Genomic DNA, 55,324 nt, shown 5'->3' on the forward strand with positions numbered 1-55,324 from the left:
CGAGCAGATCCTGCTCACCGTGGCCGCCGAGCGGCTCCTCGGCCTGCCGCGCTAGCGCCGCCCGGGCCCAACGGCGCTCTGCCCGCCGGCGTTCGGTCCGAAGTGGTATTGCAGGCCGCGCCCGAGTCGCCTGATCGGGCTGATGTGGAACAGGATCTGCATCACGTGCCAGTACATCGGTGAGAAGTGCCGCTTGATGTCTTCCGCATCGGCGACCCACCATTCGCCGTCGAACACCAGCCCCGGCACCGCCCTTTCGAGTTCGCGCGGGTCGCCGATGCTCCAATCGAGCTGCGCGCCTGAGGCTCTCACCGGCGGATAACGCTGCAGCAGCCACACTCCCGCGCGGCTGTAGCCATCGAAAAGCAATAGACCCGCGGGGAAGTGCCCGACGATGCGCCGCAGCATCGCCAGGCCGTCGGTGCGACGCAGATATGGCGTCAGCCCCTCGGCGACAACCAGGACCGGCCGGTCGGCGGCGATCCCGCCGAGCAGCTCCGGGTCGGTGATCGAGGCGGAGACAACGTGCAGCCCGGGCCGCGGATCAAACAGCTTTCGCCGCAGTGCGATGACGTCGGGCAGGTCGATGTCATACCAGTCGACGGTGGCCGGCGGGTTGACCCGGTAGGCCCGGGTGTCGAGTCCGCAGCCCAGATGCAAGACGACGCAATCGGGGTGACCGTCGAGGAATCGCATGACCCGCCGGTCGTAGGCCTTGGAGCGCATCGCGGAGGATTGTTGATCGCGAGGGCGCATGCGCAAGTCGCCGAAGTCGTAGTCGAGGCGCCGCACGGCGCGATCGGCTTCGCGGTCGCCGAGGATGGAATCGGGCCGGCGGCTGTCCAGCGCCTTGCCGTAGAGGGTGACCAGCGCGGTCTGCTGCGTCCCCGTGAGGCTGACCTTCATGTGATCACCCATCGTCAGTCCGGGCGGATCGCTCGCGCCGCCCGATGTTCGCCATCGGCCCGGTCGCGCGCATCGCCAGAACAGTTTCGGCCATCCGGTACGCCGGGGCTAGAGACCGAAGTCCTCGGCGAGAGCCGCTGACCGCCAGAAGTGTATGCAGGCGACCGGTTTTCCGGCGCATGGCCACGGCTATGCGCGCGCCGCGGCCAGCTCATCGGGCGCCCGCGCCGGTAATCTCGTGGAGCGTGTTCGTGTGGGGGCCTTTCGGCCCTGGCCGGGCCCGTCAAGCGGTCGCTCTACTGGGTGTCAAACGCCGGTGCGAGGAAGGGAGCCGTGTCGTGGGTGCGCGACGTGCCGTGGTCTTGCACAAGCGACGACGGGGGCAGGGCATCACGTGTCGCTGACAGCTGATGCGACCACCCTTGGGCTGACGTCGGAGGAGGCCGCACGCCGGCTGGCGGTCGATGGCCCCAACGAGTTGCCGACAGCCAAGCAGCGCAACATCTTCCGTGAGGCGTGGGACGTGATCCGCGAGCCCATGCTGTTGCTTCTGCTCGGTGCCGGCCTGGTCAATTTCCTGCTGGCCGAGCCGCTCGACGGCGTGATGTTGATGGCGTTCGTCGTCGTGGTGATCGTGATCTCGATCTACCAGGAGCACAAGACCGAGCGGGCGCTGGCCGCGCTGCGGGACCTCTCGTCACCCCGGGCGCTGGTCATGCGCGACGGGGTGCAGCGACGCGTAGCGGGCAGGGACGTCGTCCGTGGTGACTTGCTGATGCTGGCCGAGGGCGACCGGGTGCCGGCCGACGCCGTGCTGGTGGACTGTGCCAACTTCTCGGTTGACGAATCGGCGCTGACGGGTGAGTCCGTGCCGGTGCGAAAGGTCGCGGTGGACTCTTCCGCCATGTCGGCGCCGATGGGGCATGCGGGCGGGGACGCGACGCCGTGGGTCTTCTCGGGCACCCTGGTGGTCAAAGGCCATGGCATGGCGGTCGCCAAGGCCATCGGCGCGGGCACCGAGCTGGGCAAGATCGGCGCGGCCCTGCGGACCATCGAGCCGCAACGCACGCCGCTGCAGCGCGAAATCAACAGGCTGGTAAGGGTTCTGGCGGTCTTCGGGATGGCCGCCGCGGCGGCCGTGGTGGTGGTCTACGGGTTGACCCGGGGCAATTGGCTGGCCGGGCTACTCGCCGGCATCGCGACCGCGATGGCGCTGCTGCCCGAAGAGTTCCCCGTTGTGCTGACCGTCTTCATGGCGCTGGGTGCCTGGCGGATGTCGCGCAAGCATGTGCTGACGCGCCGGCCCCCCGTGGTCGAGACGCTGGGATCGGCGACCGTGCTGTGCGTGGACAAGACCGGCACCCTGACCATGAACCAAATGACGGTGCGGCAGCTGATCGCCGGCGGGCGAACTTTCACCTGCGATGGCCAACCATTGCCGGAGGCGTTCCACACAATCGCGGAGTTCTCGGTGCTCGCCTCACCCATCGATCCGTTCGATCCGATGGACAAGGCCTTCAAGGATCTTGGCGCGAAATACCTTTCCGGCACCGCGCATCTGCACGACGACTGGGAGCTGGTCCGCGAATATCCGCTCTCCGAAGGCCTTTTGGCCCTGTCGCACGTCTGGCGCTCACCTGACGGGGAACGCTATGTGATCGCCGCCAAGGGCGCCCCGGAGGCGATCGCCGATCTGTGTCACCTGGGCGCCGAACGGCTGGCGTCGGTGGCCGCTCAGGTCGAACAGGCCACCGCCGACGGCCAGCGGGTGCTGGCGGTCGCGCGCGCGGGATTCGACGCCGACAGCGCACTGCCCACGCAACAGCATGACTTCGACTTCGAATTCCTCGGTCTCGTCGGCCTGCACGACCCGGTCCGCCCCGGCGTAGCCGCCGCCGTCGAGGAATGCCGCAGCGCGGCGATACGGACGATCATGATCACCGGCGACTACCCCGGGACGGCCCTGGCCATCGCGCGCGAAATCGGCCTCGACCATGCCGCCGGCTGCATCACCGGTTCCGATCTCGGCACGATCCCCGAAGATGAATTGGCGGAACGCATTCGCTCGGTGAGCGTGTTCGCTCGGATGGTTCCCGACCAGAAGCTTGCGCTGGTGCGGGCGCTGCAGGCCAACGACGAGGTCGTCGGGATGACGGGCGACGGCGTCAACGACGCCCCCGCGCTGCGGGCCGCCGACATCGGCATCGCGATGGGAGCGCACGGCACCGACGTCGCGCGCGAATCGGCCGCCCTGGTGATCACCGACGACGACTTCACCTCCATCGTGGGCGGGATACGTCAGGGCCGGGGCATCTTCGACAACCTTCGCAAAGCGATGGCCTACGTCATCGCGGTGCACCTGCCGATCGTCGGCATGTCACTGATCCCCGTATTCGTGGCGCACTGGCCACTGGTCCTGCTCCCCGTGCAGATCGCGTTCCTGGAACTCATCATCGACCCCGCCTGCTCGGTGGTCTTCGAGGCGGAGCAGATCGATCCCGCGATCATGCGACAACCACCACGCGGGCTGCACGAGCCGATGTTCGGCCGGCGCGTACTGACCATCGCCGCGCTGCAAGGATTGTCGGCGCTGGCCGCCACCGCGGCGGTCTACGTGTGGGCCGTGCTGACCGGACAGTCGGACGACGTCGTGCGCTCGATCACGTTCGCCACGCTCGTCGTGAGCAACCTGGCGCTGATCTTGGTGAATCGCTCGTGGCGGCTGCCGGTGTGGCGGGCGTTTCAGCAGCGCCGCAACCCAACGCTCAAATGGGTCCTGGGCGGGGCCACCGCGCTTCTCGTTGTCGTGCTGTCCGTTCCGGGTTTGCGCCACGCGTTCAAGTTCGGTCAGATCACGCCCGGTCAATGGGGTGTGGCCGTCGTCGCCGGAGTCGTTGGTGTCGGCTGGTTCGAGATCTACAAGACCGTCACCGGGCACCGGCAACCGGGTTCGTCCCGGTCTCATCGGGTGAGGCCGTCGTGACCGGTTCGGGGATCGCGGTCGGCCTGCAGCTCGGCACCCAGCCCCCGCTCGGTGCCACTCGCGCCTATCTCGTCGGAGCCCGCGCGATGCGGCTGGACTCCGTCATGCTCATCGATCACTTCCAGAACGTCTTCCCCAGCGTCATCTGGGACCGGCAGCTGACGTGGCTCGCCGCGCAGCACCCGACCCCGCACGAGTTCTTCGACTATCAAGTGCTGTTCGGTTTCCTCGCGTCGCGCGTGGGCCGTATGCGCCTGGGCGTGGGGGTGACCGAGTCGATCAGGCGGCACCCCGTCCTGATCGCGCAAGCCATCATGACCCTTTCCCATCTGACCAAGCGCGCACCCATCCTCGGCATCGGAGCCGGCGAACGGATGAACATCGACCCCTACGGGCTGGACCCCACCGGGCCGGTCGGCCGCCTGGAGGAGGCCCTGCAAATCATCCGGCTCTGCCTGTCGCAGCGAGGGCCGATCACGTTCTCGGGCAGGCATTTTCGGCTCGAGCGCGCGCCGATGGATCTCAAACCCGCACCTGGCAGGGCTCCGGAGATCTGGATCGCCGGACACGGGTCGCGGATGCTTGCACTGACCGGACGCTACGGCGACGGGTGGTACCCCACCGCGGTAGTGTCGCCGCGCGAATACGCGGACAAGCTCGCGACGGTGCGAGCCGCGGCCGGCGAGGCGGGGCGTGACCCGGCCTCGATCACCCCTGCGCTGCACCGGTTCGCGGTGATCGCACCCACCGAGCGCGAGGCGCGAGCCATGCTCAGGACGAAGGTCATCAGGTCGTTGGGACTGATGGCGCCCAGCGACCTGTGGCGCCAAGCCGGGACCGTGCACCCCTTTGGCGAACACTTCAACCCGCTCGTCGACTTCGTGCCCGGCGACTACGACCGGGCGACGATGGACGCGGCGATCGCCGCGGTGCCCGACGACCTGGTCAGCGAGGGCCCGCTCCTGTGGGGCGCCCCCGACCAGGTGGTCGCCAGGCTTCGGGCCTTCGGCGACGCCGGCATGCGGCACGTCGTCCTCGCCCCCGTGTCAGGTCTGGTCTCCAAACGCGCCGCCCTCTACGGGCTCTGGGCCACCGGGCGGATCGCGCGGTCACTTCGTGGCATTGCCCAACACGGCAGTTAACTCAAAGCCCAGTGCCTTGACCGACGGTCCAGCCGGATCCGTGAACCCACGCGGCCCTAGGAGAACGTGGTCTGGGCGCAGGTGCTGGGTGAGGTGGTGTTGACCCCGGGATAGACCACCTGGATGTGGGTGCAGACGATGACGTTGTTGTCGGTTTTGGGCTGGCCCGTCTGCCAATCGGTGGAGTCGATGCGGCCCGTCGTCTGGTACTTGTCCGGCGGGCCCTCGCCGAAGTAGACGGTGGTGATCTCGTCGGATCCCATGGACTTCATCACCCGCTCGTACTGGCCGGTGGCGTGCGCGTCCAGGTAGGCCAGCCGGTTCGACGAACGGATCTCGGTGGTCTGGCGGGCCCACAGCCCGGGCGGGAAGCCGGTCACCCCGTCGGGGGTCAGCATGTCCGCTCCGGCGGTGAAGTCGCAGTGGCCGTCGGACTTGAAGCAATTGAGGACGGTGCGCGTCTCCAGCTGGTTGGGTCCGTCCAGCGGGAACAACGTGGTCGCGGTGTTGCTGGCCGCGCCGGCGGCGGGGGCGGGCAGCAACGCCAACGCCGATCCGACGACCGTCATCCCCGTCATCAGCCGGTTCATGCTGCTCCCCTCTCGGTTCGCCAACCCTAACGGTGAACCTAATCCCGCCACTACTCGTCGTAGGTGACTTCTACCGAATCAGATTCGGGGTGGGATTGACAGGCCAGGATCAGGCCGTCGTCGAGGTCCTGCTGCTCGAGCACGTCGTTGACCTCCATGCTCACCTTGCCGCTGCGCAAGGTGCACGCGCACGCGCCGCAGTGGCCCTCGCGGCAGGAGAACGGCGCGTCGAGGCCCTTCGCCAGCAGCACGTCGAGCAGTTTGGCGTTGCGCGGCCACGACACGGTGTGGGTTTCCCCGTCCAGCTGCACCACGGCGGTGGCGGGCGGCTGGTCGCCCGGGGCGGTGTCGTCGATCTTCACCGCCGCGAACGGGTCGGAGTCCAGCGACTTGAACACCTCGATGTGCACTTGCGCGGCAGGCACTTTCAGCGATTCCAGCGCCTCGCGGGCGGCGTCCATGAAGGGTCCGGGCCCGCAGATGTACACGGGCCGATCGGTGTAGGGGGCGGCGAGATTTGCCAGCGCCGCGACGCTCGGCATCCCCTGCAGCGATTCCAGCCAGTGCACGACCGTGAGCCGGTCGGGATGCTTGGCGGACAATTCGCGCAGCGCGTCGGAGAAGATCACCGACTTCTCGTCGCGGTTGGCGTACAGCAGGGTCACCTGGCCGCCGCCCTCGGCGAGGGCCGACTTGCAGATCGACATGATCGGGGTGATCCCGCTGCCCGCGGCCATCAGCAGGAAGTCGTCGTCGAGCGTTTTCGGCACGAAAGTGCCGGACGGGGCCAGCACGTGGATCCGCATGCCGGCCCGGGCGTGCTCGCACAGCCAGTTCGATGCGTACCCGTCCGCGGTCCGCTTGACCGTGACGGTCAGCGCATCGTCGGTGAACGGCGAACTGCACAGCGAGTAGCAGCGGGCCACCGAGCCGGTGCGCTCGCTGGGGATGCGCAGCGTCAAGAACTGGCCCGGCGCGTAGCGCAGCCGCTCGGGCGGGATGTCGGGGTCACCCGGCTCGTCGGGCACCGCGAACACCAGCGACCGCGCGTCGTCGGTCTCGGCGACGACCTCGGCGATCTGCAGTTCAAGGACGTGGTCACCGAGTGGCTCGTCGAGATTGGCCTCGGCCAAGACCCATCCTCCCTCTCGTCACAACTAGAACATGTTACAGAAAACCGGATCCATATCGCTACCAGCCGCAGGAATACCCTGCTCGACACAAATCGGAACGTGTTCTAGTCTCTGGTGTAAGTCCGCACTCTCAGGAGGCAAACTTAAGTGACGTCCATTCAACAGCGTGACGCGCAGTCGGTTTTGGCTGACATCGATGATCTGCTGCCGCGGATCAGGGAGCGCGCTCAGGCGACGGAGGATTTGCGGCGGCTGCCCGACGAGACCGTTCAGGATCTCCAGGACATCGGCTTCTTCACCCTGCTGCAGCCCGAACAGTGGGGCGGGCTGCAATGCGATCCGACCCTGTTTTACGAGGCGGTGCGGCGGCTGGCCAGCGCGTGCGGTTCCACCGGCTGGGTGAGCTCCATCATCGGCGTGCACAACTGGCACCTGGCGTTGTTCGACCAGCAGGCGCAGGAGGAGGTCTGGGGCGACGACCCCAACGTGCGGGTCTCGTCCTCGTACGCCCCGATGGGCGCCGGCGTGGTCACCGACGGCGGATATCTGGTCAACGGTTCCTGGAACTGGTCGTCGGGCTGCGACCACGCCACGTGGGCCTTCCTGGGCGGCCCGGTGATCAAGGACGGCCGCCCGGTCGACTTCGGCAGCTTCCTGATCCCCCGCAGCGAGTACCGCATCGACGACGTGTGGCATGTCGTCGGTCTGCGCGGCACCGGCAGCAACACCGTGGTCGTCAAGGACGTCTTCGTGCCCAGGCACCGCTTCCTGTCCTACAAGGCGATGAACGACGGCACCGCCGGCGGGTACCAGACCAACACCGCCCCGGTCTACAAGATGCCTTGGGGCACAATGCATCCCACCACCATCTCGGCGCCGATCGTCGGCATGGCCTACGGGGCGTACGACGCGCACGTAGAGCACCAGGGCAAGCGGGTGCGCGCGGCGTTCGCCGGCGAGAAGGCCAAGGACGACCCGTTCGCCAAGGTGCGCATCGCCGAGGCGGCCAGCGACATCGATGCGGCGTGGCGCCAGTTGAGCGGCAACGTCGCCGACGAGTACGCGCTGCTGTCCGCCGGCAAGGAGATCCCCTTCGAGCTGCGCGCCCGCGCGCGCCGCGACCAGGTGCGGGCGACCGGGCGCGCGATCGCGTCGATCGACCGGCTGTTCGAGGCCTCCGGCGCCACCGCCCTCGGCAACGACCAACCGGTGCAACGGTTCTGGCGCGACGCGCACGCCGGCCGGGTGCACGCTGCCAATGACCCCGAGCGGGCCTACCAGATCTTCGGGAACAACGAGTTCGGGTTGCCGCCCGGCGACACCATGGTCTAGCCGTGACGGCAACAACGGGGGAATTGACGTTCGAGTCCACGTCGCGCTTCGCCGAGGTCGATGTCGACGGACCGCTCAAGCTGCACTACCACGAGGCCGGGGTCGGCAACGACCAGACGGTGGTGCTGCTGCACGGCGGGGGTCCGGGCGCGGCGAGCTGGACGAACTTCTCGCGCAACATCCCGGTGCTGGCGCAGCGGTTCCACGTGCTGGCCGTCGACCAACCCGGTTACGGGCTTTCCGACAAGCGCGCCGAGCACGGCCAGTTCAACCACTACGCGGCGCGGGCGCTCAAGGGCCTCTTCGACCAGCTCGAGCTGGGACGCGTTCCGCTGGTGGGCAATTCGCTGGGCGGGGGCACCGCGGTCCGGTTCGCCCTGGACTACCCGGACCGGGCCGGGCGGCTCGTGCTGATGGGGCCGGGCGGGCTGAGCATCAACCTGTTCGCCCCCGATCCGACCGAGGGCGTCAAGCGGCTGGGGAAGTTCTCCGCCGAACCGACCCGGGAGAACCTCGAGGCCTTCCTGCGGGTCATGGTCTACGACCAGAAGCTGATCACGCCGCAGCTGATCGACGAGCGGTTCGCGCTGGCCAGCACGCCGGAATCGTTGACCGCGACCCGGGCGATGGGAATGTCTTTCGCCGGAGCCGATTTCGAGCTCGGCATGATGTGGCGCGAGGTGCACCGGCTGCGCCAGCCCGTGCTGTTGATCTGGGGCCGGGAGGACCGGGTCAACCCGCTCGACGGCGCGCTGGTGGCGCTCAAGACCATTCCGCGTGCGCAACTCCACGTTTTCGGGCAGTGTGGGCATTGGGCGCAGGTGGAGAAGTTCGACGAGTTCAACAAGTTGACCGTTGATTTCCTTGGAGGCGCGTGATGAGCATCCGTTCGCTGGGCTATCTCCGCATCGGGGCCACCGACATGGCGGCCTGGCGTGAATTCGGCCTGAAGGTGCTCGGCATGGTCGAGGGCAAAGGCAACACCGAGGGTGCGCTGTACCTGCGCATGGACGATTTCCCGGCCCGGCTGGTCATCGTGCCGGGCGAGCGTGACCACCTGATGGAGGCCGGCTGGGAGTGCGCCAACGCCGAAGGCCTGCAAGAGATCCGGAACCGGCTCGACGTCGAGGGTGTGCCCTACAAGGAGGCCACCGCGGCCGAGCTGGCGGATCGCCGGGTCGCCGAGATGATCCGATTCTCCGACCCGTCGGGCAACTGCCTGGAGGTGTTCCACGGGGTCGCGCTGGAGCACCGCCGCGTGGTCAGCCCGTACGGGCACAAGTTCGTCACCGGCGAGCAGGGGCTGGGCCACGTGGTGTTGTCCACCCGCGACGACGACGAGGCGTTGCACTTCTACCGCGACGTGCTCGGCTTCAAGCTGCGCGACTCGATGCGGATGCCGCCGCAGGTGGTCGGCCGGCCCGCGGACGGCGCGCCCGCGTGGCTGCGGTTCTTCGGCTGCAACCCGCGTCACCACAGCCTGGCCTTCCTCCCGCTGCCGACGCCCAGCGGCATCGTGCACCTGATGATGGAGGTCGAGAACGCCGACGACGTGGGGCTGTGCCTGGACCGGGCGTTGCGCCGCAAGGTGCCCATGTCGGCCACGCTGGGCCGGCACGTCAACGACTTGATGCTCTCGTTCTATATGAAGACGCCCGGCGGGTTCGACATCGAATTCGGCTGCGAGGGAAGGCAAGTCGAGGACAACGACTGGGTGGCCCGGGAAAGTACCGCCGTGAGTTTGTGGGGCCACGACTTCACCGTCGGCGCCCGCGGATAGTCATGTCTGCACCGATCGATCCGCGGGCCTTCCGCCAGGTGCTGGGCCAGTTCTGCACCGGTATCACGATCATCACCACGGTGCACGACGACGTTCCGGTCGGCTTCGCCTGCCAGTCGTTCGCGGCGCTGTCGCTGGACCCGCCGTTGGTGCTGTTCTGCCCCACCAAGGTGTCGCGGTCCTGGCAGGCGATCGAGGCCACCGGCCGGTTCTGCGTCAACGTGCTGCGAGAGAAGCAGAAGGACGTGTCGGCGCGGTTCGGATCGAAGGAGCCCGACAAGTTCGCCGGGATCGACTGGCACCCTTCGGAACTCGGCTCGCCGATCATCGACGGTTCGCTGGCCCACATCGACTGCACGGTGGCGTCCGTGCACGACGGCGGCGATCACTTCGTGGTGTTCGGCGCGGTGCAGTCGCTGTCGGAGGCACCCAAGATCAAGCCCCGCCCGCTGCTGTTCTATCGCGGCGAATACACCGGGATCGAACCGGACAAGACCACCCCGGCGCAGTGGCGCGACGACCTGGAGGCGTTCCTCACCACCACCAACCAGGACACCTGGCTCTGATTGCCAACTCCGCTGGAGGCGAATCGGGCCTGCCCGCGATTCGGTGATGTGTTTGCGCTGGGCTCAACACATATCAAATGCAAATGTCGCCAAGGCTGACACACGTAACCGCTTCGTCTAGTTTGCTTAGCATGGTTGTTGCACTCACGCGCAACGCTCCTTCCGCTCTCCCCGGTGTCTCCTGGTGAGGCGAGCAAACTCGTAATCCACTTCAGCCGCTTGGTGTTTCGGTTGCACCACGGGAAAGGAAGCACAGAGATGTTCTCACCGCGCCGGCTCGCCGGTCTGACCGTCCCCATGATGGCCGGGGCCGTGGTGTTGATGAACCCGGGCACGGCGAGCGCCGACGCTGCCGACGACGCCTACTTGGCCCGGCTGCACACCCTCGGTCTTACCTGGCCGGCCGATCACGACGTTCCTCTCACCACGATGGGGCGTCTCATCTGCGACGACATCGCCTGGGGCTACTCGTATGATCAGATCGCCCAGGCCATCCACCCGAATTTGGATTCGCGGAAGGTGTCGCTCAAAGAGGTCGCATCCATGGTGAGCGTTGCCCATTCCACCTATTGCCCCGATGTCCGCGCAATGCTGAGCGCATCGCCCGCGCCAGGCGACTGAGCGGAGTGCGCGCGGTCACCACTGCTACATGAAGTCGAGCGCCTCGACCGTGGCGATCGGGCCCTCGTGGGTCGGCCGGTTCGCTCCGCCGATGCAGTAGACGGTGTTTCCGACCGTCGCCACCACTTCCGCGTGGCGCGCCGTGGGCATCGGGGGCAGGGTGCTCCACTTCCCGTCGGCGATGTCGTACATCTCGGCCACGTTCAGGACCATCGTCGGTTCCTCGCCGCCGGCGACCACGATGCGGCCGTCGATGTAGGTCGCGCCGTAGCTCCCGCGCGGGGTGGGCATGCCCACCAGCTTGGTCCAGGCGCCCGACTGCGGGTCGAACCGCTCATTGGCCGCGGAGTTCTTGTCGGCGGAGAGGAACCGCCCGCCGATCGCGTACAGGTAGGTGCCGTCCGAGACGGCGGCCAGATGTTCGCGCGGCGTGGGCATGTCGGCGGCGTCCTTCCACGAACTGCCGTCGAAGACCTCGGTCTGCGGAACGAGTTGCTTGGCGTTCTGGCCACCGACCGCGATGAGCTTGTCGCCCACCACCGCCGCGGCCGGCGCGGCGCGCGCGTGGGTGAGATGCGGCAGTTCGACCCAGTTGCCGCCGCGCAGCGCGAACACCTTGTCCGACGCGTCGGCGAGTTGATCGCTGGCGCCGCCGAGCACGACGACTTCGCCGCGGTAGGTCGCCGCCGTCGCGTGATGCAGCGGGATGGGCAGCGGCGGACCGGTCTGCCAGGCGCCGGTGCGCGGGTCGTAGCTCTCGACGGTCTGCAGCGCCGCGCCGTTGCGCAGGCCGCCCACGATCCAGATCTTGTCGCCCTGGACGGCCCAGGCCATCATCAGTCGGGGCGTCGGTGCGTCGGGCAGCGAGCGCCACTGCGCCGCCGGCTGGATCCTGCGCGCCGGCAGCTTCAGCGCTTCGGCCGACGAGGTGAGCTGCCCGTCGCCTACGGCGGTGGACCCGCCGATCGCATACACGGACTTCTCCACGGCGTCGACGGCCAGGCCGTGCCGGCCGGTGGTCATGTCGGGCAGACCCGACCACGTCTTCGTCATCAGGTCGAACGCCGCGGCGCTCTTGAGGACCTGTCCCGCCGATACGCCGCCCACGGCGACCAGGCGCCCGTCGACGACCGCCACGCCCGAGTCGCTGCGCGGCTGGCTCAGCGCGGGCATCGCCGCCCAGGCCTTGGCGCCCGGGTCGTACGCCTCGACCGTCGCCAGGTCGGCGGTGCCGGTGGTGCCGCCCACGGTGTACATCAGCTTCCCGTCCGACGCCCCCGCGAGCAGCTGGCGCGGAGTCGGGATCGGCGCGCCGAGTGTCCAGGTGTTGCCGTCGAACACCTCGGTGGTGTTCAGCAGCGCGCCGCTCGCGTCGACACCGCCGGTGACCACCAGGCGGTCGCCGACCACGGCCGCCGCCGCGGCCGCCCGGGGTTGCTGCAGGTGCGGAAGCTCGACCCAGCGGCTGTTGACGACCCGCCAGACCTGGTCGCTCGCCACGTTCTTGCCGCCCTCGGACTTCCAGCCGCCGAGCACGACGGGGTTGCCCTGCCAGGTGACGGCCATCGCGTGCGAGACGGGGACCGGCAGGTCGTCGCCGACCTTCCAACTGTCGATGACGGGGTCGTACCCCTCTTGCAGTCCGGTGAGCCCGCCGTCGCTGCGGATCCCGCCGAAGATCCAGATCGTGCCGTCGGCCTGGGTGGTGGCCGCCGCGTCCCGCGAAATGCGTGCGTTGGTGATCGGCTTCCACTGCATCGGGGGCTGCGCGGTCGGCTGGCCCGCGGCGCCCTTCGAACCGGCGTTGTTGTCGTTCGGCAGCGCGACGTAGATCCCGGCGGCCACCAGCAGCAGGATCGCGGCCACAGCGCCGGCCGCCATCGCGATGCGGTTCCGCTGTTGGCCCGGTTCCGCGAACCACGCGGCCACCCGGGCACCGGGGCCACGCGGCGGGCCCTGGACGCCGCCGCTTCGACCCGACGGCGCGGTGGCCTGGGGAGGCGGCACCTTCGGTTGCGTCGCCGAACCGTGTCCGCCGCGCAGCAGGCTGGCCGCCTCGGACAGCTCGGCGGGCCCGGACTGCGGGAAGGGCGCCGTCTCCATGGCGTGGTCGACCGGGGCGCTGATGGCGGAGGTCGGGTCGTCGTGCCCGGCCGGCCCCCGCGGGGGTGGGGCCGGGCCCGACGTGTTCGGGGCGGGCGGCCGCGCCACTTCGCTGTGGACGCCCGGTGGGACCGGCGGGGCGAACGGGACGTCCGCCGCCACGGCCGAGGGGCGTCCGGTGATGGCCATCGCGTCCGGTTTCAGGCCGTTGCGGCGCTGGGCGGCCTGCAGCTCGCGGCCGAACTCCTCGGCCGAGGCGGGCCGCTCGGCGGGGTCGATCGACATCGCCCGCTCGATCGCCGAGCACACGGCGTCGGGGATGCCGTCGGGCCGCATGTCCGGAATCCCGGTGGTGCTGATCCGCAGGTACTGCGCGATCAGGTCCTCGCCCTTCTTGCGTTCGTGCGCGGCGTTGCCCGCGATCAGCGCGTAGAGCGTGGCGCCGAGGGAATACATGTCGGAGGCCACCGTCGCCGGATTGCCCGTCATCACCTCGGGCGCGGTGTAATCGATCGTGCCGGAGAAGAACCCGGTCGCCGTCTCGTACCCGCCTTCGATGTGGGCGATCCCGAAATCGCTGAGTTGCGGCTCGCCGTAATCGTTGACCAGGATGTTGGCCGGCTTTATGTCGCGGTGCAGGGTCCCGGCGCGGTGCGCGGTTTCCAGTGCGCCGCAGAGCTTGACACCGATGTGCAAGGCCTCGGGCCAGGGCACCGGCCCCTCGCGGCGCAGCCGGACCGCCAGCGAATCCGCCGAGTGGTACGGCATCACGATGTAGGGCTTGCCGCTCGCGGTGACGCCGACCCGCAGGATGTTGACGATGTTCGGATGCCCGGAGAGCCCGCCCATCGCGTAGCCCTCGCGAAGGAACCGTTCCCTACTGTCGTCGTCGATGTGCGACGGCAACACCTTCACCGCTACGCTTCGCCCGAGGGCGGTCTCGTAGCAGCAGTAGATCACCCCCGCCCCGCCCCGGGCTACCTGGCGCGCATCTTCGAACCCCGCTGCCGCCAGCTCCGCGGCGATGCCGCTCGGTACCGGTGCGACAGTGTCGGAACGGGGCTCTTCAGGCATTTGCTGGCGCTCGACCCTCCGCGAAACATGTGACGGGCGAGCTCAAGGTTAAGCGCTCAGAACCTCACCGGTGCCTCTTTCGGCAACCTTGGTGACCGGGCCATGACGGAGCCGCGAAGACTTAACCGGGTCGCGGGCTCAGGCGTCGATGGTCGGTGGTCCCTGGTGCGGCCGCTGCAGCGCGGCGAACTCGGGAACGGCGGCCATGGTGAGCACCGCCTCCAGCAGCCGGACGCCGTCGTGCCCGTTCGGCGCCCGGGTCAGTACCGGTCCGGAGAAGGCGCGGCCCCCGACGGCGATGATCGGGCTGCCGGCCTCGTCGCCGAGGGCTTCCTGGCTGGCCTGGTGCGCCCGCCGCACCGCGTCGTCGAAGCCGCTGTCGTCGAGCGCTTCGGCGAGGCGTTCCTCGTGGCCGTTCTCGGCGAGGGCTTCGCGGATCGCGTCCGTGTCGAGTTCGTCCCCGTGCACATGGATGCGCCGGCCCACGGAGTCGTAGAGGCCCTCGAATGCGTCGGGTCCACGCTCGTCGACGGCCGCGGCGAACAGCCGTCCCAGCCGCGTCGACCGCTCCATCATGCGTTGCTGTTTGGCGTCGTCCGCGTCCTGGCCCTCGTTGAGTACCGCCAGGCTCATCTGCCGCAGGACGACCGGCGTCTGCGTGGACTGGGCGGCGTCGCGCAGCCAGCGCGCCGTCACCCAGGAGAACGGACAGACCGGATCGAGGTAGAGGTCGACGTCGGCCATGGGCTCCTCCTTCGCGGTAAGAATTGGGCTGACGAAGGGCATACCCGCTACGGGCCGTCGCACGCCCGCTGATGGCGGTGCCAGCAGAATGGCTCTATGACGCTGAACCTGGGCGAGTACTTCGACCGCATCGGCTATGGCGGCGCCGCGGCGCCCAACCTCGAGGTCCTGCAGGATTTGGTCGGCGCCCACACCAAAGCGATTCCCTTCGAGAATCTCGATCCGGTGCTGGGGGTGCCGGTCGACGACCTGAGCCCGGGCGCCCTGGCCGGCAAGCTGGTTCACCGGGGCCGCGGCGGCTACTGCTACGAGCACAACGGCTTGATGGGCTACGTGCTGACCGAGCTCGGCTTCCGGGTGCGGCGCCTGGCCGGGCGGGTGGTGTGGATGCGGCCGCCCGACTCGCCATCACCGTCGCAGACTCACACCGTGTTGGCGGTGACGTTCCCGGGCTCCCACGGTGCTTACCTTGTCGACGTGGGCTTCGGCGGGATGACACCCCCCTCGCCCCTGCGCATCGAGACCGGCAGCGTGCAGCCCACGACGCACGAGCCCTACCGGCTGGACGACCGCGGCGAGGGCCTGGTCCTGCGGGCTCAGGTCCGCGGCGAGTGGCAACCGCTCTACGAGTTCAGCACCCGGACGGCGCCCGACATCGACCTGCAAGTGGGCAGCCGGTTCGTCTCGACGCACCCCTCGTCGCATTTCGTGACCGGACTGACGGCCGCGCGCGTCACCGACGACGCCCGGCTGAACCTGGCCGGCCGGAATCTGGCCATCCACCGCGCCGACGCCACCGAGAAGATCCGCCTCGACGACGCGGCGGCGGTGGTGGACACCCTCAGGGACCGGTTCGGCATCAACGTGTCCGACGTCGCCGGCCGCGGCGCGCTCGAGGCACGCCTGGACAAGATCCTGGACGCTTAGAGCCAGGCGCCGATTCGCCGCAGCGCCTCTTCGATGTCGTCCGTCGGCCCGGCGAACGAGAGCCGGACGAACGAATTGCCGTGCGTGGTGTCGAAGTCGATGCCCGGTGCGATGGCAACGCCGGTGTCGTGCAACAGCTTCGAGCAGAACGCCATCGAGTCGTCGGTGTGGTCGCAGATGTCGGCGTAGACGTAGAACGCACCGTCGGTGGGCGCCAGCCGGTCGATGCCGATTCGGCGCAGCCCGTCCAACAGCAGCGCGCGGTTGGTCGCGTAGTGGTGCAGGTTGCCGTCGGCTTCGGCGATCGCCCCCGGGGTGAAGGCCGCCACCCCGGCGATCTGTGACAGCGCCGGCGGGCAGATGGTGAAGTTGCCCGTCAGGCGGTCCACCGCGCGCAGCAGCGCCGGCGGCACCAGCATCCAGCCCAGGCGCCAGCCCGTCATCGCCCAGTACTTCGAAAAGCTGTTGACCACCACGGCGTCCCGCGAGGTCTGCCAGGCGCAGCTGGTCGGCGGCGCGCCCTCATAGACCAGGCCGTGGTAGACCTCGTCGCTGATCAGCCGCACACCGGACTTCTCGCACCACGCCGCGATGGCGGCCAGTTCGGACGGCGCTATGACCGTCCCGGTGGGGTTGGCGGGGCTGGCGACGATCACGCCGTGGGGCGGCGGGTCGAGTTCGGCGAGCATCTGCACGGTGGGCTGGAAGCGGGTCTGGGGTCCGCAGGGGATTTCGACCACCTCACATCCCAACGCGGACAGGATGTTTCGGTAGCACGGGTAGCCGGGGCTGGCCAGCGCGACCCGGTCGCCCGCGTCGAAGCACGCCAGAAACGCGAGCAGGAATCCGCCGGAGGAGCCCGTGGTGATCACCACGTCGTCTGGCTCGACTACCAGCCCGTGCTGGCGTCGGTAGTCCGCCGCTATCGCCGCGCGCAGCTCGGGGAGGCCCAGTGTCACGGTGTAGCCGAGCTCGTTGAGGTGCAGGGCGGAGGCGGCGGCCGCGCGGACCGGCTCCGGCGCTCCCACGCTGGGCTGGCCGGCCGACAGGTTCACCAGATCGCCGTGGCTGCGCTGGCGCTCGGCGGCCGCCAGCCACACGTCCATCACATAGAACGGCGGGATGGCGGCGCGCCGGGCGACGTGGTCGTTCACGACGTTTCGAGCACCTCGGCTTCCAGTCGGGCGAGCACTTCCTGCGGCGTGTCGAGCAGGTGCGCGCCGCCGTGGGCGCGTTTGAAGTACAGGTGCATGTCGTGCTCCCAGGTGATCGCGATCCCGCCGTGCAGTTGGATGCCTTCGGCGGCCGTGGTGCACAGCGCCTCGGTGGCGGCCAGGCGCGCGGTGGCCGCATTGGTGGGGGTGGGCTCGGTGCACGCGTCGGCCACGACGGCCTTCGCCGCGGCGATCATGACGTAAAGGTCGGCCATCCGGTGCTTGAGCGCCTGGAAGCTGCCGATCGGCCGCCCGAATTGCACTCTGTTTTTGGCGTATTCGACGGTGAGCTCCAGGCAGCGTTCCGCGGCGCCGATCTGCTCGGCGGCCAGCAGGATGGCCGCGGCGTCGGCGATCCCGGGGTCGGTGCCGATCGTCTCGGCCTGCTCCGGCTGTACCCGCGCGAGCCGGCGGGTCGGGTCCAGGGTGGCCACCGGCTCCGCGCTGAACCGGGTCCACCTGCTCAGCCGGCCGTCTTCGACGGCGATCACGACGTCGGCGACATCGCCGTTGACCACGTAGTCGGCGTCGAGCACCAGCGCGCCGATCGAGGTGCCCTCGGCGAGCCCGCCCAGCGTCTCGGCGTCGGGCTCGGGCGCGGCCAGCAGGGCCAGCTCCGCGAGCGTGGTGCCCAGTAGCGGGGAAGGCACCAGTGCGCGGCCCAGCTCCTGCAAAACCGTTGCGGCGTCGGCCAGTTCGCCGCCCGCGCCGCCGAGTTCCTCGGGGATCACCAGCGCGGCGGCGCCGACCTGCTCGCACAGCAGCTGCCACAGCGACTCGTCGTAGCCGCGTTCGGACTCCATCGCCGCGCGCACCGCCGCCGGGTTTGCGTGCTTGGCCACCAGGGCCGCGACGGTCTCCCGCAGCATCTCCCGTTCTTGAGTCATCAGAGCGCCTCCAGCACTCGCCGCCGATGTGCCTCGGGAGTCCCCCAGGCCGAACGCAATGCCTGCACCCGCAGCAACCACAGGGACAGGTCGTGCTCCTGGGTGAACCCGATCGCGCCATGGGTCTGCAGCGCCGAGCGGGCCGCCAGCAGCCCCGCCTCGGAGGCGGCGGCCTTGGCCGCGCTGACGTCCCGGGTGCTTCGGCCCGGGTGGTCGGCCAGCGCCAGCGCCGCGCCGTAGAGCAGCGGGCGGGCCAGCTCGATCGCGATGTGCACGTCTGCGAGCTTGTGCTTGATCGCCTGATATGAACCGATCACCCTGCCGAACTGCGTCCGCTGCTTGGCGTAGCCGACGGTGTCGCGCAGCAGCGCCTCGGCCGCCCCGACCAGCTGCGCGGCGGTGGCCAGCGCCCCGAATTCGTAGGCGCGCGCGACATCGGCCTGCCAGGCGGCCCCGGTCGCGGACACGTCGTAGAGCGGCCGGCTGGGGTCGACGGACTCATGCCGGTCACCGGGTGACGCCTCGCTCACGCCGTCCTCGGTGGCAAGCAGCACCACCCCGGCGGTCTCGGCGTCCACGGCGCGCGGCGCGTGTGGCGGCAACGCGACGGTGGCGATCAGCTCTCCCGATGCCAGCGCGGCGCAACGGTCATCGTCGGCCAGCAAAACCGGTGCCACCGCGATGGATTCGGCCACCGGCCCGGGCACGCACCAGCGTCCGAGGCGTTCGAGCGCGACGACCAGGTCGACGGGGTGTGCCTCGATGCCGTCGAACTTCTCGGGCACCGCCAGGGCGGTGACGCCGAGGTCGGCCAGCTGCCCCCACACCTTGCGGCCGGGCGCGGTGTCGCCGGCCGACCACGCGCGGATCGCGCCGGGCAGGCCGGCCGCGCCGAGCGCAGCGTCGATGCTGGCCGCGAAGTCGCGCTGCTGAGAGTCTAGTTGGAATTCCACGTCACTTCTTCTCTCGGGGCAGGCCCAGCAGCCGTTCGGAGATGATGTTGCGCTGGATCTCGTTGGTGCCGGCGTAGATTGGGCCGCCGAGCGCGAAGAGCAGGCCGTCGGTCCACTGGCCGGCCAGCTCCCCGTCGGCACCGAGGATGTCCAGCGCCGTCTGATGTATCGCCACGTCGAGGTCCGACCAGAACACCTTGGTCACCGAGGATTCGGCGCCGAGTTCACCGCCGGCCGCCAACCTGCTCACCGTTTCGAACGTCTGCAGGCGGTAGGCCTGGGCCTTGATCCACGCGTCGGCCGCCCGATCGGCGAACGCCGCGGGGGAGCCGCGGTCCTTCCACAGCTCCACCAATCGTTCGGCCGCCGCGAGGAAGCGCGCCGGGCTGCGCAGCGACATGCCGCGCTCGTTGCTCGAGGTGCTCATGGCGGCCCGCCAGCCCTCGTTGGGCGTGCCGATCACGTCGTGGTCTCCGACGAAGACGTCGTCGAGGAAGATCTCGCCGAAGCCGGTGTCACCGCCCAGCTGGACGATTGGTCGCACGGTGACGCCGGTGGCCTTCAGGTCGAACATGAAGTAGGTCAGGCCGTGGTGGCGCTCGGCTTCGGGGTCCGACCGGAACAAGCCGAAGCCCATTTCGGCGAACGGCGCGCGGGAACTCCAGATCTTCTGCCCGTTGAGCAGCCAGCCGCCGTCGGTCTTGGTCGCGGTGGACCGCAGCGACGCCAGGTCGCTGCCGGACTCGGGCTCCGACCATGCTTGCGCCCAGATCTGTTCCCCGCTGGCCATTTTCGGCAGGATGCGGTCCAGTTGCTCTTCGGTGCCGTGCGCGAAGAGCGTCGGCGCGAGCATCGACGTGCCGTTCGCGCTGGCCCGGCCCGGGGCGCCCGCCCGGAAGTATTCCTCCTCGAACACCACCCAGTGCAGCAGCGGCGCGTCACGGCCGCCGTACTTCTTGGGCCACGTGATGACCGACAGCCCGGCGTCGAACAGCACCCGGTCCCAATGCCGGTGCTGGGCGAAGCCTTCGGCGTTGTCGTAGGACTTCGTCGGGATCGCGTCGGCGTTCGCCGACAGGAAGTCCCGGACCTCGGCCTGTAACGCCAGGGTCTCCTCGTCTAGTTGCAGATCCACGTCAGGTCCACTCTCGCAGTTGTGGTTTGACCACCTTGCCGCCCGGATTGCGCGGCAACGCGTCGACGAACCGCACCGACCGCGGGGCCTTGAAGTTCGCCAAATGTTCACGGGTGTAGGCGATGACGGATTGCTCGTCGAGGTGGGCGCCGGGCCGGGCCACCACGAACGCCCGGCCGACCTCCCCGAGCCGCTCGTCGGGGACACCGATCACCGCGGCGTCGGCCACCCCCTCCATCCGGGCCAGCACCTGCTCCACCTCGGCGGGGTAGACGTTGAACCCGCCGCAGATGTACATGTCCTTGAGCCGGTCGGTGATGCGCAGGTTGCCGGCCGCGTCGACGGCGCCGATGTCACCGGTGTGCAGCCAGCCGTCGGCGTCGATGGCGGCCGCCGTCGCTGCCGGGTCATCGAGGTAGCCCAGCATCACGTTCGGTCCCCGCAGCAACACCTCACCCGCCTCGCCGGGAGTGCTTGCGTCGATGCGCAATTCGAAATCGGCGAACGGGCGTCCGCAAGTGGTCGCGACGGTGACCGCGTCGTCTTCCGCGCGGCACATGGTGCCCATGCCGTTGGCCTCGGTCAACCCGTAGGCGGTCAACACGATGTCGATGTCGAGCTCGGATTGCATGCGCTCGACCAGCACGACGGGCACGGTGGCGGCCCCCGTCACCGCGAACCGCAGCGAGCTGAGGTCGTAGTCCTTGCGCTGCGGGTGGTCCAGCAGGGTCTGGTAGATGGTGGGCGGGCCCGGCAACACGGTGATGCGGTGGTGCTCGATCGCCTGCAGCGCGCGCAGCGGGTCGAACGTCAGGTGGGGGATCAGCGTGGCGCCGGTCTGCAGGCAGGCCAGGATGCCGGCCTTGTACCCGAAGTTGTGGAAGAACGGGTTGATGCACAGGTAGCGGTCGTCGCTGGTGATCTTGCCGTTGGCGGCCCACGACGCCGAGGCCGACAGCGACTGCCGATGAGCGCACAGGACGCCTTTGCTGCGCCCGGTGGTGCCCGAGGTGAACAGGATGTCGCTGACGTCGTCGGGGGTGACGGCGGCGGCGCGGGCGGCAACCGCCTCGAGGTCGGAGCCGCGGGCGATGAACTCGTCCCACGTCCCGTCTTCCGCGTCGATCGGGATCCTGACGATGTGCCGCAGCGCGGGCAGGGCCCCGCGATCCAGGTCGGCGACGCGGTCGTTGCCGAGGAATCGCCCCATGCCGAACAGCACGGGCGCGGCGGTGCGCGCCAGGATGTCGGCGGCCTCCTCGGCGGTGTAGCGGGTGTTCAGCGGCACCATCGCCGCCCCGGCGTGGTGGATCGCCAGGCAGGCGACCACCCAATGCCAGGTGTTGGGCGACCAGATGGCCACGCGGTCTCCCGCCGCCACGCCGAGGCTGATCAGCGCGGCCGCCGCCCGGTGCACCTCGTCGCGCAGCGCGGCCGCCGTGAACGACCGCTCGTCGGTGACCAACGCGTCGTGATCGGGGAACTGGGCGGCCAAGCGATCCAGCGCCGCGGGCACGGTGCGGGGATCGTCCCCTGCCCTAGGGGCGTGGGCCCAGGTCATCGAATGCTCCTCTAGGTTCGGTCCGCGGCGCGCAGTTACCGACGGCCTAACAAAGCAAGTGCTTGGTAGGTTAGCCTACAGGGCATGCAGGACGTCGAGGAGTTCCGGGCGCAGGTCCGCCAGTGGCTCGCCGACAATCTGGTCGGCGAATTCGCGGCTTTGAAGGGGCTTGGCGGGCCGGGGCGCGAGCACGAGGCGTTCGAAGAGCGCCGGGCATGGAATCAGCACCTCGCCAAGGCCGGGCTGACCTGTCTGGGCTGGCCGGTCGAACACGGGGGCCGCGGGCTGTCCACCGCGCACCGCGTCGCCTTCTACGAGGAGTACGCCCGCGCCGACGCCCCGGACAAGGTCAACCACTTCGGCGAGGAGCTGCTGGGCCCGACGCTGATCGCCTTCGGGACCCCCGAGCAGCAGCAGCGGTTCCTGCCGAAGATCCTCGACGTCACCGAGCTGTGGTGTCAGGGCTACTCCGAGCCGGGCGCGGGCAGCGATCTGGCCAACGTGTCCACCACCGCGGAGCTGGACGGCGACCAGTGGGTCATCAACGGCCAGAAGGTGTGGACGTCGCTGGCGCATTGGGCGCAGTGGTGCTTCGTGGTGGCCCGCACCGAGAAGGGCTCCAAGCGGCATGCCGGGCTGTCCTATCTGCTGGTGCCGCTCGATCAGCCGGGGGTGGAGGTCCGCCCGATCGTCCAGCTGACCGGCGACTCGGAGTTCAACGAGGTGTTCTTCGACGACGCGCGCACCGAGGCCGGACTGGTGGTGGGCGAGCCCGGCGACGGCTGGCGGGTCGCGATGGGCACGCTGACCTTCGAGCGCGGCGTGTCGACGCTCGGCCAGCAGATCCGCTATGCGCGTGAGCTTTCCAATCTGGCCGACCTCGCACGGCGCAACGGTGCCGCCGACGACCCGCTCATCCGGGAGCGGCTGACGCGGGCGTGGACCGGGCTGCGGGCGATGCGTTCGTATGCACTCGCCACCATGGATGTCGAACAGCCGGGCCAGGACAACGTGTCGAAGTTGTTGTGGGCCAACTGGCATCGCTCGTTGGGGGAGTTGGCCATGGACGTGGTGGGCAAGCCCGGCATGACCCTGTCGGACGGCGAATTCGACGAATGGCAGCGGTTGTTCCTGTTCACCCGTGCCGACACCATCTACGGCGGGTCCAACGAGATCCAGCGCAACATCATCGCCGAGCGGGTGCTCGGCCTGCCCCGGGAGGTAAAGGGATGAGCCTGTCCGAAGCTCCGAAAGAGGTTGCCGGGCATGGCCTTCTGCAGGGCAAGGTGGTCGTCGTGACCGCGGCGGCGGGCACCGGCATCGGCTCGGCGACGGCGCGGCGGGCCCTGGTCGAGGGCGCCGACGTGGTGGTGTCCGACCACCACGAGCGACGGCTGGGGGAGACCGCCGACGAACTGGCCGGGCTGGGATTGGGCCGGGTCGAGAGCGTGCTGTGCGACGTGACCTCCACCGCGCAGGTGGACGCGCTGATTGCCTCGACCACGGCACGGATGGGCCGGCTCGACGTGTTGGTCAACAACGCGGGCCTGGGCGGGCAGACGCCGGTGGTCGACATGACCGACGACGAGTGGGACCGCGTCCTGGACGTGACGCTGTCGTCGGTGTTCCGGGCCACCCGGGCGGCGTTGGCCTACTTCCGCGAGGCCGGTCATGGCGGGGTGATCGTGAACAACGCGAGCGTGCTGGGCTGGCGGGCGCAGCACTCGCAGGCGCACTATGCGGCCGCCAAGGCGGGGGTGATGGCGTTGACCCGTTGCAGCGCAATCGAAGCCGTCGAATACGGAGTGCGGATCAACGCGGTGTCCCCGAGCATCGCCCGGCACAAGTTCCTGGACAAGACCACGTCGGCGGACCTGCTCGACCGGTTGTCGGCCGGTGAGGCGTTCGGGCGGGCCGCCGAGCCGTGGGAGGTGGCGGCCACCATCGCGTTCCTGGCCAGCGACTATTCCAGTTATCTGACCGGCGAGGTCATCTCGGTCTCCAGCCAGCATCCCTGAGTCGATAGCTAGCCAAGCAAGCGCTTGGTTGATATCCTGGCCGGGTGGAACGAGTGGCCGGTCAGGCGAACAGTCGCCGCGACGAGTTGTTGGAACTCGCCGCAACGATGTTCGCCGAGCGCGGCCTGCGCGCCACCACCGTGCGCGACATCGCCGACAGCGCGGGCATCCTGTCGGGCAGTCTCTATCATCACTTCTCCTCCAAGGAGGAGATGGTCGACGAATTGCTGCGCAGTTTCCTGGACTGGTTGTTCGCCCGCTACCGCGAGATCATGGACAGCGAGGCCAACCCGCTGGAGCGGCTCAAAGGCCTGTTCATGGCGTCGTTCGAGGCGATCGAGCATCGGCACGCGCAGGTGGTCATCTACCAGGACGAAGCCCAGCGGTTGTTGTCGCAGCCCCGGTTCTCCTACATCGAGGACATGAACCGGCAGCAGCGCAAGATGTGGGTCGAGGTGATCAACCAGGGCATCGACGAGGGCTACTTCCAGCCCGACCTGAACGTCGACCTCGTCTACCGCTTCATCCGTGACACCACCTGGGTGTCGGTGCGCTGGTACCAACCCGGCGGACCGCTCACCGCCCAACAGGTGGGTCAGCAATACCTCGCCATCGTTCTCGGTGGGATTACCAAAGAAGGAGTCTGAAAATGCCTGAGGCGTACGTCATCGACGCTGTGCGCACCGCGATCGGCAAGCGAAACGGATCGCTGGCCGGGGTGCACCCGGTGGACCTCGGTGCCCTGGGTTGGCGCGGACTGCTCGACCGGGTTGACGTCGACCCCGCCGCCGTCGACGACGTGATCGCCGGTTGCGTCGACGCCATCGGCGCGCAGGCGGGCAACATCGCGCGGCTGTCGTGGCTGGCCGCCGGCTACCCCGAAGAGGTTCCCGGCGTCACCGTGGACCGGCAGTGCGGTTCCAGCCAGCAGGCGATTTCCTTTGGCGCCCAAGCGATCATGTCGGGCACGGCCGACCTCATCGTGGCCGGTGGCGTGCAGAACATGAGCCAGATCCCGATCTCGTCGGCGATGACCGTGGGCGAGCAGTTCGGCTTCACCTCGCCCACCAACGAGTCCAAGCAGTGGCTGCATCGGTACGGCGATCAGGAGATCTCTCAGTTCCGCGGCGCGGAGATGATCGCCGAGAAGTGGAACCTGTCCCGGGAAGAGATGGAGCAGTATTCGCTGACCAGCCACGAGCGCGCGTTCGCCGCGATTCGCGCGGGTCACTTCGACAACGAAATCATCACCGTGGAAACCGAATCCGGGCCGTTCCGGGTCGACGAGGGACCGCGTGAGTCGTCGCTGGAGAAGATGGCCGGCCTCAAGACGCTCGTGGACGGCGGTCGGTTGACGGCGGCGATGGCCAGCCAGATCTCCGACGGCGCCAGCGCGGTGCTGCTGGCCTCCGAGCAGGCGGTCAAGGACCACAAGCTGACCCCGCGGGCGCGCATCCACCACATCAGTGCCCGGGCCGCCGACCCGGTGTTCATGCTGACCGGGCCCATTCCCGCGACTCGTTACGCCTTCGACAAGACCGGTCTGTCGATCGACGACATCGACACCGTCGAGATCAACGAGGCGTTCGCGCCGGTGGTGATGGCGTGGCTCAAGGAGACGAAGGCCGACCCGGAGAAGGTCAACCCCAACGGTGGTGCGATCGCCCTCGGGCATCCGCTGGGTGCGACCGGCGCCAAGCTCTTCACCACGATGCTGAACGAACTCGAACGCATCGGTGGCCGCTACGGCCTGCAGACGATGTGCGAGGGCGGCGGCACCGCGAACGTCACCATCATCGAACGGCTGTAGCGCTCTAGCGGCTTGGGGCCCGTCCGGCCCGTCCTCGTCGCCGAATGTGCAATTCACGACGCCCGGTCGGCGTGTCGCGTCGTGAATTGCACGTTCGAGGCGGTGTCAGTGGTGCTTGGCAGCATCAGCGACATGATCGAAGCATTTTTGGGCAGCGAGGCCTTAGCCGCCAGGGCCATGCCGGAGCGCGCAATGCGCTCGCTGCATGCAGCGGTCTACCCGGGCGTGTACATACCGGCGGGCGTCGAATTGACGGCGCGCGAGCGTGCCTTCGCGGCATGGCTGTGGTCGCGGCGCAAGGGAGTCATTGCCGGCAATTCTGCGGCGTCGCTTCTCGGCGCCAAGTGGGTGAGCCCGGCGCTTGACGCCGAATTGCTACACCACAGCCGGAGGCCGCCGGCAGGCATCACGGTGCACAACGAAAGTTTGCTTCCCGGTGAGGTAGTCGAAGTCGACGGCATGCCGGTAACCGGAGCTGCGCGCACGGCCTTCGACATTGGGCGGTGGACATCCGCGCGGCTGCAAGCCGTCCAGCGGCTGGACGCACTGGCGAACGCCACCGACTTCAAGATCGCCGACGTCGAGGCCGTGATGGCCCAGCATCGCGGGTCCCGGGGGTTGGTACGCCTGCGGGGCGTACTGCCGCTCGTGGACCGCGGTGCCGAATCTCCGCAGGAGACCCGAACGCGGATGGTGTTGATCGACGCCGGATTGCCTGCGCCACAAACGCAGATCACGGTCTGCGACGAATACGGCGACTTCGTTGCGCGCATCGACATGGGCTATCGCGAGCTGCTGGTCGGCATCGAGTACGACGGACCCCAACACTGGACGGACCCTGCGCAGCGCCAACGCGACATCGACCGGCACGCCGCGTTGCTCGACCTGGGCTGGACGATCGTCAGGGTGAGCAGCGACCTGCTCCGCCATCGGCAGGGGACGTTGATTGCCCGGGTGGTTGCCGCGATGCGGACGGCGGCCGGGCGCGCGTCCTCGTCGCCGAGTGTGCAATTCACGACGCCCGCTCGGCGTGTCGCGTCGTGAATTGCACACTGGCCGTTGCAATTACCGGGCGGCCAGCACCAGGCCGATCCCGCCGAGGGCCAGCAGCCAACTGGTGAAGCTGCCGACCAGGAAGTACTCCGTCACCTCGTCGATCCCGACCTGACCGTCGCGGCCCTTCTGGGCGGTCAACTCTGGAAACCGGATGATGCCCTTGGCGGCGACGACGGCACTGGCCGCGGCCACCTGCCCACCGACGCCCAGGCTGAGGATCAGCAGGCGTTCCATGGGGCCCAGCAGCCGGCCGCCCTTGAGCCGGTCCGACGGTTGCGGCTCACCCGCCGGGCGCACCGCTCCGACCGAGCCGAGCACCAGGCGGACCAGCTGGTTCGCGGTCGCGAATTGCACCAGCACGACGCCGACAATCATGAGCAGCCGGTCGGGTGTGACGTGGCTGAGTGGCAAGTGCACCCAACCCATCCACCGCGCGATGGCGCCGTTGACCGGCGACGACCATCCGGACATCAGCGTCGGCAGGGCCAGCGCCGCGGCGAACACCCCCAGCGGCGCGGCTTGGTGGCCGCCGCTGCGTTCGCTGCGCGCGCACAGCCATTCCCATGCCACGACCGAGGCGGCCGCCAGGACCAGCAGCGGGATGTCGCCGGCATGCCACAGGGCGCCCAGCGCCGCGAGCGCCGCCACCACGACCGGTCCGACGGCCAGCGGCACCCATGCCGCACGCACGGCGCGCCGACACAGGTCGGCGATGCCGAGGGCGGTGAGCAGGACGGCGATGACACTCACGGCAGCCCCCGAAGGTATTGGCTGGCAAGGAGAATCAGATCCAATCCATCGCGGCTCGTGCGCTGTGACACCGCCGACGGACTGATGCCCTCGGCGGCGGCGAGCTCCTTTTTGGTCCGGCCGGTCATCAGCCCCCTCACAATCCGCAACGATCTCTCATCGAGCGATCCAAGCAGATGGTCCCGACACATCAGCGCGGCGTTGACGGCGGCGACGTCGGTGCGCGTCTCGCCGGCCGCCCGAAATGTCGTGCGCACCAGCGCGAAACCGGGCTGCCGCTGGGTCTCCGCCGTCTGCTGGATGGCCTCGCGGGCAGTCCACCACCCGGGGCCGTCCTGGATTCCCGCGTCGGCATCGAGGACGGTCACCGCGCCCCACCCGAGCCCGAATCGGACGTCGATGTCGGGCGCAAGGAGCAGGCGCACGGTCAGAGCCGCATCGATGGCACCACCGAGAGTGGGATAGCTGCCCTGAAACTCGTCCCCGACGGTGAAGGAGGGTGGGTCGATCGCTCCGGCGGCGACCTGGTCGAGGGCGGCGGCGACGCGTCGATGCAGGGCGGCCCGGTCGCGGGCCCGCCGGGATCCCACGACATCGCCGATCAGCGTCGCACAGATTGAAGGCATCGCCTTCATCATCGCCATATGAAGACTATAGCTTAATTCGATCCATATTTAGTTCTGAGCTTAATCCCGCGCAATCGACATGTTGTTCAGCCCGCCGGCTGGTCCTTGACCCGCACGTACGCCTCGATACCGACGCGTTCAAAGGTGCGCCGCCGGGAAGCCGACACCATGGGCAGGGCCTCGGCCGCGTCGATGATCTCGGGCTGGACCACCTCGTACTTCTCGCCGTGTGAGTAGATGGTCGCTCGCCCCGCGGCACGAAGGTTCTGCAACCAATCCACGTCGGTGCCGTAGGGCAGCGGGATGAGGAAGCCGTCGGTGGTTCGCTCGGCGACGACCGGTGTGGTGTACGCCTTGCCCGAGCGCCGTCCGGTGTGCTCGATCGCCGCCGCATACCAGTTCTTGCGGCCGGCCAGCCGCAGCATCAGCGGGTTGAGCAGGTATTTGTTGGAAGTGCGAATCGCGTTCAAGAGCGGAGTGGGCCAGGTTGCCGGTTCCAGTGTCATCATCCATCCAGGGTGACGCCGCGCACCGGGCCGGAGCCAGGGTCTTTGGTCGCCGGCTTACCGTTCGTCGACGAGTGCCGACGCCGCCTGAAGATGCTTGATCGCGTCCCGCACGATCGAGTCGATCAGCTCCGAGCACGACGGCAGGTCCTCGAGGATGCCGGCCACCTGGCCCGAGGCGAGCACGCCGGCCTCGGTGTTGCCCTCGACCAGCCCGGCCTTGAGCAGCATCGGCGTGTTGGCCGCCATCACCACCTGTGACCAGGTCAGCTCCTTGCCGTGGCGCATGGCCAGGCCGTCGCGGATCATCGATCGCCAGGTCATCTGCGACATGTGTTTGAACTTCGCCGCATTGCGGACGGCCGCGGTGAGACCCCTTACCGGCGAACCGCTTTCCAGCCGCTCGACCAGTCCGGTGCGCAGGACGCGGTGCGGCATGCCGTCCACCCGGGTGGTGACCACCGTGCCGTCCAGCGCCGCATCCAGGTAGCGCCGCTTGACCGCATCGGGCACGGTCGAGTCGGAGGTCAGCAGAAAGCGCGTGCCCATCGCCACGCCGGCGGCGCCGTAGCTCAGTGCGGCCGCCAGCCCGCGCCCGTCGAAGAAGCCCCCCGCCGCGATCACCGGAATTCCGGTGCCCTGCACGGCGTCCAACACCGACGGCAGCAGCAGCGTGGTGGCGACCGGGCCGGTGTGCCCGCCGCCCTCGCCGCCCTGCACGATCATCGCGTCGGCGCCCCAGGCCGCGACCTTGCGCGCGTGCTTGGCCGCGCCGATCGACGGAATCACCACCGCGCCGGCCTCTTTCAGTCGGGCGATGAGCTCCTGCTTGGGGGCCAGGGCGAACGACGCCACCTTCACGCCCTCGCGGATCATCAGGTCGACGCGGTCGCCGGCGTCAGCGGCGTCGGCGCGGATGTTCACGCCGAACGGCTTGTCGGTGGTCGCCTTGACCTTGCCGATGGCCGTGGCCAATTCGTCGAGCGTCATGGTGGCCGAAGCCAGGATGCCCAGCCCACCCGCGTTGGCGGTGGCGGCCACCAGCCGGGCGCCGGCCACCCATCCCATCCCGGTTTGGACCACTGGGTGCTCGACACCGACCAGCTCGGTCAGCGGCGTGCGCAACTTCATCGCCACCGCCGACGATGCAGTGGGGGCACCGACCGCTTGCGGGGGAGAGGCGGAATGATCATCAGCGGATCTCTCTGTCGCGCAGGGACTTCGGATCGATCACCTCGCGGATCAGGCGGAGCTCTTCGTCCGTCGGCTGCCTGGTCTCGCCCGCCTCGTCCACGTCGTGCACCTCGAAAGAGGTGGCCTCACGGACGTCGTCGGGCGACACTCCCGGGTGCAGCGTCAGCGCCCGCATCGTGTGGTCCGGACCGCCGAAGTCGAAGACCCCGAGGTTGGACACCACCCGGTAGGTGTTGGCGAAGCGGAACGCCGGGTTGTCCGGGTCCACCTTGTCCCAGCCGATGCCGCAGACGACGTCGACGGCCTCGCAGAACACCCGCTTGGAGTGGTTGCCCACCCAATAGCTGGTGGCGTGGTTGATCGCGTTGCCGGGCGCGCCCCGCAGGCCGAACATCTGCCGGGTCGGGTGCTGCAGCGGGCCGAACGCCGAGATGTTCTGATTGCCAAACCGGTCAACCTGATTGGCGCCCATCACCACGTGCCGGCGCCCCCAGGCCAGCGTCTCGAACACTCGGCCGAACGGCATCCAGCCCTCGACGGGCCCGGCCTTGCCCAGGGCCGGGGTGTCCGCGAGGAGCTGCGCCTCGCCGTCGGTCAGCAGGATGTCCGGCGAGAACGTCAACCGCGCCAGCCGGGCACCGACCGAGGCCATGTTCGTCATCGGGCTGACCATGATCTCGCCCGCGTCCCGGAACAATTCGGCACAGGCTGCGGCGCATACCTCGGCGCGGGTCGTGCTCACTTGGCGGCCTCCTCTGCGAATGCGCGAACCGCCGCCTGGTAGTCGTCCTCGCCACCCGACAGGTAGGTCTGGACGAACGTCTGCCAGCCGTCCTCGGTGGAGGCGGCTTCGGCGTAATGGCGCTGGAATTTCTCGTCGCGCCCGTAATCCGGTGCGGCGGTGGTGAAGTGGGCGCCACCCGGCGCCTCCACCACGGAATCGACCATCATCCGGTTCACCAGCAGGGCCTGCGGCGGAACGGCTTTGACCAGCTCCTCGGTGGAGACCACGCGCTCCACCGAGAGGAAGCGCCTGTCGGCGGCCATCAGGAACAGGTCGTCGAAGTAGGGATCGATCCCGGTGTAGGCCGCATTGCCCCGGCAGTCACCGAGATTGAGGTGGACGAACGCCGCGTCCAGGCACAGCGCCGGCATCGCGATCAGCGTCTCGTGGCCACCCTCGGGTGCGGGGTACGGGCTGGTCACGGTCCGCAGCTCGCCCTCCCAGAAGTCGGGCACCGAGCTGCCCAGCCCGGCCCGAATCGGTAGGAACGGCAGGCGCTGCGCGGCCGCTTGCAGGCCGCATCGCAGCATGCCCTCGTCCATCTCCCGGGCCTCGATCGCGCCGCTGGTGCGGGCCTTGGCGAACCAGGGGTCGTAGAAGGGCGGGGAGTCCAGCGAGACGAAGCCGTAGTAGGCGCGCTTGACCTTGCCCGCAGAGCAGAGCAGGCCCAGATCCGGCCCACCGTAGGTGACCACGGTCAAGTCCTTGATGTCGGTGCGCAGCATGGCCCGCACGAAGGCCATCGGCTTGCGCCGCGAGCCCCAGCCGCCGATGCCGATCGTCATGCCGCTGCGCAATTGCGCGACGGCGTCGTCCAGCGTGGTCCTCTTGTCGGTCACTTCTTGCCCTTCGCGGTACCGGCGAACGCGTCGCGGTGCTCGTCGGCGACGCCGGCCAGGTTGAGCTCGAACGTAAAGCCTTGTTCCATGCGGTAACTCGCGTTGACCCGCTGCACGTCGATGAGGTTGAGCGCCTCCTTGGCCGCGCGGATGACGCGGGTGTCCTTGGTGGCGATGTCGCGGGCAACCCGCAACGCGGCGTCGTCCAGCTGGTCGCGCGGCACCACTTCGTGCACCGAACCGAAGTGGTGCAGGGTGGCGGCGTCGACGGTGGCCGCGGTGAAAAACAGCCGCCGCATCAGGTGCTGGGGCACCAGCCGGGACAGGTGGGTGGCCGCACCCAGGGCGCCGCGCTCCACCTCGGGCAGCCCGAAGGTGGCGTCGTCGGAGGCCACGATGACGTCGGAGTTGCCGACCAGGCCGATGCCGCCGCCGACGCAGAACCCGTTCACGGCGGCAACGACGGGCACCGCGCACTCATAGACCGCGCGGAAGGCGGCGAAGCAGCCGCGGTTGGCGTCGATCAACGCGGTGAAACCCTCGGTGCGCTGCATCTCCTTGATGTCGACCCCGGCGTTGAATCCGCGCCCCTCGGCCCGCAGGATGACGACGTGGGTCTGCGGATCCTGGCCGGCGGAGGTGACGGCGTCGGCCAGGTCGAACCAGCCGCGCGACGGGATGGCATTGACCGGGGGGAAGTCGACGGTGACCGCGACGATGCCCGGTTCGGTGGTTTTCGATGTGATGGGCAAGGTGCCACTTCCTTACGGGGTAACTACCTAAGCAAGCACTTGCTTGGTACGCTAGCACAGTGACTCGCGCCGAAGCACCCGACGCCATCGACTTCGGGCTCGCCGGCCGGGTGGTTCTGGTCACCGGCGGGGTCCGCGGAGTGGGCGCCGGCATCAGCTCGGTCTTCGCCGGGCAGGGGGCGACCGTCATCACCTGTGCGCGGCGGCCCGTCGAGGGATTGCCCTATGAGTTCCATTCCTGCGACGTCCGCGACGACGATGCGGTCAAGGCGCTGATCGACTCCATCGTCGACAGGCACGGCCGGCTCGACGTCGTGATCAACAACGCCGGCGGTTCGCCGTACGTGCTGACCGCCGAATCCAGCGCCAAGTTCAACCGCAAGATCATCGAACTCAATCTGATTGGCGCGCTGTCGGTTTCGCAGCACGCCAACGACAAGATGCAAAACCAGGACCGTGGCGGGTCGATCATCAACATCTGCAGCCTGAGCGGTCGCCGGCCGTCGCCGGGCACCGGTGCGTACGGAGCGGCCAAGGCCGGCCTGGAGAGCCTGACGCAGACGCTGGCGGTGGAGTGGGGGCCGAAGGTCCGGGTGAACGCCTGCGTGGTCGGCATGGTGGAGACCGAGCAGTCCGAACTGTTCTACGGTGACGCCGAGTCCATCGCCGCGATTTCAAAGAACGTGCCCCTGGGCCGGCTGGCCAAACCCGACGATATCGGTTGGGCTGCAGCCTTCTTGGCATCTGACGCCGCGTCCTACATCAGCGGTGCCTCGCTGGAGGTGCACGGCGGCGGCGAGCCGCCGCACTACCTGGCCACCACGAACGCCAGCGCGATCAAGTAGAGGAGAAACGAACAATGGGAGTGGTTGACGGCCGCGTCGTCATCGTCACCGGAGCGGGCGGCGGTATCGGTCGCGCGCACGCGCTGGCCTTTGCGGCCGAGGGCGCGCGCGTGGTGGTCAACGACATCGGCGTGGGCCTGGACGGCTCACCGGCCGGCGGCGGCAGCGCCGCCCAGGGCGTGGTCGACGAAATCACCGCGGCCGGTGGGGAAGCCGTCGCCAACGGGTCCAACGTCGCCGACTGGAACCAGGCCGCCGGCCTGATCCAGACCGCCATCGACACCTTCGGCGGGCTCGACGTTCTGGTGAACAACGCCGGCATCGTGCGGGACAGGATGATGGCCAACACCAGCGAGGAGGAGTTCGACGCCGTCATCGCCGTGCACCTCAAGGGGCACTTCGCCACGATGCGGCACGCCGCGTCGTACTGGCGGGGGCTGTCGAAAGAGGGCAAAACCGTTGACGCGCGGATCATCAACACCAGCTCGGGTGCCGGCCTGCAGGGCAGCGTCGGCCAGGGCAACTACAGCGCCGCCAAGGCCGGCATCGCCGCGATGACGTTGGTCGGCGCCGCCGAGATGGGCCGCTACGGCGTCACCGTCAACGCCATCGCGCCGTCGGCGCGCACCCGCATGACGGAGACGGTGTTCGCCGAGATGATGGCAACGCAGGACCAGGATTTCGACGCCATGGCACCGGAGAATATCTCCCCGCTGGTGGTCTGGCTGGGCAGCGCCGAGTCCCGTGACGTCACCGGGAAGGTGTTCGAGGTCGAGGGCGGCAAGATCCGGGTCGCGGAGGGCTGGGCGCACGGGCCGCAGATCGACAAGGGCGCAAGGTGGGACCCCGCGGAGCTCGGGCCCGTCGTCGCCGACCTGCTCGCCAAGGCGCGCCCGCCGGTCCCGGTGTACGGCGCTTAGAGCGAGCCCCCCAAGCGCGGTGACGAGGTCGTCGAACACTCGCAGCCCCTGCTGCGGCCGTTCATCGGCGACCCCGCGGCTACCGCGATCGGTCGTCAGCCGCTGACTTTCTCGCTGGACTGACCGATGGAGGTCTGCTTGTTGTTGTAGTTGACTGTGCACTTCACCGTTGTGTCATAGCTGGTGCCCGGTGGGGGCCACAGCATGTCGGTGATCGCACCGGTGCTGTTCGCAGCGACGTCGATGCTTCTATCGACCTCTTGCGGCCCGAATCCACCGGATTTCGTAGCGGTGTAGCTGCATTTGGCGGGCAGGCTGGAATTGTTGGTGATAGCTACGCGGGCATTGAATCCATTCCGCGAGATGTTCACCGCGACTGCGTTCGTCGGCGCGCTGCACTGCTGGCCGGCTGGGACGGTGTCTGTCACCGAACCGGTCGGGCATTTCACCGGCGCTGCCGGAGCCGGCGCTGCGGCGCAATTAGAGCCGGGCGGAAGGGTCTTTCCCGCATCCGGTCCGCCGGTGCATCGCACGGGCAACTGGTCGGGCGCGGGTGCCGGCGCTGCCGCCGCCGCAGGCGGCACATACGTATAGTCCGACCAGGCGCCGCAATCATCCGTACCCGGGAAGTGTTTGCGGCAGCCCTGGATCGAGAAGGTTTGCGGCTTCGTACTTGCGGCAATAGTAAAGGACGCGGTGTTGTTGCACCCTTTGCTGAGTTCGGGTTGCATGAAATAACCCTGGCCGTTGATATGGATCACATCCCCAGCCTCATCTCCGTGCACCCGCGGGCACCCGGAAACGATGCAGGTCGGCTCGTGCGGACCGTTGGGCGTACAGGTCACGCTGTATCCGTTCGGCAGCGTGTCGGCGCTGGCGGTTGGCGCCATCGATGTTGTGGCATCGACGATTCCGAACAGACAGGCCGTGGCCGTGGCGACCAGGACCGCGAAACGTTTCGTCATTCGTTCAGCCACGGCAGTGCCTTCCGAGATGTGTGTGGCGTAAGTTCGCACGCGTCAGACTTTTTACAGCCTATGGCCGTCGGGGTGGCCGGAGAATAAGGGATTTCCCTACAAGTTCGGCCCATCCGCAGCTAACGCTGCCCGTCAAATCCATGCTGTTCCAAAGGATCGACGACCCCAGACCGGGCGACTTACATTGGCCTGGCATCAACGATGGTCGGCACGGTGGAATACATGAAACAGCCCGGAGCGGCGGGGACCGGGGCGATGAACGTCAATGCAGCACATGAATACCGCCGAGCTCAGGGGCAGTCATCTGACGGCGCGCTCGTCGCGGACCTGAACCTCGATGATCGGGTCGGCCTTAAGGAGGTTGAGATACCAGGTTGGGTTCCTGGTGCGGGGCGCCGAACGACGCGGGCAGGATCATCCCCTCGCCGACGCTCAGTTCGAGCGTCGGCGTGGTCCGAGGCTTACCGGATCCACGTCCGATGGTCGTCACCAGCGCCGCCGGGAACCACAGCAACCGGGCGCAGCCGGCCATTCGTACAGCGATATGCCCAATCTGAGCGTGTGCAAAGTATTTCAGTGCTAAGGCGAGCAACGTGGGTTGCGGAACCCCTTAGTCACGTGTCTGACGTTACGGGTCGCAGATGACGATCGGGATCACCCGATCGGTCCACGACTGGTAGTCGTCGAAGTTGGGGTACATGGCGACCAACTTCGGCCAATACTCCGCGCGTTCCTCGGCCGTGGCGTCGCGGGCCTGCAACTGCAACACCTCGTCTTTGATCTGCACCGAGACCTTGGGGTTGGCCTTGAGGTTGAGATACCACAGGGGGTGCTTGTCGCGGCCACCCTGCGAGGCCACCAGGATCACGCGATCGCCTTCGCGCAGGTAGAGCAGCGGGCTCACGCGTGGCTGGCCGGTCTTGCGTCCGGTGGTGGTCAGCAGCGCCACCGGGTTCTTCTGGAAGGTGCCGCCCCACTTCCCCTTGCTGAGGCGATACATCCAGGTGTTGGCCCGGGACATCCACTTGATGATGAGACCGGTCGTGGGCGAGTTCAACGACTTGGGCTTTTCCACTGCTGTCCTTAGCGCTGGATGAACGGTTGGAAGCGAACCTTGATGTGGTGGATTTCGGCCTTGCCGCTTGCGCTTGCGGCGGGAATCACGAACGTCTCGTCGACCCGCGCGGCCAGCCGGCGGCCGCCGAGCGCCGCCCTGGTCAGCACGACGTACGCCGCGTGCACCGCGTCGCCCTCGATCCGATAGTCGGGCGGCGTGGTGTCGGCCAGCAATCGATACTGGGCCCCGCGATTGAGGCTGCGGCGCAGGTGGTTTCCGGAGAAGCCGTTCTTGATCCCCTGCTCGACGCGGGTGCATCCGGCCGCGAACGGAACGGAGTCACCTTGGTGACTGACGAGCGCGTCGATGTAGGACTGCGCCGCGGCGATGCGGCTCTCTTCAGAGACGATCAAGACCGGCTAGATGCGCTCGATGATCGTGCCGGTCGACAGGGCGCCGCCCGCGCACATGGTGATCAGCGCGGTGCTCTGGTCGGTGCGCTCCAGTTCGTGCAGCGCGGTGGTGATCAGCCGGCTGCCGGTGCTGCCCACCGGGTGGCCCAGCGCGATGGCCCCGCCGTTGACGTTGACCCGTGCCATGTCGGGCTCGTGGACGCGCGCCCACGACAGCACCACCGACGCGAACGCCTCGTTGATCTCGACCAGGTCGATGTCGCCCATCTTCATGCCGGCCTTCTCGAGCACCTTGGCGGTCGACTGCACCGGGCCGTCCAGGTGGTAGTAGGGCTCGGCGCCGACGAGCGCCTGGCTCACGATGCGCGCCCGCGGCCGCAGCCCGAGCGCCTTGGCCTTGTCCTCGTCCATCCACAACACGGCCGCGGCGCCGTCGGAGATCTGCGACGACGTTCCCGCCGTGTGGATTCCGCCCTCGATGACCGGCTTGAGTGAGGAGAGGCCGGACAGGGTCGTCTCACGCAGGCCCTGGTCGCGGGAGATGGTGACCCGCTCGGACGTCGGCTGCTTGTTCTCGTCCAGCGCCGGCGCCTCGATCGGGGAGATCTCGCGATCGAACCGGCCTTCCTCCCACGCCTGCTTGGCCTTCGCCTGCGACTCGTAACCGAACTGGTCGATGTCGTCGCGGGTGATCCCGCGCCGCTTGGCGATCCGCTCGGCCGCGGTGAACTGGTCGGGCAGGTCGATGTCCCACGATGCGGGCCGCAGGATGCTGCGGTCGGGGCCGGCGTTCGCGCCGAGTCCGACGCGGCTCATGGCCTCGATTCCGCAGGCGATGCCGACGTCGATCGCACCGGCCGCGATCAGGCCCGCGATCAGGCCGTTGGCCTGCTGGCTGCTGCCGCACTGGCAGTCCACCGTGGTGGCGCCGACGTGCTCCGGCAACCCGGCGACGAGCCAGCTCACCCGGGTGATGTTGTTGGACTGCTCGCCGAACTGCGTCACGCAGCCGCCGATCACCTGCTCGACGTCGCCCGCGTCGATGCCGGCCTTCTCCACAAGTGCCCTCTGCACCGCACCGAGAAGCTCGGTGGCGTGCAGCCCTGACAGCCATCCATTCCGCTTGCCGATCGGGCTGCGGGTGGCTTCGACGATTACCGGGTTACCCATTCCGTCAGGCTAGAACACGTTTCATTACTCTGACAAGCGAGGATGATGACCTGCCTTTTATCTGCCTAGGAGCCGTGTTTTACTGGCACTAGAACACGTTGCAATTGAGGAGCGCACACATCATGGCACCCCCCAACATTCCCGCCGACTTCGACTTCCTGGACCCCGACGTCAACCTCGCCGGGTTGCCCGTCGAGGAGCTCGCCTGGCTGCGTAAGGCGGAGCCGATCCACTGGGTCGACATCCCCAACGGCGCCGGCGGCTTCGAGGACCACGGCTATTGGATCGTCACCCGGCACGCCGACGTCAAGGAGGTGTCGAAACGCAGCGACATCTTCTCCAGCTGGATGAACGGCGCGATCCCGACGTGGCCGCCGGAGATGAAGCGCGAGCAGGTCGAACTGCAACGCAGCGTCATGCTCAACATGGACGCGCCGCACCACACCCGGCTGCGCAAGATCATCTCCCGCGGGTTCACGCCTCGCGCCATCGGACGGCTGGAGGCCGAACTGGCCCAGCGCGCCCAGAACATCGCCAAGACGGCGGCGGCCGAGGGCACCGGCGACTTCGTCGAGCAGGTCTCGTGCGAGCTGCCGCTGCAAGCCATCGCCGGCCTGCTCGGCGTCCCGCAGGAGGATCGCGACAAGCTGTTCCGCTGGTCCAACGAGATGACCGGTGGCACCGACCCCGAGTACGCCCACGTCGATCCCGCGCAGTCGTCCATGGAGCTGATCACGTACGCGATGGCCATGGCCGAGGAGCGGGGCAAGAACCCCACCGACGACATCGTCACCACGCTCATCCAGGCCGACATCGAGGGCGAGAAGCTCTCCGACGACGAGTTCGGTTTCTTCGTGGTCATGCTCGCCGTGGCGGGCAACGAGACCACGCGCAACTCGATCACCCACGGCATGATCGCCATGGCGAACAACCCCGATCAATGGGAGATCTTCAAGAAGGAGCGCCCGTCGACGGCCGCCGACGAGATCATCCGGTGGGCCACCCCGGTGTCGGCCTTCCAGCGCACCGCCAGCGAGGACACCGAGCTGGCCGGCGTGCAGATCAAGAAGGGGCAGCGGGTGGTGATGTCCTACCGGTCGGCCAACTTCGACGAAGAGGTCTTCGAGGACCCGCACACCTTCAACGTCCTGCGCGACCCGAATCCCCACGTCGGTTTCGGCGGGACGGGCGCCCACTACTGCATCGGCGCGAACCTGGCCCGCATGACCATCAACCTGATCTTCAACGCGGTCGCCGACCACATGCCGGACCTCAAGCCGATCGGTGAGCCCGAGCGGCTGCGGTCGGGCTGGCTCAACGGGATCAAGCACTGGCAGGTCGACTACGCCGGAACCGCGCGGTGACGTCCTGATGGACTTCAATCTGACCGCGACGCAACAGGCCGTCGCCGACGTGGTGACCTCGGTGCTGGACCGGGACCTCAGCTGGGACGCGTTGGTCAGTGGGGGCTTGACCGCGCTGGCGGTGCCCGAGCGGCTCGGCGGCGACGGGGTGGGCCTGCCCGAGGTCGCCACGGTGCTGACCGAGGTGGGCCGCCGCGGCGCCATCACACCCGCGCTCGTCACGCTCGGCTTCGGCGTGGTGCCGCTGCTCGACCTGGCATCCGACGAACAGCAGGACCGGTTCCTGGCCGGCGTCACCAAGGGCGGCGTGCTGACGGCCGCCCTGAACGAGCCGGGGACCGCGCTGCCCGACCGGCCGTCGACGACCTTCGCCGCCGGGCGGCTGTCGGGCACCAAGGTCGGTGTCGGCTATGCCGGACAAGCGGATTGGCTGATCGTCACCGCGGACAGCGCGGTCGTCGTCGTGTCGCCCAAGGCCGACGGTGTGCAGTTGGTCCAAACCCCGACGTCCAGCGGCGCCGACGAATACACGGTGACGTTCGCCGACGTCGCCGTCGGGGAGTCCGACGTCCTGTCGGGCGCCACGGCGTCTCGGGTCAACCAGCTGGCGCTGGCGGCGGTCGGCGCCTACGCCGACGGGCTGGTCGCCGGAGCGCTGCGGCTCACCGCGGACTACGTGGCCAACCGCAAGCAGTTCGGCAAGCCGCTGTCGACGTTCCAGACCGTCGCGGCCCAGCTCGCCGAGGTGTACATCGCCTCGCGCACCATCGATTTGGCGGCGAAGTCGGTCGCCTGGCGGCTGTCCGAGGGCCGGGATGCCGACGACGACCTCGACGTCCTGGGCTACTGGATTGCCTCGCAGGCTCCGCCGGTGATGCAGCTTTGTCACCATCTGCACGGCGGCATGGGAATGGACATCACCTATCCGATGCACCGGTACTATTCCACGATCAAGGACCTGACCCGGCTGCTGGGCGGGCCTTCTCATCGTCTCGACCTGGTGGGAGCGCAATGTTCATAGACCTGACTCCGGAGCAGCGTCAGCTGCAGGCCGAACTGCGAGAATACTTTTCCAACCTCATCTCGTCCGACGAGATGAAGGCGATGGAGCAGGACCGTCACAACGAGGCCTACCGCGCCGTGATCCGGCGGATGGGCAAGGACGGCAAGCTCGGGGTCGGGTGGCCAAAGGAGTTCGGCGGCTTGGGCTTCGGGCCGATCGAGCAGTCGATCTTCGTCAACGAGGCGCATCGGGCCGACGTGCCACTGCCCGCCGTGACGTTGCAGACCGTCGGCCCGACCCTGCAACAGTTCGGCAGCGAGATGCAGAAGAAGAAGTTCCTGCCGGCGATCCTGGCGGGTGAGGTGCACTTCGCGATCGGTTACAGCGAGCCCGAGGCGGGGACCGACCTGGCTTCGCTGCGCACCACCGCCGTGCGCCACGGCGACGAGTACATCGTCAACGGCCAGAAGATGTGGACCACCGGCGGGCACGACGCGGACTACATCTGGCTGGCCTGCCGCACCGACCCGGAAGCGGTGAAACACAAGGGCATCTCGATCCTGATCGTCGACACCAAGGACCCGGGCTACTCGTGGACGCCCGTCATCCTGTCCGACGGCGCCCACCACACCAACGCCACCTACTACAACGACGTGCGCGTGCCCGCCGACATGCTGGTCGGCGAGGAGAACGGCGGGTGGAAACTGATCACCACCCAGCTCAACAACGAACGGGTCATGCTGGGCCCCGCCGGTCGTATCGCCGGCATCTACGACCGGGTGCACGCCTGGGCGTCGAAGCCCGGCGCGGACGGGGTCACGCCGATCGACCACGCCGACGTCAAGCGCGCGCTCGGCGAGATCCACGCGACGTGGCGGATCAACGAGCTGCTGAACTGGCAGGTGGCCGCCGCGGGCGAGGACATCAACGTGGCCGACGCCGCGTCCACGAAAGTCTTTGGCACTGAGCGTATCCAGCGGATCGGCCGGCTCGCCGAGGAGATCGTCGGCAAGTACGGCAACCCCGCCGAGGCGGACACCGCCGAGCTGCTCGACTGGCTGGACTCGCAAACCAAGCGAAACCTGGTGATCACCTTCGGTGGAGGGGTGAACGAAGTCATGCGAGAGATGATCGCGGCCGCCGGCCTCCAGGTGCCGAGGGTTCCCCGGTGACCGACATCCAGGAGGCCGTTGCGGAGATCAAGGCGGCCGGCGGCCCCAAGCCGCGCGCCGGCCGCGACCCGGTGAACCAGCCGATGATCAACAACTGGGTCGAGGCCATCGGCGACCGCAACCCCATCTACGTCGACGAGGCCGCGGCCCGCGCCGTCGGGCACCCGGGAATCGTCGCCCCACCGGCCATGATTCAGGTGTGGACCATGTTCGGCCTGGGCGGGGAGCGTCCGAAGGACGATCCGATGGGTCCCATCATGCAGTTGTTCGACGACGACGGCTACATCGGCGTGGTCGCCACCAACTGCGAACAGACCTACCACCGCTACCTGCAGCCCGGCGAGCACGTCAGCATCACCTCCGAGATGGGTGACGTGGTGGGACCCAAGCAGACCGGCCTGGGCGAGGGCTACTTCATCAACCAGCACATCATCTGGCGAGTCGGGGACGAGGACGTCGCCGAGATGAACTGGCGCATCCTGAAATTCAAGCCCCGCGAGTCGGATGCCGCGCCGTCCTCGGTTCCCGCGGACCTGGATCCCGACGCCATGATGCGCCCCTCGTCGTCGCGCGACACGGCCTTCTTCTGGGAGGGCGTCAAGGCGCACGAGCTGAGGATCCAGCGGCGGCCCGACGGCAGCCTGCAGCACCCGCCGGTGCCTGCGGTATGGCAGGACAAGGCCGCCCCCATCGACTACGTGGTGGCGTCCGGCAAGGGCACGGTGTTCAGTTTCGTGGTGCACCATGCGCCGAAGGTCCCCGGCCGCACGCTGCCGTTCGTGATCGCGTTGGTCGAGCTCGACGAGGGCGTGCGAATGCTGGGCGAGCTGCGCGGGGTGGACCCCGCCGAGGTGGAGATTGGAATGCCGGTGCGCGCAACCTATATCGACTTTCCGGCGGGCGACAGCGGCCCCGAGTGGACCCTGTATGCCTGGGAGCCCCGGGCATGAGCGCACCGGCCATCGAGGTCGGCACGACGCTGCCCGAGCTCAAGCTGCACGGCAGTCCGACCTTCATCATCTCGACGGCATTGGCCACGCGCGACTTCCAGGACGTGCACCACGACCGGGATCTGGCGCAGGCCAAGGGGTCGAAGGACATCTTCGTCAACATCCTGACCGACACCGGGCTGGTGCAGCGCTACGTGACCGACTGGGCGGGTCCGTCCGCGCTGATCAAGTCGATCGGGCTGCGGCTCGGGGTGCCGTGGTACGCCTACGACACGGTCACCTTCTCCGGTGAGGTGACCGCGGTGGAGGACGGCCTGATCACGGTGAAGGTGTTCGGCCGCAACAGCCTTGGCGACCACGTGATCGCGACCGTGACGCTGACGATGGGGGACTCGTAGATGTTGTCGGGTAAAGCGGCGATCGTCGGCATCGGTGCCACCGACTTCTCGAAGGACTCCGGCCGCAGCGAGCTGCGGCTGGCGGCCGAGGCCGTCTTGGACGCGCTGGACGACGCGGGCCTTTCGCCGGCGGACGTCGACGGGCTGACCACCTTCACGATGGACACCAACAACGAGACCGCGGTGGCGCGGGCGGTCGGGATCGGTGACCTGAAGTTTTTCTCGCAGATCGGCTACGGCGGCGGTGCCGCCTGCGCGACCGTTCAGCAGGCCGCGATCGCGGTCGCCACCGGGGTGGCCGACGTCGTGGTGGCGTACCGTGCGTTCAACGAACGCTCGGGTATGCGGTTCGGTCAGGTGCAGACCCGGTTGGTGGGCGACGCTCGCGCACAGGCCGATTCGACCGCTGCGGACAATTCGTTCTCCTACCCGCACGGGCTCTCGACGCCGGCCGCGCAGGTCGCAATGATCGCTCGGCGCTACATGCACCTGTCCGGTGCGACGAGCCGCGACTTCGGTGCGATCTCGGTGGCCGACCGCAAGCACGCCGCCAAGAACCCGAAGGCCTACTTCTACGAGAAGCCGATAACCATTGAGGACCACCAGAATTCGCGATGGATCGCCGAGCCGCTGCGGCTGCTGGACTGCTGCCAGGAGACCGACGGCGCCGTCGCGATCGTGGTGACGTCGGCGGAGCGTGCGCGGGACCTCAAGCAGCGGCCGGCCGTCATCGAGGCGGCGTCGCAGGGCTCGAGCCCCGACCAGTACACAATGGTCAGCTATTACCGACCCGAACTGGGACTGCCCGAGATGGGCGTGGTGGGACAGCAGCTGTGGCAGCAATCCGGTCTCCAGCCGTCCGACATCCAGACCGCCGTCCTGTATGACCACTTCACCCCGTTCACACTGATTCAGTTGGAGGAGTTGGGGTTCTGCGGTCGCGGTGAGGCCAAGGACTTCATCGCCGACGGTGCGATCGAAATCGGTGGGCGGCTTCCGATCAACACCCACGGCGGTCAGCTCGGCGAGGCCTACATCCACGGCATGAACGGCATCGCCGAGGGTGTGCGGCAGCTGCGCGGGACCTCGGTGAACCCGGTACCCGACGTCGAGCACGTCCTCGTCACCGCGGGCACCGGCGTCCCCACCTCGGGTCTGATCCTCGGCTAGTTTGACCACTTTCTGCATCGTCGAGTGTGAAGTTGGTTTCACGCTCGGCGTCGGTCGTGAAACTAACTTCACGCTCGACGAGTGAAGTGACGCTGCGAGTGACACGTGCGACGCTGCCGTCGTGGGTGAGCCGTTCCTTGGCAGTGAGGCCGTTGCTCGAGGCGCGTTGACCAGAGGTCAGCTCTGCACCGGTTATCTCCGGCTGTTCCGAGATGTGTACGTCGGCCGGGATTCGGACATCACCGCCGCGCTGCGGGCGAGGGCCGGTTGGTTGTGGACCGGGCGTCAGGGCGTCGTCGCCGGCTTCTCCGCCGCGGCGCTACACGGAAGCGAGTGGGTCGATGGCGCCGCGGTGGTGGATCTCATTCACGACAATCGCCATCGTCAGGCCGGGATCAGGGCTCATGGGGACCGAATCGAGGAAGATGAGATTGCCGTCCTAGACGGGATTCCGGTGACGTCGGCGGCCAGGACGGCGTTGGACCTCGGCTGCTGGTATCCGACTACCGCGGCAGTCGCCGGCATCGACGCACTGGCCCGCGCAACGCGAATCAAGCCGGCGGATGTCGAAATGCTCGCTGAGAGGTACGCGGGCCGGCGAGGCGTCGTCCGGGCAAGGGAGGCGATAGCGCTGTTCGACAGTGGCGCCCAGTCTCCCAAGGAGTCTTGGCTGCGCGTTGTCCTAGTCCAGGCAGGGCTGCCGAGGCCGCAAACCCAGATTCCAGTGCTCAACGAATTTGGCAGTGCGGTCGCATATCTGGACATGGGCTGGGAAGAGATGAAGGTCGCGGTGGAGTACGACGGCGAGCAACACCGCAGTGATCGCCGGCAATACACCTGGGACGTCCGGCGCCTGGAAATGCTCGAGCGTCTCGGGTGGATCGTCGTAAGGGTGGTCGCGGGAGACCGGCCGGCCGACATCGTCAGCCGAGTGCGCGCGGCCCGCGCACGTCGAGCGTGAAACTAGTTTCACGCTCGACACCGAACGTGAAGCTAACTTCACACTCGGCGAGAAGCAGAAGCCAAAGCGACCCTACGCGGGCACCAGTTCGACGCCGGAGAGCACCACGGCGTTGTCGCGCGCGGGCGCGACGACGCTGGCCAGCAGCCGCCCGTCTTCCTTCCAGATGCCGACGTTGAGCGTCTCACCGGGGAACGCCACACCGGCGAAGCGCGCACCGTAGGCGGCCACCGCCCCGGCGTCGCCGTCCAGCATCGTGTCCACGATGGCCTTGCACGTCATGCCATAGGTGCACAGGCCGTGCAGGATGGGCCGCGGAAAGCCGTTCGCCGCAGCGAATTCCGGATCGGAGTGCAGCGGGTTGCGGTCGCCGCAGAGCCGGTACAGCAGCGCCTGCTGCGGCAGGATCGGCACCTCGACCTCCACATCGGGGGCGCGGTCGGGCGCCGCGTCCGACGAGGACGGCCCGCGTTCCCCGCCGAAACCGCCCTCGCCGCGCGCGAAGATGGACCGCCGCTGCGTCCACAGCAGCGTGCCGTCGGGTGCGCTCACCGTCGTCTCGCTCCAGATCACCGCGGCCTTGCCCTTGTCCCAGATGTCGGTGAACCGGGTGACGGCGCGAGCGGATCCCGAGGGCGGCAGCGGCCCCGGCACCTCGACCCGCTCACTGGCGTGCAGCACCCTGCCGAGCTCGATGTCGATGCCGGGGAACTGCACGGTTGGTGGCTTGGTCATGTGGAACGACGCCGCGACGTTGCCGAACGTCGGCAGGACCTGCGGTGTGTCGTCGACGAGGTAACGCAGTTCGCGCGGGTCCATCGGATCTTTACCGGCACCCAGCCCCAGGTGGTAGAGCTGCACATCGCTGCTCGTCCACGCGAAGTCGATGGGTTCGAGCTCGGCCGCCAGCGCGACGTCTACATCAATGGGCATATCAGTTTTCCCCCGCGATGTGCAGTGCGGCCAGGTAACCGAAGGTCATGGCCGGGCCGATGGTGCCGCCCGGGCCCGGATAGGTGTGACCCATCACCGGGGCGCTGACATTGCCTGCGGCGTAAAGCCCTTCGATGATGCTGCCGTCGTCCCGCAGCGCGCGACCGTGGACGTCGGTGCGGACGCCGCCCTTGGTACCCAGGTCGCCCGGCACCATCTTGGCCGCATAATACGGCGCATGCGTGAGCTCTCCCAGGTTGGGGTTCGGCTTGTTGGTCGGGTCGCCGTAGTAGCGGTCGTATGCGCTCTCGCCGCGGTGGTAGTCCTCGTCGACGCCCGATCTGGCGAAGCCGTTGAAGCGGGCCACCGTCGCGGTGAACTCGGCGACCGGAAGGCCGGCCTTCTGGGCCAGCTCCTCGAGCGTGTCCGCCTGGATGATGACCCCGGACTCCAGCCATTTGCGCGGAATGCGTTGCCCGGGCTGCAGTCCCGCAAAGATGTAGCGGTCCCGGTATTGCTGGTCGAACACCAGCCACGCCGGAATGTTCTCGCCCGGGCCGGGGCCCTGGCCGAATTCGCCGCCGTACATGTGGTGGCAGGCCTCCACATAGGGCATGGACTCGTTCATGAATCGTTTGCCCGACATGTTGACGATGATCGATCCCGGCGAATTGCGTTCCGACAACGCGAACCACGGCGCACCCACCAGCGGCACGGTCGGCCCCCACCAGGCGTCTTCCATCAGTTCCAGTGCCGCGCCAAGCTTTTCGGCGGCGACGATCCCGTCGCCGGTGTTGGCCTTGGCGCCGACGGTCCACTCCGTGGTGATCGGCGCGCGCTGGTACTTCACCCGCATCTGCTCGTTGTGCTCGAACCCGCCGGAGGCGAGGATCACCCCGCGCCGGGCCCGGATCAGCCGCGGCTCCGCGGACTCCGATGCGCCGGTGTCGCGAACGTAGACGCCGCGCACCACGCCGTCCTCGACGTACAGGTCGGTGAGCGCGGTGTTGAGCAACACCGGAACGCCGGCCCGCTGCAGCCCGATGCGCAGCGGACCGATCAACGCCCGGCCCATGCCGACGAGGTTCTTCCCGGTCGCCTTCGCCCACATCGTGCGGGCGCCGACCTTCAGGCTGCGCAGCACGCCCCGCGGGTGTCGCTTCAGCTGGTTCAGCCGCACGTAGTCCTGTTGCATCACAACGACGTTGAGCGGCACCTTGCCGTACGCGGGCTCCAGCCCCGGCATGTCGGCGCCCAGCTTGCGGGCGTCGAACGGCTTCGGCTCGATCGAGCGGCCGTCGGCGCGGCCGCCCGGCGCCTCGGGGTAATAGTCGGAGTAGCGCGGAACCCAGCACATTTTCAGCGGGGTGTGCTTCAGCACGAAGGACAGCATCTCGGGCCCGCGGTCGAGGTAGGTGTCGATGCGTTCCGGCTCGACGATGTTGCCGACGATGCCGTGCAGGTAGGTCCGCGCCGCCTCGGGGTTGTCGCGGACGCCGTCACGCTTGAGGATCTCGTTGTTGGGGATCCAGACGCCTCCTCCCGACCGCGCGGTCGAGCCGCCGAAATGCGCAGCCTTTTCGATGACTACGGTCGAAAGGCCCCGGTGAGCGGCGGTAAGGGCAGCTACCATGCCGGCTCCGCCGCTCCCGACCACGACGACGTCGAGCTCCTGTGCTGTCATGTAGAACACGTTATAGAATTGCGCGGGCCGGGCGCTACTGGGCCGGTCACACGAACGAGGAGACTTCCGAAGATGCTCAGTCTTGCGACGCGAGACGAGCTTGCTGCCGAGCTGGCGCAGGCCGAGCGGAGCCGCGAGCCGATCGCTCCGCTGACCGCTGTTCACCCGGAGATCGACGTCGTCGACGCGTACGAGATCCAGCTCATCAACATCCGTCAGCGGGTCGCCGAGGGCGCCCGCGTGCTGGGCCACAAGGTGGGCCTGTCGTCGAAGGCGATCCAGCAGATGATGGGCGTCGACGAGCCCGACTACGGGCATTTGCTGGACGAGATGCAGTTGTTCGAAGACACCCCGGTCAAGGCGAACCGCTACCTGTGGCCGCGGGTGGAGGTCGAGGTGGGTTTCCTCCTGAACGCCGACCTGCCCGGGGCCGGCTGCACCGAGGAGGACGTGCTGGCCGCCACGGAGGCGTTGGTCCCCTCGATCGAGTTGATCGACACCCGGATCACCGACTGGAAGATCGAGTTGTGCGACACCATCGCCGACAACGCCTCGTCGGCCGGCTTTGTGCTGGGCAAGGCCCGGGTGGCGCCGCGCGACGTCGACGTCAAGGGCATCGATGCGGTGCTGCGCTGCAACGGTGAGGTCGTCGCCACGGGACGCACCGACGCGGTGCTGGGCAACCCGGTCACCGCGGTGGCCTGGCTGGCCCGCAAGGTGGAGGGCTTCGGCGTGCGGTTGCGCAAAGGCGACCTGGTGCTGCCCGGATCGTGCACGCGCGCCATCGACGCGCACGCCGGCGACGACTTCGTCGCCGAATTCACGGGCCTGGGCTCTGTTCATTTGTCGTTCGAATAGTCTCGAATTAAATCGTCGGACTTAAATATCGAGAGCTTCGCGAAGGAGCGTCATGCCGGCTAAGGCGAGTGTGGCCATTGTCGGGTCGGGAAACATCAGCACTGACCTGCTGTATAAGTTGTTGCGGTCGGAGTGGTTGGAGCCGCGGTGGATGGTGGGCATCGACCCGGAAAGCGAGGGCCTGGCCCGGGCCCGCAAGCTGGGTTTGGAGACCACCCACGAGGGGGTGGACTGGTTGTTGGCCCAGTCGGAGAAGCCCGACCTGGTGTTCGAGGCGACCAGTGCCTACGTGCACCGCGACGCCGCCCCGAAGTATGCGGCCGCCGGGATTCGGGCGATCGATCTGACGCCGGCCGCGGTGGGTCCGGCGGTGATCCCGCCGGCGAACCTGCGCCAGCATTTGGACGCGCCGAATGTCAACATGATCACCTGCGGGGGGCAGGCGACCATCCCCATCGTCTACGCCGTCAGCCGCGTGGTCGAGGTGCCGTATGCCGAGATCGTGGCGTCGGTGGCGTCGGTGTCCGCGGGTCCCGGGACGCGGGCCAACATCGACGAGTTCACCAAGACCACCAGCCGGGGCGTGCAGACCATCGGCGGCGCCCAGCGCGGCAAGGCGATCATCATCCTGAATCCGGCCGATCCGCCGATGATCATGCGCGACACCATCTTCTGCGCGATCCCCGAGGACGCCGACCGCGACGCGATCGCCAAGTCGATCCACGACGTGGTGGCCGAGGTGCAGACCTATGTGCCGGGATACCGGCTGCTCAACGAGCCGCAGTTCGACGAGCCGTCGCTCAATTCCGGTGGTCAGGCCGTGGTCACCACGTTCGTCGAGGTCGAGGGTGCCGGCGATTACCTGCCCCCCTATGCGGGCAACCTGGACATCATGACCGCCGCGGCCACCAAGGTCGGCGAGGAGATCGCCAAGGAATCCCTGGCGGCGGCCGCTGGTGGGACGGCGGGAGGGACACAGGCATGAGCACTTCTGAGATTTTCTTCAACCCGATCTGGGATGTGCGGCTGACCGACACGTCGCTGCGCGACGGCTCGCATCACAAGCGCCACCAGTTCACCAAGGACGAGGTGGGGGCGATCGTGGCCGCCCTGGACACCGCCGGGGTGCCGGTCATCGAGGTCACCCACGGCGACGGACTGGGCGGGTCGAGCTTCAACTACGGATTCTCCAAAACTCCGGAGCAGGAGCTGATCAAGCTGGCCGCGCAGACCGCCAAAGAGGCCAAGATCGCCTTCTTGATGCTGCCCGGCGTGGGCACCAAGGAGGACATCAAACAGGCCCAGAACAACGGTGGGTCGATCTGCCGGATCGCCACGCATTGCACCGAGGCCGACGTGTCCATCCAGCACTTCGGCCTGGCCCGCGAACTCGGGCTGGAAACCGTCGGGTTCTTGATGATGAGCCACACCATCGCGCCGGAGAAGCTCGCGGCCCAGGCCCGCATCATGGCCGACGCGGGCTGCCAATGCGTCTACGTGGTCGATTCGGCCGGGGCGCTGGTCCTCGAGGGCGTGCGCGACCGGGTGGCCGCGCTGGTCGCCGAGCTCGGCGACGACGCCCAGGTCGGCTTCCACGGACATGAGAACCTGGGGCTGGGGGTGGCCAACAGCGTGGAGGCCGTGCGCGCGGGCGCCAAGCAGATCGACGGCTCGTGTCGGCGGTTCGGCGCCGGGGCGGGCAACGCGCCCGTGGAGGCGCTCATCGGGGTGTTCGACAAGATCGGCGTCAAGACCGGCATCGACTTCTTCGACATCGCTGATGCCGCCGAAGAGGTGGTCGCCCCGGCCATGCCCGCCGAGTGCCTGCTGGACCGCAACGCCCTGATCATGGGCTACTCCGGGGTCTACTCCAGCTTCCTCAAACACGCCATCCGCCAATCCGAACGCTACGGCGTGCCCGCCCACCAACTGCTGCACCGCGCCGGCCAGCGCAAACTCATCGGCGGCCAAGAAGACCAACTCATCGACATCGCCCTCGAAATCAAACGCGAGCAAGAAAGCGGTACGGCTGCCGCCAAGTAGCCCGCCTCTGCACGCACAGGCGGCGCAAAGGAACCGCGAGTAGCCTGGCGCGCATGAGCACGACAGACAAGACAGTCGGTCCTCGCCGGGGACGGTACGGCCTGCTCGCCGGGGGACTACTCACCGCCATCGCCGCGACGATGATCGCACTGCCAACGGCCAGCGCCGCTCCCCAGTGCGATCAGGACGTGGGTGCATCCATCAACTCCTACCTGCAGCGGCATCCGGACCTCCATGCGCAGCTGCAGGCCAGGTCCGAGGCGGAGGGTGGCGGTCCCAACGTGATCGACTACCTGAACCGGCATCCCGACGTACGTCAGCACCTCATCGACCTATCTCACTCCTGCCCGCCCTAGCGAGCCGGCCTCGTCCTCGAACGCTGTACGCGACGCGCGGGAACGTTCGCCATTGACGAAAAAGTAGAACACGTTCTAGCGTCTATGCGTGTCCACAGATTCTTTTTCAGGCCCGCTCACTTCTGCGATCGCCGAAGCCGAGAAGCTCGTCTCCGACGCGCCGTTCATCGAGACCGAAGCCGACCTGCTCGAAGGGCTGCAGTATCTGGCCGGCTGCGTCTCGGCCTGCATCCACCTCGCCGTCGATTACGACCGTGATCACCCGTTCCTGCAGTCGGGGACCGGGCCGTTCACCAAAATGGGCCTGGACAACCCCGACACCCTGTACTTCGGCACCCGCGTGCACGCCAACCACGAGTACGTCGTCACCGGCCGGCGCGGGACCACGACCGACCTGAGCTTCCAGCTCCTCGGCGGCGAGTACACCGACGACTTCGTGCCCGTCAGCCAGGCCGCGTTCGACGACCGGGAACTCGAGATCGCACCCGACGGCAGCTTCGAGTGGCGGGTGACGCCCACCAGCCCCGGGCAGCTGGTGATCCGCGAGGTGTACGGCGACTGGGCGGCGCAGCGCGGCACGCTGGCCATCGCGCGGACGGACACCGCGGGCACCGCGCCGCCGCCGTTGACTCGCGCGCTCATCGAAAAGCGTTACGCCACAGCGGGAAAGCAGCTCGTCCAGCGGGTGAAAACCTGGCTGCAATTCCCGCAATGGTTCTATCTCGACCTTCCGGTCAACACCCTGACGGCGCCGCGCCTGACCCCGGGCGGACTGGCCACCCAGTACTCGTCGGTCGGGCACTTCGACCTGCGACCGGATCAGGCGCTGGTGATCACCATCCCGGTCTCCGACGCGCCCTACCTCGGCTTCCAGCTTGGCAGCCTGTGGTACATCTCGCTGGACTACATCAACCACCAGACCTCGCTGAACAACACTCAGGCGCAGGCGGATCCGGACGGCAAGGTGCGCATCGTGGTCGCCGACCAGAACCCGGGCGTGACCAACTGGGTCGAGACCCTGAACCACCGGCGCGGCTTCCTGCAGTTCCGCTGGCAGCGCGTGTCGCGTGAGCTCTCCGAGGCCGACGGTCCCACCGTCGAGGTCGTCGACCTCGACAAGGTAGCCGCCGCGTTGCCGTATTTCGAACACAACAAGATCTCCGAGGACGACTGGCGCGCCCGAATTGCGCTGCGTCACCAACAAATTCAGGCAAGGATGCTGGGATGACGAAGCTGCTCGATGGCAAGGTAGTGGTGATCAGCGGCGTCGGCCCCGGTCTGGGCACGACGCTGGCGCACCGGTGCACTCGAGAGGGGGCCGATCTGGTGCTGGCCGCCCGCACCCCGGAGCGTCTCGACGACGTCGCCAAGCAGATCGCCGACCTCGGCGGCCGCGCGACGACGGTGCGCACCGACATCACCGAAGACGACCAGGTGAGCAACCTCGTCGACGCCACGATGGAGGCCTACGGCAAGGTCGACGTGCTGATCAACAACGCGTTTCGGGTGCCGTCGCTGAAACCATTCTCGGGCACCAGCTTTCAGCACATTCGCGATGCGATCGAACTCAGCGCGCTGGGCGCACTGCGGCTGATCCAGGGCTTCACGCCGGCGCTGGCCGAGTCGAAGGGCTCGATCGTCAACGTCAACTCCATGGTGCTCCGGCATTCGCAGGCGAAGTACGGCGCCTACAAGATGGCGAAGTCCGCGCTGCTGTCCATGTCGCATTCGCTGGCCACCGAATTGGGCGAGCAGGGGATCCGCGTCAATTCCGTTGCCCCGGGCTATATCTGGGGTGACACCCTGCAGGGCTACTTCAACCACCAGGCCGGCAAGTACGGCACCACGGCCGAGCAGATCTACGCCGCCACCGCGGCCAACTCCGACCTGAAGCGCCTGCCCACCGAGGACGAGGTGGCCTCGGCGATCCTCTTCCTGGCCAGCGACCTGTCCAGCGGCATCACCGGGCAGACGCTCGACGTCAACTGCGGGGAGTACCACAACTGATGTCCGACCGCACCGATATCGGCACCGTCGACGAGTTGCACGCGTCGGCCACCAAGGTGACCGGGCTCGACGACTTCGGGTCCAACGACGACAACTATCTCGAAGCGCTGGAGGTGCTGCTGGACTCCTACCGGCGCGAAGCCGGCCTTACGGTGTTGGGCAGCAAGATGAATCGGTTCTTCCTGCGCGGCGCGCTGGTGGCCAGGCTGCTGTCCGAGTCGTCGTGGAAGCAGTACCCGCAGCACGCCGACGTGGTGATCGAGCGCCCGATTTTCGTCACCGGCCTGGTGCGCACCGGGACGACCGCGCTGCACCGGCTGCTGGGCGCCGATCCCGCACATCAGGGCCTGCACATGTGGCTGGCCGAGTTCCCGCAGCCGCGTCCGCCGCGCGAAACCTGGGATTCGCATCCGCTTTACCGCCAACTCGACGCGCAGTTCAACCAGCACCACCAGGACAATCCGGGCTATACCGGCCTGCATTTCATGGCGGCCTACGAGCTCGAGGAATGCTGGCAGCTGCTGCGCCAGTCGCTGCATTCGGTGTCCTACGAGTCGCTGGCACACGTCCCCACCTACGCGCATTGGCTGTCCGAACAGGACTGGACGCCGTCCTATCGACGGCACCGCAAGAACCTTCAGCTCATCGGCCTCAATGACACCGAAAAGCGTTGGGTGTTGAAGAATCCCAGCCATCTGTTCGCGTTGGACGCGTTGATGGCGACCTATCCCGACGCGCTGGTGATTCAGACGCACCGGCCGGTCGAGACGATCATGGCGTCGATGTGCTCGCTGGCCCAGCACACCGCCGAGGGATGGTCGACGACGTTCGACGGGGCCCAGATCGGTGCTGACGCAATGGACACCTGGTCGCGGGGGCTGGAGCGGTTCAACACCGCCCGCGCCAAGTACTCGCCGTCCCAGTTCTACGACGTCGACTACACGGACCTGATCGCCGATCCGATCGGCACGGTGGCCGACATCTACCGGCACTTCGGTTTGGCGCTGACCGACGAGGCGCGCGCGGCGATGGAAAAGACGCACGCCGCCAGCCAGTCCGGCGAGCGGGCGCCGAAACACCGTTATTCGCTGGCCGACTACGGGCTGACCGTGGAAACGGTCAAGGAGCGCTTCGCCGGGCTGTAGATCAGTCGTCCTCGGGCGCCGGGTCGCCCAGATAGCCTTCGGCGACCGCGTGCTCGATGCTGTCGCTCAGCTTGGGGCACGAGCGGGTGCGCGCGGTGTCGCCGCCGGAGTTGCGCACCTCGGTGAAATGCGCGCAGCGCTGCCACGCTTCGGTGTTCCATTGCACCGCGGTGTGACCCGGGCCGAGCCTGCGCACGGTGACGGTGACGTGGCAGAACCGGCAGTCCACCGGCATCAGCCCGGAGTTGAGGTAGCGCTCTCGGTCGGCCCGGCTGGCCTCGGCGACGGCCGCGGCGCGCTGCGGATCGCTGGTGAAATCGCGTGACTTCGACCATGATCCGGAGCCGCCGTCGCGGGCCGGCCTGTCTTCGTGGTCGTGCCCGTCGCCATGCAGCAACAACATCGACCGAGCGAGCCGATCGACGTCAGGAACTGCCGGCTGATCGTCGGGCATGGGCGTCAGTGTTGTTCCGCGGGAACGTCTTCGGTCTCCTTGGCCTTGAGATTCTCTTCGACCTCGGCGTTCCAGTACTCGTTGGCGCGGGTGGTGTCCACCTCGATCTCGAAGCGTTCCACCATTTCCGGCTGGATGTCGGCGACGTCGACGTAGAACTGCTGGTACCAGCGGCGCAGCTGATAGACGGCGCCGTCCTCTTCGACCAGCAGGGGGTTGTCGATGCGGGTTTTGTGCTTCCAGATCTCGACGTCCTGCAGGAAGCCCTTGCTGACGCCTTCGGTGAATACCCGTGACAGCTTGTCGGTCATCGCCTCGTCCATGCCCTTGGGCTTTTCGACGATGACTCCCCACTGCAGCACGAAAGAATTCTGCGTCACCGGGTAGTGGCAGTTGATCAGGATCGATTCGGCCTTGTAGCCGCCGTAGCTGTTGTGCAGCCAGTTGATCATGAACGACGGCCCGAAGTAGGACGCCTCGGAGTCAAGGTGGGCCTCGCCGTAGGAGGTGCCCAGGTCGTTGACGTCCGGCCGGCCCACGTTGTGCAGGTACTGCGACGCGATGTGGCCCTCGAAAACGTTCTTGAAATAGGTGGGCAGACCGAAATGGATGTAGAAGAAGTGCGCCATGTCGGTGACGTTGTCGATGATGTCGCGGCAGTTCGACCCCTCGATGAGGATGCGGTTCCACCGCCACTCGGTCCACTCGTCGCTGTGCGCTTCCGGGATGTCCGGAATCCGGACCGCGGGGTCCGGCGGATTCTGTTCGTGATCGTGCCAGACGAAGAGCAGGCCGCCGCGCACATCGGTCGTCCAGGAGCGGGTGCGCGCCGTCTTGGGTGTGCGCTTGGCGTACGGCACCAGCTTGCAGCGGCCGTCGCCGCCCCAGCGCCAGTCGTGGAACGGGCAGGCCACCTCGTCGCCCTTGATGGTGCCCTCCGACAGGTCACCGCCCATGTGCCGGCAGTAGCCGTCCAGCACCTTCAGCTCGCCCTGAGAGTCGGCGAACACCACCAGCTTGGTGCCGAACGCCTCGACCGAGTGCGGCTTGCCGTCCTGGAAGTCCTTCGCGACGCCCAGGCAGTGCCAGCCGCGGGCATACCTCGTCGGCAGCGCGCCCGGATCGATCTCCCGGATGCCGACCGCTTTGGTGTCGGTACTCACCTGTCACCTCCAAGTCGCGAGCCCTCTAACTAGAACACGTTACAGTTTTGCGGCGGGGGCGCGCAATGACGGCGAGTCTGGCTGCGGTTTCCCGCGGCGGATGCGCGCGCGGGGTATATCTAGACGATGCCGCTGTTTGCTTTCGAGGGGCGGGCGCCGCGGGTCGATCCCACCGCGTTTGTGGCCCCCACCGCCACCCTGATCGGCGACGTTGTCGTCGAGGCCGGTGCCTCGGTGTGGTTCAACACCGTGCTGCGCGGCGATTACGGCCCCATCGTGGTGCGGGAGGGCGCCA

57 protein-coding genes (2 of these 57 only partly in view) are annotated in these 55,324 nt (G+C 68.0%); 31 read left to right on the top strand and 26 right to left on the bottom strand.

Going from position 1 to position 55,324, the window contains the following annotated elements; all coding sequences use genetic code 11:
- Nucleotides 1–55, top strand: partial view of an acyl-CoA dehydrogenase gene (locus tag U8D42_RS24875; protein ID WP_322860408.1) — the 3' end only. The gene continues 2,069 nt to the left of window position 1, outside the view; 55 of the gene's 2,124 nt are visible here — the last part of the coding sequence; the start codon falls outside the window, past its left edge; it ends in the stop codon at nucleotides 53–55.
- On the opposite strand, the gene U8D42_RS24880 is transcribed toward U8D42_RS24875, so the two are convergent.
- Nucleotides 52–906: a class I SAM-dependent methyltransferase gene (locus U8D42_RS24880; RefSeq protein ID WP_211279214.1), complete on the bottom strand. Its 855-nt coding sequence runs from the start codon at nucleotides 904–906 to the stop codon at nucleotides 52–54. The genes U8D42_RS24875 and U8D42_RS24880 overlap by 4 nt on opposite strands.
- Nucleotides 907–1,300: 394 nt before the next feature.
- On the opposite strand from U8D42_RS24880, the gene U8D42_RS24885 reads away from it, so the two are divergent.
- Nucleotides 1,301–3,889: a cation-translocating P-type ATPase gene (locus U8D42_RS24885; protein WP_322860409.1), complete on the top strand. Its 2,589-nt coding sequence runs from the start codon at nucleotides 1,301–1,303 to the stop codon at nucleotides 3,887–3,889.
- The gene (locus tag U8D42_RS24890) at nucleotides 3,886–5,031 is read left to right on the top strand and encodes an LLM class flavin-dependent oxidoreductase (protein ID WP_322860410.1); all 1,146 of its coding nucleotides are present in this window, start codon (nucleotides 3,886–3,888) and stop codon (nucleotides 5,029–5,031) included. The genes U8D42_RS24885 and U8D42_RS24890 overlap by 4 nt, the downstream gene beginning before the upstream one ends.
- A gap of 56 nt (nucleotides 5,032–5,087) precedes the next feature.
- Here U8D42_RS24890 and U8D42_RS24895 read toward each other — a convergent pair whose 3' ends face one another.
- Together U8D42_RS24895 and U8D42_RS24900 are read right to left on the bottom strand one after the other, a co-directional pair.
- Nucleotides 5,088–5,621 (bottom strand): hypothetical protein, encoded by a 534-nt coding sequence (locus U8D42_RS24895; RefSeq protein ID WP_322860411.1) that lies wholly within the window; start codon nucleotides 5,619–5,621, stop codon nucleotides 5,088–5,090.
- Between the two features lie 50 nt (nucleotides 5,622–5,671).
- Nucleotides 5,672–6,754, bottom strand: coding sequence for a ferredoxin--NADP reductase (locus U8D42_RS24900; RefSeq protein WP_322860412.1), 1,083 nt, complete (start codon nucleotides 6,752–6,754; stop codon nucleotides 5,672–5,674).
- Nucleotides 6,755–6,901: 147 nt separating this feature from the next.
- Between U8D42_RS24900 and hsaA the strand changes: the two genes are divergently transcribed.
- From hsaA to U8D42_RS24925, 5 genes are all read left to right on the top strand, one after another.
- Nucleotides 6,902–8,086: a 3-hydroxy-9,10-secoandrosta-1,3,5(10)-triene-9,17-dione monooxygenase oxygenase subunit gene (gene hsaA, locus U8D42_RS24905; protein WP_085239747.1), complete on the top strand. Its 1,185-nt coding sequence runs from the start codon at nucleotides 6,902–6,904 to the stop codon at nucleotides 8,084–8,086.
- A gap of 2 nt (nucleotides 8,087–8,088) precedes the next feature.
- Nucleotides 8,089–8,964 carry a 4,5:9,10-diseco-3-hydroxy-5,9,17-trioxoandrosta-1(10),2-diene-4-oate hydrolase gene (hsaD, locus tag U8D42_RS24910; protein ID WP_322860413.1) on the top strand — a complete coding sequence of 292 codons (876 nt, stop codon included), beginning with the start codon at nucleotides 8,089–8,091 and terminating at the stop codon, nucleotides 8,962–8,964.
- Nucleotides 8,964–9,866 carry an iron-dependent extradiol dioxygenase HsaC gene (hsaC, locus tag U8D42_RS24915; RefSeq protein WP_322860414.1) on the top strand — a complete coding sequence of 301 codons (903 nt, stop codon included), beginning with the start codon at nucleotides 8,964–8,966 and terminating at the stop codon, nucleotides 9,864–9,866. The genes hsaD and hsaC overlap by 1 nt, the downstream gene beginning before the upstream one ends.
- Nucleotides 9,867–9,868: 2 nt before the next feature.
- Nucleotides 9,869–10,432 carry a 3-hydroxy-9,10-secoandrosta-1,3,5(10)-triene-9,17-dione monooxygenase reductase subunit gene (gene hsaB / locus U8D42_RS24920; RefSeq protein ID WP_085239744.1) on the top strand — a complete coding sequence of 188 codons (564 nt, stop codon included), beginning with the start codon at nucleotides 9,869–9,871 and terminating at the stop codon, nucleotides 10,430–10,432.
- A gap of 258 nt (nucleotides 10,433–10,690) precedes the next feature.
- Nucleotides 10,691–11,053 carry a DUF732 domain-containing protein gene (locus U8D42_RS24925; RefSeq protein ID WP_085239743.1) on the top strand — a complete coding sequence of 121 codons (363 nt, stop codon included), beginning with the start codon at nucleotides 10,691–10,693 and terminating at the stop codon, nucleotides 11,051–11,053.
- Between the two features lie 24 nt (nucleotides 11,054–11,077).
- Here U8D42_RS24925 and U8D42_RS24930 read toward each other — a convergent pair whose 3' ends face one another.
- Nucleotides 11,078–14,230: a serine/threonine-protein kinase gene (locus U8D42_RS24930; RefSeq protein ID WP_085239742.1), complete on the bottom strand. Its 3,153-nt coding sequence runs from the start codon at nucleotides 14,228–14,230 to the stop codon at nucleotides 11,078–11,080.
- A gap of 138 nt (nucleotides 14,231–14,368) precedes the next feature.
- Nucleotides 14,369–14,974 carry a DsbA family protein gene (locus U8D42_RS24935; RefSeq protein ID WP_322860415.1) on the bottom strand — a complete coding sequence of 202 codons (606 nt, stop codon included), beginning with the start codon at nucleotides 14,972–14,974 and terminating at the stop codon, nucleotides 14,369–14,371.
- A gap of 96 nt (nucleotides 14,975–15,070) precedes the next feature.
- Between U8D42_RS24935 and U8D42_RS24940 the strand changes: the two genes are divergently transcribed.
- Entirely contained in the window at nucleotides 15,071–15,901 is an 831-nt protein-coding gene (locus U8D42_RS24940; protein WP_322860416.1) for an arylamine N-acetyltransferase family protein, read from the top strand.
- Here U8D42_RS24940 and U8D42_RS24945 read toward each other — a convergent pair.
- From U8D42_RS24945 to fadD3, 5 genes are read right to left on the bottom strand one after another with little or no spacing between them, the layout of a single operon-like run.
- Nucleotides 15,898–17,055, bottom strand: coding sequence for a pyridoxal phosphate-dependent aminotransferase (locus tag U8D42_RS24945; protein WP_322860417.1), 1,158 nt, complete (start codon nucleotides 17,053–17,055; stop codon nucleotides 15,898–15,900). The genes U8D42_RS24940 and U8D42_RS24945 overlap by 4 nt on opposite strands.
- Complete coding sequence (gene ipdE2, locus U8D42_RS24950; RefSeq protein WP_322860418.1) at nucleotides 17,052–18,002, bottom strand: acyl-CoA dehydrogenase IpdE2; 951 nt, start codon at nucleotides 18,000–18,002, stop codon at nucleotides 17,052–17,054. Before ipdE2 ends, U8D42_RS24945 begins: the two co-directional genes overlap by 4 nt.
- A complete protein-coding gene (locus tag U8D42_RS24955) occupies nucleotides 18,002–18,955 on the bottom strand; it encodes an acyl-CoA dehydrogenase family protein (protein ID WP_322860419.1) in 954 nt (317 codons plus the stop codon). Before U8D42_RS24955 ends, ipdE2 begins: the two co-directional genes overlap by 1 nt.
- A 1-nt stretch (nucleotide 18,956) precedes the next feature.
- Complete coding sequence (locus tag U8D42_RS24960; protein ID WP_322860420.1) at nucleotides 18,957–20,090, bottom strand: acyl-CoA dehydrogenase family protein; 1,134 nt, start codon at nucleotides 20,088–20,090, stop codon at nucleotides 18,957–18,959.
- Between the two features lies 1 nt (nucleotide 20,091).
- On the bottom strand, nucleotides 20,092–21,651 hold the full coding sequence (gene fadD3, locus U8D42_RS24965; protein ID WP_322860421.1) for a 3-((3aS,4S,7aS)-7a-methyl-1,5-dioxo-octahydro-1H-inden-4-yl)propanoate--CoA ligase FadD3: 1,560 nt from the start codon (nucleotides 21,649–21,651) through the stop codon (nucleotides 20,092–20,094).
- An 84-nt stretch (nucleotides 21,652–21,735) separates the two neighbouring features.
- Here fadD3 and ipdE1 point away from each other — a divergent pair, with 84 nt between their 5' ends.
- From ipdE1 to U8D42_RS24990, 5 genes are all read left to right on the top strand, one after another.
- Complete coding sequence (gene ipdE1 / locus U8D42_RS24970; RefSeq protein ID WP_322860422.1) at nucleotides 21,736–22,884, top strand: acyl-CoA dehydrogenase IpdE1; 1,149 nt, start codon at nucleotides 21,736–21,738, stop codon at nucleotides 22,882–22,884.
- Nucleotides 22,881–23,669 (top strand): (5R,7aS)-5-hydroxy-7a-methyl-1-oxo-2,3,5,6,7,7a-hexahydro-1H-indene-carboxyl-CoA reductase, encoded by a 789-nt coding sequence (gene ipdF / locus U8D42_RS24975; protein WP_085239734.1) that lies wholly within the window; start codon nucleotides 22,881–22,883, stop codon nucleotides 23,667–23,669. The genes ipdE1 and ipdF overlap by 4 nt, the downstream gene beginning before the upstream one ends.
- Before the next feature lie 44 nt (nucleotides 23,670–23,713).
- The gene (gene kstR2, locus U8D42_RS24980) at nucleotides 23,714–24,316 is read left to right on the top strand and encodes a TetR family transcriptional regulator KstR2 (RefSeq protein WP_090418673.1); all 603 of its coding nucleotides are present in this window, start codon (nucleotides 23,714–23,716) and stop codon (nucleotides 24,314–24,316) included.
- Nucleotides 24,317–24,318: 2 nt separating this feature from the next.
- Nucleotides 24,319–25,479, top strand: a complete 1,161-nt coding sequence (fadA6, locus tag U8D42_RS24985) for a steroid 3-ketoacyl-CoA thiolase FadA6 (RefSeq protein ID WP_085239732.1) — start codon at nucleotides 24,319–24,321, stop codon at nucleotides 25,477–25,479.
- A 132-nt stretch (nucleotides 25,480–25,611) separates the two neighbouring features.
- Nucleotides 25,612–26,523 carry a hypothetical protein gene (locus U8D42_RS24990; RefSeq protein ID WP_322860423.1) on the top strand — a complete coding sequence of 304 codons (912 nt, stop codon included), beginning with the start codon at nucleotides 25,612–25,614 and terminating at the stop codon, nucleotides 26,521–26,523.
- A gap of 21 nt (nucleotides 26,524–26,544) precedes the next feature.
- Here the strand turns inward: U8D42_RS24990 and U8D42_RS24995 are convergent, their stop codons facing one another.
- From U8D42_RS24995 to echA20, 7 genes are all read right to left on the bottom strand, one after another.
- Nucleotides 26,545–27,285 carry a hypothetical protein gene (locus tag U8D42_RS24995; RefSeq protein WP_322860424.1) on the bottom strand — a complete coding sequence of 247 codons (741 nt, stop codon included), beginning with the start codon at nucleotides 27,283–27,285 and terminating at the stop codon, nucleotides 26,545–26,547.
- Nucleotides 27,282–27,929 (bottom strand): SatD family protein, encoded by a 648-nt coding sequence (locus U8D42_RS25000; protein WP_322860425.1) that lies wholly within the window; start codon nucleotides 27,927–27,929, stop codon nucleotides 27,282–27,284. Before U8D42_RS25000 ends, U8D42_RS24995 begins: the two co-directional genes overlap by 4 nt.
- A gap of 68 nt (nucleotides 27,930–27,997) precedes the next feature.
- Complete coding sequence (locus U8D42_RS25005; RefSeq protein ID WP_085239729.1) at nucleotides 27,998–28,420, bottom strand: nitroreductase family deazaflavin-dependent oxidoreductase; 423 nt, start codon at nucleotides 28,418–28,420, stop codon at nucleotides 27,998–28,000.
- Nucleotides 28,421–28,474: 54 nt separating this feature from the next.
- The gene (gene ipdC, locus U8D42_RS25010; RefSeq protein WP_322860426.1) at nucleotides 28,475–29,548 is read right to left on the bottom strand and encodes a (3aS,4S,5R,7aS)-5-hydroxy-7a-methyl-1-oxo-octahydro-1H-indene-4-carboxyl-CoA dehydrogenase; all 1,074 of its coding nucleotides are present in this window, start codon (nucleotides 29,546–29,548) and stop codon (nucleotides 28,475–28,477) included.
- A gap of 61 nt (nucleotides 29,549–29,609) precedes the next feature.
- Nucleotides 29,610–30,353: a cholesterol ring-cleaving hydrolase subunit IpdB gene (gene ipdB, locus U8D42_RS25015; RefSeq protein ID WP_322860427.1), complete on the bottom strand. Its 744-nt coding sequence runs from the start codon at nucleotides 30,351–30,353 to the stop codon at nucleotides 29,610–29,612.
- Nucleotides 30,350–31,234 carry a cholesterol ring-cleaving hydrolase subunit IpdA gene (gene ipdA / locus U8D42_RS25020; protein ID WP_322860428.1) on the bottom strand — a complete coding sequence of 295 codons (885 nt, stop codon included), beginning with the start codon at nucleotides 31,232–31,234 and terminating at the stop codon, nucleotides 30,350–30,352. The genes ipdB and ipdA overlap by 4 nt, the downstream gene beginning before the upstream one ends.
- Nucleotides 31,231–31,986 carry a (7aS)-7a-methyl-1,5-dioxo-2,3,5,6,7,7a-hexahydro-1H-indene-carboxyl-CoA hydrolase gene (gene echA20, locus U8D42_RS25025; RefSeq protein ID WP_322860429.1) on the bottom strand — a complete coding sequence of 252 codons (756 nt, stop codon included), beginning with the start codon at nucleotides 31,984–31,986 and terminating at the stop codon, nucleotides 31,231–31,233. The genes ipdA and echA20 overlap by 4 nt, the downstream gene beginning before the upstream one ends.
- A 59-nt stretch (nucleotides 31,987–32,045) precedes the next feature.
- Between echA20 and U8D42_RS25030 the strand changes: the two genes are divergently transcribed.
- A complete protein-coding gene (locus U8D42_RS25030; RefSeq protein WP_167542634.1) occupies nucleotides 32,046–32,831 on the top strand; it encodes an SDR family oxidoreductase in 786 nt (261 codons plus the stop codon).
- 14 nt (nucleotides 32,832–32,845) lie between these two features.
- Nucleotides 32,846–33,751, top strand: coding sequence for an SDR family oxidoreductase (locus U8D42_RS25035; protein WP_322860430.1), 906 nt, complete (start codon nucleotides 32,846–32,848; stop codon nucleotides 33,749–33,751).
- A 95-nt stretch (nucleotides 33,752–33,846) separates the two neighbouring features.
- Here U8D42_RS25035 and U8D42_RS25040 read toward each other — a convergent pair whose 3' ends face one another.
- From U8D42_RS25040 to U8D42_RS25060, 5 genes are all read right to left on the bottom strand, one after another.
- Entirely contained in the window at nucleotides 33,847–34,728 is an 882-nt protein-coding gene (locus U8D42_RS25040; RefSeq protein ID WP_322860431.1) for a hypothetical protein, read from the bottom strand.
- 352 nt (nucleotides 34,729–35,080) lie between these two features.
- A complete protein-coding gene (locus U8D42_RS25045; RefSeq protein ID WP_244275076.1) occupies nucleotides 35,081–35,260 on the bottom strand; it encodes a nitroreductase/quinone reductase family protein in 180 nt (59 codons plus the stop codon).
- A 96-nt stretch (nucleotides 35,261–35,356) separates the two neighbouring features.
- Complete coding sequence (locus U8D42_RS25050) at nucleotides 35,357–35,749, bottom strand: nitroreductase family deazaflavin-dependent oxidoreductase (protein WP_085239790.1); 393 nt, start codon at nucleotides 35,747–35,749, stop codon at nucleotides 35,357–35,359.
- 62 nt (nucleotides 35,750–35,811) lie between these two features.
- Nucleotides 35,812–36,198 carry a hypothetical protein gene (locus tag U8D42_RS25055; protein ID WP_322860432.1) on the bottom strand — a complete coding sequence of 129 codons (387 nt, stop codon included), beginning with the start codon at nucleotides 36,196–36,198 and terminating at the stop codon, nucleotides 35,812–35,814.
- Between the two features lie 6 nt (nucleotides 36,199–36,204).
- A complete protein-coding gene (locus tag U8D42_RS25060; protein WP_322860433.1) occupies nucleotides 36,205–37,368 on the bottom strand; it encodes a steroid 3-ketoacyl-CoA thiolase in 1,164 nt (387 codons plus the stop codon).
- Nucleotides 37,369–37,490: 122 nt separating this feature from the next.
- Here U8D42_RS25060 and U8D42_RS25065 point away from each other — a divergent pair, with 122 nt between their 5' ends.
- The 7 genes from U8D42_RS25065 (at nucleotide 37,491) to U8D42_RS25095 (ending at nucleotide 44,386) form a co-directional block, all read left to right on the top strand.
- Nucleotides 37,491–38,732, top strand: a complete 1,242-nt coding sequence (locus tag U8D42_RS25065; RefSeq protein ID WP_322860434.1) for a cytochrome P450 — start codon at nucleotides 37,491–37,493, stop codon at nucleotides 38,730–38,732.
- 7 nt (nucleotides 38,733–38,739) lie between these two features.
- A complete protein-coding gene (locus U8D42_RS25070) occupies nucleotides 38,740–39,753 on the top strand; it encodes an acyl-CoA dehydrogenase family protein (RefSeq protein ID WP_322860435.1) in 1,014 nt (337 codons plus the stop codon).
- A complete protein-coding gene (gene fadE29 / locus U8D42_RS25075; RefSeq protein WP_085239717.1) occupies nucleotides 39,744–40,907 on the top strand; it encodes an acyl-CoA dehydrogenase FadE29 in 1,164 nt (387 codons plus the stop codon). Before U8D42_RS25070 ends, fadE29 begins: the two co-directional genes overlap by 10 nt.
- A complete protein-coding gene (locus tag U8D42_RS25080; RefSeq protein WP_322860436.1) occupies nucleotides 40,904–41,857 on the top strand; it encodes a bifunctional MaoC family dehydratase N-terminal/OB-fold nucleic acid binding domain-containing protein in 954 nt (317 codons plus the stop codon). Before fadE29 ends, U8D42_RS25080 begins: the two co-directional genes overlap by 4 nt.
- Nucleotides 41,854–42,255, top strand: a complete 402-nt coding sequence (locus tag U8D42_RS25085) for a MaoC family dehydratase (protein WP_322860437.1) — start codon at nucleotides 41,854–41,856, stop codon at nucleotides 42,253–42,255. Before U8D42_RS25080 ends, U8D42_RS25085 begins: the two co-directional genes overlap by 4 nt.
- Nucleotides 42,256–43,425: a lipid-transfer protein gene (locus tag U8D42_RS25090; protein WP_322860438.1), complete on the top strand. Its 1,170-nt coding sequence runs from the start codon at nucleotides 42,256–42,258 to the stop codon at nucleotides 43,423–43,425.
- Between the two features lie 121 nt (nucleotides 43,426–43,546).
- Nucleotides 43,547–44,386 carry a DUF559 domain-containing protein gene (locus U8D42_RS25095; RefSeq protein ID WP_322860439.1) on the top strand — a complete coding sequence of 280 codons (840 nt, stop codon included), beginning with the start codon at nucleotides 43,547–43,549 and terminating at the stop codon, nucleotides 44,384–44,386.
- A gap of 72 nt (nucleotides 44,387–44,458) precedes the next feature.
- Here the strand turns inward: U8D42_RS25095 and U8D42_RS25100 are convergent, their stop codons facing one another.
- Nucleotides 44,459–45,319: a MaoC/PaaZ C-terminal domain-containing protein gene (locus U8D42_RS25100; RefSeq protein ID WP_085239712.1), complete on the bottom strand. Its 861-nt coding sequence runs from the start codon at nucleotides 45,317–45,319 to the stop codon at nucleotides 44,459–44,461.
- A 1-nt stretch (nucleotide 45,320) separates the two neighbouring features.
- Nucleotides 45,321–47,003, bottom strand: coding sequence for a 3-oxosteroid 1-dehydrogenase (gene kstD, locus U8D42_RS25105; RefSeq protein WP_090421322.1), 1,683 nt, complete (start codon nucleotides 47,001–47,003; stop codon nucleotides 45,321–45,323).
- Nucleotides 47,004–47,075: 72 nt separating this feature from the next.
- Between kstD and U8D42_RS25110 the strand changes: the two genes are divergently transcribed.
- From U8D42_RS25110 to U8D42_RS25140, 7 genes are all read left to right on the top strand, one after another.
- The gene (locus tag U8D42_RS25110; RefSeq protein ID WP_322860440.1) at nucleotides 47,076–47,861 is read left to right on the top strand and encodes a 2-keto-4-pentenoate hydratase; all 786 of its coding nucleotides are present in this window, start codon (nucleotides 47,076–47,078) and stop codon (nucleotides 47,859–47,861) included.
- Nucleotides 47,862–47,913: 52 nt separating this feature from the next.
- A complete protein-coding gene (locus U8D42_RS25115) occupies nucleotides 47,914–48,846 on the top strand; it encodes an acetaldehyde dehydrogenase (acetylating) (RefSeq protein ID WP_322860441.1) in 933 nt (310 codons plus the stop codon).
- Nucleotides 48,843–49,904, top strand: a complete 1,062-nt coding sequence (gene dmpG, locus U8D42_RS25120; RefSeq protein ID WP_322860442.1) for a 4-hydroxy-2-oxovalerate aldolase — start codon at nucleotides 48,843–48,845, stop codon at nucleotides 49,902–49,904. The genes U8D42_RS25115 and dmpG overlap by 4 nt, the downstream gene beginning before the upstream one ends.
- Nucleotides 49,905–49,957: 53 nt before the next feature.
- Nucleotides 49,958–50,260: a hypothetical protein gene (locus U8D42_RS25125; protein ID WP_085243106.1), complete on the top strand. Its 303-nt coding sequence runs from the start codon at nucleotides 49,958–49,960 to the stop codon at nucleotides 50,258–50,260.
- Nucleotides 50,261–50,348: 88 nt separating this feature from the next.
- Complete coding sequence (locus U8D42_RS25130) at nucleotides 50,349–51,488, top strand: hypothetical protein (protein WP_322860443.1); 1,140 nt, start codon at nucleotides 50,349–50,351, stop codon at nucleotides 51,486–51,488.
- Nucleotides 51,485–52,267 (top strand): SDR family oxidoreductase, encoded by a 783-nt coding sequence (locus U8D42_RS25135; protein WP_085243104.1) that lies wholly within the window; start codon nucleotides 51,485–51,487, stop codon nucleotides 52,265–52,267. Before U8D42_RS25130 ends, U8D42_RS25135 begins: the two co-directional genes overlap by 4 nt.
- Nucleotides 52,267–53,412 (top strand): sulfotransferase family protein, encoded by a 1,146-nt coding sequence (locus U8D42_RS25140; RefSeq protein ID WP_090418626.1) that lies wholly within the window; start codon nucleotides 52,267–52,269, stop codon nucleotides 53,410–53,412. The genes U8D42_RS25135 and U8D42_RS25140 overlap by 1 nt, the downstream gene beginning before the upstream one ends.
- A 1-nt stretch (nucleotide 53,413) precedes the next feature.
- On the opposite strand, the gene U8D42_RS25145 is transcribed toward U8D42_RS25140, so the two are convergent.
- Together U8D42_RS25145 and U8D42_RS25150 are read right to left on the bottom strand one after the other, a co-directional pair.
- Entirely contained in the window at nucleotides 53,414–53,866 is a 453-nt protein-coding gene (locus tag U8D42_RS25145; protein ID WP_322860444.1) for a hypothetical protein, read from the bottom strand.
- Nucleotides 53,867–53,871: 5 nt separating this feature from the next.
- Nucleotides 53,872–55,029: a Rieske 2Fe-2S domain-containing protein gene (locus tag U8D42_RS25150; protein ID WP_322860445.1), complete on the bottom strand. Its 1,158-nt coding sequence runs from the start codon at nucleotides 55,027–55,029 to the stop codon at nucleotides 53,872–53,874.
- A gap of 126 nt (nucleotides 55,030–55,155) precedes the next feature.
- Between U8D42_RS25150 and U8D42_RS25155 the strand changes: the two genes are divergently transcribed.
- Nucleotides 55,156–55,324, top strand: the 5' portion of a protein-coding gene (locus U8D42_RS25155) for a gamma carbonic anhydrase family protein (protein ID WP_085243100.1). The gene runs 356 nt beyond the window's last position; the window shows 169 of its 525 coding nt (coding positions 1–169); it begins with the start codon at nucleotides 55,156–55,158; its stop codon lies beyond the right edge, outside the window.

The sequence above is a fragment of the Mycobacterium europaeum genome, assembly GCF_034555895.2.
Lineage (GTDB): Bacteria > Actinomycetota > Actinomycetes > Mycobacteriales > Mycobacteriaceae > Mycobacterium > Mycobacterium europaeum.

What these genes read in the sequence shown, in the direction of transcription:
- U8D42_RS24880 (WP_211279214.1), bottom strand. Translation starts at nt 906, where the DNA reads ATGAAGGTCAGCCTCACGGGGACGCAGCAGACCGCGCTGGTCACCCTC.
- U8D42_RS24895 (WP_322860411.1), bottom strand. Translation starts at nt 5,621, where the DNA reads ATGAACCGGCTGATGACGGGGATGACGGTCGTCGGATCGGCGTTGGCG.
- hsaC (WP_322860414.1), top strand. Translation starts at nt 8,964, where the DNA reads ATGAGCATCCGTTCGCTGGGCTATCTCCGCATCGGGGCCACCGACATG.
- hsaB (WP_085239744.1), top strand. Translation starts at nt 9,869, where the DNA reads ATGTCTGCACCGATCGATCCGCGGGCCTTCCGCCAGGTGCTGGGCCAG.
- U8D42_RS24925 (WP_085239743.1), top strand. Translation starts at nt 10,691, where the DNA reads ATGTTCTCACCGCGCCGGCTCGCCGGTCTGACCGTCCCCATGATGGCC.
- U8D42_RS24930 (WP_085239742.1), bottom strand. Translation starts at nt 14,230, where the DNA reads ATGCCTGAAGAGCCCCGTTCCGACACTGTCGCACCGGTACCGAGCGGC.
- U8D42_RS24935 (WP_322860415.1), bottom strand. Translation starts at nt 14,974, where the DNA reads ATGGCCGACGTCGACCTCTACCTCGATCCGGTCTGTCCGTTCTCCTGG.
- U8D42_RS24940 (WP_322860416.1), top strand. Translation starts at nt 15,071, where the DNA reads ATGACGCTGAACCTGGGCGAGTACTTCGACCGCATCGGCTATGGCGGC.
- ipdE2 (WP_322860418.1), bottom strand. Translation starts at nt 18,002, where the DNA reads ATGACTCAAGAACGGGAGATGCTGCGGGAGACCGTCGCGGCCCTGGTG.
- fadD3 (WP_322860421.1), bottom strand. Translation starts at nt 21,651, where the DNA reads ATGACCTGGGCCCACGCCCCTAGGGCAGGGGACGATCCCCGCACCGTG.
- ipdE1 (WP_322860422.1), top strand. Translation starts at nt 21,736, where the DNA reads ATGCAGGACGTCGAGGAGTTCCGGGCGCAGGTCCGCCAGTGGCTCGCC.
- ipdF (WP_085239734.1), top strand. Translation starts at nt 22,881, where the DNA reads ATGAGCCTGTCCGAAGCTCCGAAAGAGGTTGCCGGGCATGGCCTTCTG.
- fadA6 (WP_085239732.1), top strand. Translation starts at nt 24,319, where the DNA reads ATGCCTGAGGCGTACGTCATCGACGCTGTGCGCACCGCGATCGGCAAG.
- U8D42_RS24990 (WP_322860423.1), top strand. Translation starts at nt 25,612, where the DNA reads ATGATCGAAGCATTTTTGGGCAGCGAGGCCTTAGCCGCCAGGGCCATG.
- U8D42_RS25000 (WP_322860425.1), bottom strand. Translation starts at nt 27,929, where the DNA reads ATGGCGATGATGAAGGCGATGCCTTCAATCTGTGCGACGCTGATCGGC.
- U8D42_RS25005 (WP_085239729.1), bottom strand. Translation starts at nt 28,420, where the DNA reads ATGATGACACTGGAACCGGCAACCTGGCCCACTCCGCTCTTGAACGCG.
- ipdC (WP_322860426.1), bottom strand. Translation starts at nt 29,548, where the DNA reads ATGAAGTTGCGCACGCCGCTGACCGAGCTGGTCGGTGTCGAGCACCCA.
- U8D42_RS25035 (WP_322860430.1), top strand. Translation starts at nt 32,846, where the DNA reads ATGGGAGTGGTTGACGGCCGCGTCGTCATCGTCACCGGAGCGGGCGGC.
- U8D42_RS25045 (WP_244275076.1), bottom strand. Translation starts at nt 35,260, where the DNA reads ATGGCCGGCTGCGCCCGGTTGCTGTGGTTCCCGGCGGCGCTGGTGACG.
- U8D42_RS25050 (WP_085239790.1), bottom strand. Translation starts at nt 35,749, where the DNA reads ATGTCCCGGGCCAACACCTGGATGTATCGCCTCAGCAAGGGGAAGTGG.
- U8D42_RS25060 (WP_322860433.1), bottom strand. Translation starts at nt 37,368, where the DNA reads ATGGGTAACCCGGTAATCGTCGAAGCCACCCGCAGCCCGATCGGCAAG.
- U8D42_RS25065 (WP_322860434.1), top strand. Translation starts at nt 37,491, where the DNA reads ATGGCACCCCCCAACATTCCCGCCGACTTCGACTTCCTGGACCCCGAC.
- U8D42_RS25070 (WP_322860435.1), top strand. Translation starts at nt 38,740, where the DNA reads ATGGACTTCAATCTGACCGCGACGCAACAGGCCGTCGCCGACGTGGTG.
- fadE29 (WP_085239717.1), top strand. Translation starts at nt 39,744, where the DNA reads ATGTTCATAGACCTGACTCCGGAGCAGCGTCAGCTGCAGGCCGAACTG.
- U8D42_RS25085 (WP_322860437.1), top strand. Translation starts at nt 41,854, where the DNA reads ATGAGCGCACCGGCCATCGAGGTCGGCACGACGCTGCCCGAGCTCAAG.
- U8D42_RS25090 (WP_322860438.1), top strand. Translation starts at nt 42,256, where the DNA reads ATGTTGTCGGGTAAAGCGGCGATCGTCGGCATCGGTGCCACCGACTTC.
- U8D42_RS25100 (WP_085239712.1), bottom strand. Translation starts at nt 45,319, where the DNA reads ATGCCCATTGATGTAGACGTCGCGCTGGCGGCCGAGCTCGAACCCATC.
- kstD (WP_090421322.1), bottom strand. Translation starts at nt 47,003, where the DNA reads ATGACAGCACAGGAGCTCGACGTCGTCGTGGTCGGGAGCGGCGGAGCC.
- U8D42_RS25110 (WP_322860440.1), top strand. Translation starts at nt 47,076, where the DNA reads ATGCTCAGTCTTGCGACGCGAGACGAGCTTGCTGCCGAGCTGGCGCAG.
- U8D42_RS25115 (WP_322860441.1), top strand. Translation starts at nt 47,914, where the DNA reads ATGCCGGCTAAGGCGAGTGTGGCCATTGTCGGGTCGGGAAACATCAGC.
- dmpG (WP_322860442.1), top strand. Translation starts at nt 48,843, where the DNA reads ATGAGCACTTCTGAGATTTTCTTCAACCCGATCTGGGATGTGCGGCTG.
- U8D42_RS25125 (WP_085243106.1), top strand. Translation starts at nt 49,958, where the DNA reads ATGAGCACGACAGACAAGACAGTCGGTCCTCGCCGGGGACGGTACGGC.
- U8D42_RS25135 (WP_085243104.1), top strand. Translation starts at nt 51,485, where the DNA reads ATGACGAAGCTGCTCGATGGCAAGGTAGTGGTGATCAGCGGCGTCGGC.
- U8D42_RS25140 (WP_090418626.1), top strand. Translation starts at nt 52,267, where the DNA reads ATGTCCGACCGCACCGATATCGGCACCGTCGACGAGTTGCACGCGTCG.
- U8D42_RS25145 (WP_322860444.1), bottom strand. Translation starts at nt 53,866, where the DNA reads ATGCCCGACGATCAGCCGGCAGTTCCTGACGTCGATCGGCTCGCTCGG.